A 57,509-nucleotide genomic window follows, 5' to 3' on the forward strand; every position below is an offset into this window, starting at 1 on the left:
CCTCGGTGCCGGGAGTGGTGGCGCCCGTCGCGGCGGCCTCGGCAGGAACACCGGACGTGGACGCCGCGCCCGCCGACGTGCTCGACGACTGCGAGGTGGTGGAACCCGAGCCGGACGACGACGGGGCGATGTCGAGGGCGGTGCCGAGCGACAGCCCACCCGCGGCGAGCAGGGCGATGGCCGCGGCGGAGGCGGTGATGATCCCGGCCTTCTTCTTCCGCGACATGCCGGTGGCGGCGGGCTCGGTGAGGGTCGGTGCGGGGGTGCGGGCGGCGAGGACGACGGTCTCGGCGTCCGGCTCGACGGTCGGGGCGGCGACGGGCGCTGCGGGTGCCGCGGTGGGCACGACGACCGGCATCCGCGCGACGGTCGGGGCGGCGGCGCGTCCCGCATCGTTGTCGGCGGCGAGCAGGGCGGCGCCCAGGGCCGCGGTATGGCCCGGACGTTCGGCCGCGACGACGGGTACCCGCAGTTCCGCCGACAGGAGTTCGGCGACCAGCGGGATGGCGGCGCTTCCGCCGGTGAGCACCACCTGGGTGACGTCGCTGGATTCGAGGCCGGCGGCGTGGATGCTCTCGCGCACCAGCGTCACCGATTCCTGCAGGGACTCGCGGATCAGGTCTTCGAGTTCCGAGCGCACGAGCCGCACGTCGGTGGAGATGCCGGGCAGCTCGATGCCGATCGTGGCCTCGGTGTCGGACGACAGGGCCTCCTTCGCCGCGGTGCAGCGGGTCCGCAGCCGGGTCAGGGCGGCGACCGTGTCGGGGGCGAACGGGTCGATGTCGCCGAACTCCTCGGCGACGTTGCCGAGGACGTACTGCATGGTGGCGTGGTCGAAGTGGGCGCCACCGAAGTCCTCGGACCGCACCGGCTTGCCGAGGACGCCGGTCTCCGTGCCGTGTGCGTCCGAACGGAAGAGGGTGATGTCGAGCGAGGTGCCGCCGAGGTCGTAGATGACGGTCAACGCGTCGCCGAGGGTGCCGCGGGTCCGTTCGAGCCACGTCATCACCGCCTGCGCCTCCGACACCAGGGTGGCACCCGTGACGCCGGCCTGTTCGAGCGCGTCGGCGAGGACACCGACGGTGTACGGCGGCCAGACGGTCGGGTGGGCGACGACGGTGGTCGGGAGGCCGTGCCGACCCGACGCGGCCTGGTGCACGATGCAGCTCACGGCGGTGGCCACCAGGTCTTCACCGGAGTAGGTCGAGCCGTCGTCAGTGAGGATCCCGACCGGGTCGCCCACCCGGTTCGCGAAGTCGGAGACCGTCACCGCGTCCGGTTCGCTCGTGTCGTCGCCGAGGACGGGTGCGCGGTCGGGGGAGAGGTGGAGAACACTTGCGCGGGACAGGACGGTGAGGTCGGCGGCATCCGTCACGCTCGCCCCGTCCGTGTCGACGGCGGCCACCGTATTGACCGATCCGACACCGATGCCGAGCGCTGCAGCCATGTTCCACTCCTGTGGTCCGGGCGGGCGTCACGCCGCCTGCGTCAGGCGGACGGTGCCGCCGTCGTATGTAACGGCCGATGCCGTCGTGGTCACTCGAATTGTCGCGGGTGGCGGCCGTTTCGTTACGCGACGCCGCTGGTCGACGGCAGTGACGGGGCCGATCCCCTAATGGCCCCCTATCCCCTAACGGGGAGGCCCCGACCCCCGATGGGAGATCCCCGATACCGGGGTCCCCGAGTAGGGGGCGCCGCCCCGTTGGGAAGGGGGCCGCCGATCCATAACGTGTATTTCACTCGCCGTCACAGCAGTTGTGGTGGCCACCCGAACTCCCCGAACCTCGACTACAGGAGAGCTGCCATGGCTACCAACGCCGTCCTCGACTTCATCCTCGGCCTTCTTCGCGACGAGCAGGCTGCGGCGGCCTACTGCGCCAACCCGACCGAGGCGCTGTGCGCCGCCGGTCTGCAGGGTGTGAGCCACGCGGACATCGTGTCCGTCGCTCCCCTGGTCGCGGAGTCGGGACTGTTCGCAGGCGGCGGGGCCGACCTGGCCGCGATCGTCAACGCCGGTGCCGACGTCGCCGGTGACGTCGCGGGTGGTATCGGCGCAGGTGTCGGTGGCGGCCTGGGCGGCGGCCTCGGTCTCGGCGGCGGACTCGGCGGTGCGGTCGGTATCGGTGCCGGCGCAGGCCTCGGTCTCGGTGCCGGCCTGGGCGGCGACTTCGACTTCGCCGCGGAACTGGCCGCCGGCCTGAGCGCGGCGCTCGGCGCGGCCCTGGAGATCGGCGGCGAGATCGGTGCGGAGCTCGGCGCCGCGCTGGGTGCGGCCCTCGACGCAGCACTCTCCCTCACCGGTGGCCTCGACCTCGGCGGCGCCCTCGACATCGGCGCCGCGATCAGCGGAGCCCTCGGAGGTGCCCTCGGACTGGGCGCCGACCTGACCGCGCAGCTCGCCACCACCCTCACCGCGGCGATCACGGCCCTGCCGGTGGTCGACGTGGCCGGTGGTCTCACCGGGATCCTCGCCCCCGCACTGTCGATCGGCGGCGACCTGGGCGCCGAGCTGGGTGCGGCACTCGGTGCCGCCCTCGGAAGCGTCGTCGACCTCGGTGGCAGCCTGGACGGTGACATCCTCGCCGGACTCGGTGGCGGCCTCGACCTCGGTGGCGTGCTCGGAACGACCCTCGGCGGCGTGCTCGGGGTCGACGCCGGTCTCGGCGGCGCGCTGGGCGGTGCCCTCGACGCGGCGATCGGCGCCGGTGGCGGACTGGGTGCCACCCTCGAAGGGCTGCTCGGCGGTGAACTGCTCGGTGACGTCGCCGGCTCGCTCGGCGGAGTCCTCGGCACCGACCTCGGCGGAATCCTCGGTGGCGCACTCGGCGGCGTCCTCGGTGCGGGCGGCGACCTCAGCGCAGACCTCGGTGGCGCACTCGGCGCGACCCTCGGTTCGATCGCGGACCTGGGCGGCGGACTGGACCTCGACGCGATCCTCGGTGCGGGCGGCAGCCTCGGCGGTGCGCTGAGCGGACTGCTCGGCGGTGAACTCGGAGTAGGCGGCGACCTCACGGCCGGTCTGGGTACCGCGCTGGACGCCGTTCTCGGTGCCGGTGGCGGCCTCGACCTCGGCGCCGTTCTCGGTGCCGACGGCGACCTCGGTGGCGCGCTGAGCGGCATCCTCGGTGGCGTCCTCGGCGCGGGCGGTGACGTCAGCGGCGATCTCGGCGGAGCCCTGGGCGGCCTGCTCGGCGGCGCCCTCGATCTGGACGGCGGCCTCGGCGGCGCCCTGTCCGGCGCACTCGACAGCGGACTGGGACTGGACGCCGCACTCGGCACGGTCCTCGGCGGAGCCCTCGGCCTGGACGGCGGCCTGGCCGCGGAACTGGGCAGCACCCTCGACGCCGTGCTCGGCGCAGGCGGCGTGACGGACATCGACCTGGGCGGTCTGCTGGACGGCGGACTGGACCTCGGGCTGGGCGCCGACCTCGGTCTCGGCGGAGAACTGACGTCGGAGCTGACGACGGCGCTGAGCGGAGCCCTCGGGCTGGGCGGCGAGGCAGGCGCGAATCTGGGCACGGTCCTGGGCGGCGCCCTGGAGAGCGGCCTCGGGCTGGGCGGTGTCCTCGACACCGGCGCCGACCTGGGCACCACCATCAGTGGCGCGCTCGGCGGGGTGCTCGGAGTCGACGGTGACGCCACCGCCGGTCTGGGTGCGGCCCTCGACGCGGTGCTCGGCGCGGACGGCGGAGTCGACCTCGGCGGCGTTACCGACCTGGGCGGCCTGCTCGGCGGTGCGTTCGGTGTCGGTGGCGGCGCGGGCGCCGACCTCGGAGCGGCCCTGGGCGGAGTGCTCGGCGGTGCGCTGGAGACCGGCGGCGCCCTCGACCTCGACAGCGTTCTCGGCGCGGAGGGCAGCATCGGCAGCACGCTGGGCACCGCGCTCGGCGGCGTCCTCGGAGCCGACGGCGATCTCAGCGCGACCCTCGGTTCCGCACTGGAGACGGCGCTGGAGGCCGGTGGCGGACTCGATCTCGACTCCGCTCTGGACGCCGACCTCGGACTCGGCGCCGCAGCCGGCGTGGGCGGCGCCCTGGACGGTGCGCTCGACGCGGGCACCGATCTCGCGGGTGGCCTGACGGGCGGCATCGACGGCGCGCTCGGCGGACTGCTCGACGTGGGCAGTGACGTCACGGGCAACGTGGGCGGCGCGGTCGGTGGCGGCGTCGCGGGCGGCGCGGACGCCGCAGCCGGCATCGGTGCCGGTGTCGCGGCGGGTGTCGGTGCGGTTGCCGACGCCGGAGCGGACCTGGGCGGCAGCCTCGGAACCAACCTGGTCGGCGGACTGGACACGGCCGGGGGCCTGGGCGCCGGTCTGACCAGCGGCCTCACCGGTGGTCTGGGTGGAATCTTCGAAACCGGTGCGGGCCTCGGCTCGGCACTGACCGGCAGCGTCGGCGGTGCCGTCGACGCGGTGGGTGAGGCCGGGGCCTCGGTCGGCGCGGTCGCCGACGCCGGTGCGAACGTGGACGCGAATCTCGGTGGCGTCCTGGACACGGCGGCCAACCTGGGCGGCACGGTCGGTGGCGCTCTGGACACGGCTGCGAATGTCGGCGGAAGTCTCGGCGGCACCGTGGATGCCGCGGCCGGAATCGGCGGCGACGTGGCCGGTGGAGTCGAAGGCGGCCTGGACAGCGCGGTCGACGCCACTGCCGGTCTGACCGGTGGCCTGGACGCCACCACCGACGCGGTCACCGGCCTCGGCGCCGGATTGTCCGGTGGCGTCGGTGGCCTCGGATCGCTCGGCACCTCGGTCGGAGGCGCACTCGACGGTGCGGTCGGCGGAGCGGTCGACGGTGGAGCCGCAGTGGGCGGAGCGGTCGACGGCGGAGCGTCGGCCGGTGGTTCGGTCGAGGGTGGAGCGTCGGCAGGCGGTTCCGCCGACGCGGACGCGACCACGGACGGCTCGGCCGACCTCGGTGCGGTCGGCGGGGTCGTGGCCGACACCACCGGTTCGATCGCAGGCGGACTGGGGTCCACCCTGGGCGGTGCCGTCGACACCGGAGCCGACACCTGGTCGTCGATCGACGCGGACAACGCGTTCGGCGCCGACTCGGGCCTGCACGCGGACACCGACGGCTCGCTGTTCGGTGACACCGACTCCTCGGCGGCCACGACGCACGACGTCACGGACGTGGTCGATCACCTCGAGCCGTGATGAGACGGCGGTTCCGGCATCCCCCAGACGGGGCGGCCGGAACCGCCGTACGATGTAACGAAATCAGCCCCGGACGCGTTATGCGTGCGGGGCTGTTTCAGACAGTCGGGTGTCGGTGCACCGAACAGGTGTCCGCGCAGAGGTCGGAAGAATTGCGGGTCAACGAAGCTCATGGACAGTGCAGCCGCCGAGAAGAGCCCAGCCGGGTCCCAGTCGATGACGGCGTTGCTCGAGCAGGCCCTGGACGTGGCGAAGAGGTTCGGTCGCGGCGACCTGGCGCAGCGCCTCGACTCGGCCCGGACCCGGGTGCAGGACCCGCGGATGCGGATCGTGGTGGTCGGACCGCTCAAGCAGGGCAAGAGCCAGTTCGTGAACTCCCTCCTCAACCTCACCGTGTGCTCGGTGGGCGACGACGAGACCACCGCGATCCCCACCGTCGTCCAGAACGCCGACACGGCCTCGGCGGAGCTGGTACTCGCCGATCCGGGCGCCGACCCGATCCGGGTTCCTCTTCCGCTCGACGAGCTGAACGGCATCACGCCGGCCTCGCCCCACGCCGAGGGCCGGGAGGTGCTGCGGGTGGAGGTCAACGTCCCGAGTCCGCTTCTCGCGGACGGTCTGGTCCTGGTCGACACCCCCGGCGTGGGCGGTGCCGGCAACCCGCACGCCGCGAGCACACTCGGACTGATCCCGGCGTCGGACGCCGTGTTCGTTCTCTCCGACGCCAGCCAGGAATTCACCGAACCGGAGCTCGGTTTCATCCGTCAGGTCACGAGCCTGTGCCCGTCGGTGGCGTGCCTGATCAGCAAGACGGACCTGTACCCGCATTGGCGCGAGATCGTCGAGGCCGACCGCGGGCACCTCGCGCGGGCCGGTCTCGACGTTCCCCTGATCCCGATCTCCTCGGTGCTGCGTTCGCACGCGCTGCGACTGCAGGACGAGGAACTCAACACCGAATCCGGTTTCGTCGACCTGTACGCGTTCCTGCGCGAACGGGTGGTGGCGCGGGCGGAGGCGAACACGCGGCGGGCCGTGTCGCTGGACGTGTCCTCCGCGGCCGAGCATCTCACCCTGGGGATCGGCAGTGAGCTTGCCGCCCTGCGTGATCCGGCGAAGGGCGTGGCCGCGGTCGCCGAACTGCAGAAGGCGAAGGCCGCCGCCGAGGAGCTGCACAAGAAGACGTCGCTGTGGCAGCAGACGCTCGGCGACGGTATCGCCGACCTGGCCGCGGACATCGACCACGACCTCCGGGACCGGTTGCGCCGCGTCACCCGGGAGGCCGAGGAGACCGTCGACGAGGGCGACCCCGGCAAGGACTGGGACGCGCTGGGCCAGTGGCTCGAGCAGGAATTCGCCACCGCGATCGGCGACAACTTCGTCTGGGCCCACGACCGCGCGCTGTGGCTGGCCGAGGTGGTGGCGCAGCACTTCGCCGAGACGGGTGCCGTCGAACTGCCGCACCTGGACGTCGCGAACGTCGACGGTGTTCTCGAACCGGTGGCCTCGCTCGCGGACCTCGAGGCCGGACGCATCGGCATCACGCAGAAGGTTCTCGTCGGAATGCGCGGATCGTACGGCGGCGTCCTCATGTTCGGTCTGATCACCACGATGATGGGGATGGCCCTGGTCAATCCGATCTCGATCGGCGCCGGAGTCCTCCTCGGCACCAAGGCGTACCGGGAAGACAAGGAGAGCCGGATCCTGAAGCGGCGTGCGGAGGCGAAGGCCGCGATCCGCCGGTTCGCCGACGACGCCAGCTTCCAGGTGGGCAAGGAGTCGAAGGATCGGCTCCGGTCGATCCAGCGCTTGCTGCGCGATCATTTCAGCGCGATCGCCGAGCAGGCGCTGCGGTCGATCAACGACTCGCTGCGCGGCGCGCAGGAGGCGGCGAACCTCGAGTCCACCGAACGGACCCGTCGGATCGCGCAGCTCGAAAAGGATCTCCACGTCGCATCCGAACTGAAACAGCAAGCCGCGCAACTCGTCGCAGGCGACGCGGGAGCGGTCACGGCATGACGGCCGCTCCACTTCACGAAGCCCGGGCACTCATCGCGTCCGCCCGGCAGCTGTACGCGGGCAGACCCGAGATTCGGGATCAGCTGACCGAATGTGCCCGGCGACTGGAACAACCGCTGCGCGTGGCCCTGGCCGGTTCGCTGAAGGCCGGCAAGTCCACTCTGCTCAATTCCCTGGTGGGGCAGGATATCGCGCCCACCGACGCGACCGAGTGCACCCGCGTCGTCACCTGGTATCGGAGCGGGTCGACGCCCACCGTGACGGCCTGGTATCAGCCGGACAACGGCAGCGGCGCTCAGCGTTCCGCCAACGTCCCGGTGCTGCGCCGGGACGGACATCTCACGTTCGACCTCGGCCACCTCACCGCCGACCGGGTGGACCGCCTCGACGTGGAGTGGCCGTCGTCCGCCCTGGCGCACACGACGATCATCGACACCCCGGGCACGTCCTCACTGTCGCGGGACGTCTCGGCCCGCACCCTCGAGATGCTCACACCCGACAACGAGGCGTCCGGCGCCGACGCCGTGGTCTACCTGCTGCGCACGCTCAACGCGACCGACGTCCAGTTCCTCGGTCAGATCGGCGACCACGTGGGCGACGAATCGGGACCGCTCGGGGTGGTCGGTGTCGTGTCGCGGGCCGACGAGGTGGGGGCGGGACGCCTGGACGCCATGATGTCCGCGAAGGAGGTGGCGTCCCGGTTCGCGGGCGAGCTCGAGCGCACCGGGCTGTGTCAGGCCGTCGTCCCCGTCGCGGGTCTGCTGGCGCTCGGCGCGCGCACGATGCGTCAGGCGGAGTTCAGCGCGTTCCAGCATCTGGCCGAGGTTCCGGTGGACGATCTGAACCTGGCGATGCTGTCGGCCGACCGGTTCGCGCGTGAGGACAGTCCGCTTCCCGTGGACGCCCGGATGCGGGCTCAGTTGGCAGACCGCTTCGGGCTCTTCGGGATCCGGATGGCGGTGACCCTGATCCGGTTGGGCACCAAGGACTCGCCGACGCTGGCGGCGGAACTGGTGGAACGCAGCGGCCTCGACGAATTGCGTCAGGTGATCGACATCCAGTTCGGGCAGCGGACCGATCAGTTGAAGACCCATTCGGCACTCGTGGCACTCAAGCGGGTGCTCACGGCACATCCGGTGCAGGGTGCGGGTGAGATCCTGATGTCGGCCGAACGGCTGCTCTCCGACGTGCACGGTTTCCAGGAACTGCGGCTGCTCGGGCGGCTGCGGTCCACCGACGTGGGGTTGCCCGCCGACGACGTGGCCGAGTTGCAACGCCTGATCGGCGGATTCGGGATCCAGATCGCCGAACGATTGGGCACCGACGGCGACGACTCCGTGGAGTTGCAGCGGATGCGGGCCCTCGCCGCGGTCCGGAAGTGGCGCGAACGGGCGCGCCACCCGTTGCTCGACCAGTTCACCGCGAGGGCCTGCACCGTCGCGGCCCGCAGCGCGGAAGGTGTTCTGGAGGAACTGAACACCGTCCGTCTGTAGTTCGGCTACGTCGCGGAGACGCCCGCGATCTCGCCCTCCCGGAAGGCGTTCACGAACAGCTGGTGATCCTTGCGGCTCACCTCGGCGTACGCGATGCCGAAGTCGATGATCTCGCCGACGAACTCGTCCAGCCTGCCGTCGACGACGTTCTGGATGGCGTCCTCGGTCTGGAACGTGACCAGGGTCTGGTCGCTGTCCTCGTCGGAGACGCAATGCACCTTCGCCGTCGCCCGGCCGAGGTCCTCGAGCACCGGCGCGATGTCCTCCGGTTCGGTGAGATCCGACCAGTCGAGGTCCAGTTCGTACGGGGAGAGTTCGGCGACCACGAAACCGGTGCCGCCGATCTCCGTGTAGCCGAGCAGCGGATCCGTGTGGACCTGCAACGCGCGCTGACTCACCACCGTGCGGTGGCCTTCGTGCTCGAAGTAGTCGCGGACCCGGGGTTCGTCGACGATGCGGCTCGGTGCGGCGACGTTGCCCTGCTTGAGGGAGAGCACGATGTCGTTCTCGAGCGCCTGGGTCGCCCCTTCGATGAGCACGTTGTACGCCGGGAGGCCGGCGCTGCCGATCCCGAAACCCTTCCGCCCGACCACGTCCTTGATCCGGTAGAACACAGGTCGCGCGGATCGCTTGCTGCGGGGCACCCTCTCGATGTACGTGTCCAGCGCCTCGCACACGGTCCTGCGTTCCTTCTCGTCGAGTTCGCGGACACCGCGGCCCCGCCGGAAGCGCCGGTCGTAGTCCTCGATCACCGTGACGGACTCGAGCAGGTCCACCCGGGTGGCGAGGCGCGCGCTCAGCAGCAGGTCCTGGATGGCGCCGCGCGAATTGTCCAGGCGCAGCGCGTACGCCTCGTCCGCCTCCCGCTGCACGTAGTGCAGGACGTGCTCGACATAGCTGCGCAGGTACGTGTCGGCGAGTGCCCGGACATCGCTCTCGGGGAGGGCCTTCTGCCAGCCCATCAGTGCGAGACTCGCGACGAACCGACGAAGATCCCAGCTGAACGGCCCCACGTACGCCTCGTCGAAATCGTTGACGTCGAAGACGAGGGTGCCCTCCGAGTTCATGTACGTGCCGAAATTCTCCAGATGCAGATCGCCGTGAATCCACACCCGGCCGGTGCGCTCGTCCGCCCACGGATCGTCGAAGTCACGCAGATCGTCGTAGAAGAGGCAGGCGCTGCCCCGGAAGAAGGCGAACGGATCGGCGGCCATCTTCCGGAACTTCGTGCGAAACGCGCTCGGGTCCGCCTCCATCAGATCGGCGAAGGCCTCGACGAGGACCTCCACGATCCGACCCTGCCTCGTGGAATCGGCGACGTCCACACCAGCCTCCTTCTCGCGGTCCACGGGGCGCCACACGCCTCGTCACGACCGCACTGCACCACGGTAGCGTTCCCGCGCGCCCAGCGACTGCAGATACGTCCACGCATCGGCCACGATCTCATCGAGGTCCGGGTGTCTCGGCCGCCAGCCCAGTTCGGCCTGCACACGTGCGCCGGACGCGACGAGCACCGCCGGATCGCCGGCGCGCCGCGGGGCGTCCCGGGTGGCGATGGTTCGGCCCGTCACGCGTTCGCAGGACGAGATCACCTCCCGCACACTGAACCCGGTGCCGGTACCGAGGTTGTAGACGCGGTGCGTTCCGGGCCGGGCCGATTCGAGCGCGAGGATATGCGCCTCTGCCAGGTCGCGGATGTGGATGTAGTCGCGGACGGCGGTGCCGTCCGGGGTGGGCCAGTCGGTGCCGAACACCGAGATCTCGTCCCGTCGCCCGGCCGCGACCTGCAGCACCAGCGGGATCAGGTGTGTTTCCACGAGACGGTTCTCGCCGAGCCCGGCGTACGCGCCCGCGACGTTGAAGTAGCGCAGGCTGCACGCCGCCAGCCCGTGCGCGACCGCGTACGACGTGATCGCGTGGTCGATCGCCAGTTTGGTGGCACCGTACGGGTTGGTCGGCCGGGTCGGTGCGTCCTCGGTGATCGGCACGGACTCCGGAGAGCCGTACGTCGCTGCGGTGGAGGAGAACACCAGCCGGCCGGTACCGGACGAGCGCATCGCCTCGAGCAGGGTCAGGGTCTTGACGACGTTGGCGTTCCAGTACGTCTCCGGCGTCACCACCGACTCGCCGACGAGGGAGCGGGCGGCGAAATGCAGCACGCCGTCGAACTCCGCGCCGCCGAGAACCCGTTCGGCTGCGCTCGCGACGTCCTCCTCGACGAACTCCGCTCCTGCCGGCACCGCGTCGGCGTTGCCGGTCGACAGGTCGTCGACAATCACGACCGTGTGGCCGCACTCGAGCAGCCGCTGGGCGCAGACGCTGCCGATGTAACCGGCGCCGCCGGTGACGAGAAGTTTCACTGTTGTTCCTTCGGTTCGGCGGTGGGGGCTCGGTTCGCTCAGTCGCCGAGTCGCGCACCTGTCGTGGGCGAGAAGTAGTGCAGGCGAGCCGGGTCCGGTGCCAGCCGGATCACCTCGCCCTTGGCCGGGGAGACGGAGTCGCCGACGCGCGCGACGATGTCGTGTCCGCCGAGTTCGCCGTCGCGGACGATGCGCCCGTAGATGTAGGCGTCCGCGCCGAGTTCCTCGACCACATCGACCTTCACCGTGGTGCCCTGGTCGGACACGGTCCACGCCTCCGGGCGGACACCGACGACGACCCGGCCGGTGTGCAGGGCGCCCAGCACCGACCGCTCGATCGGCGTCGACAGCGAACCGATCCGGGCGTCGCCGCCCTCGACGTCGACCTCGAACAGGTTCATGGCCGGCGACCCGATGAACCCGGCGACGAAGCTGTTGACCGGCTTCTCGTACAGCGTCTTCGGGCTCGCGCACTGCTGCAGGATGCCCGCTTTCATGACGGCCACACGGTCGCCCATGGTCATGGCCTCCACCTGGTCGTGGGTGACGTACACGGTGGTGGTGCCCAGCCGGCGCTGCAACAGCGAGATCTGGGTGCGGGTCTGCACCCGCAGTTTCGCGTCGAGGTTCGACAGCGGTTCGTCCATGAGGAACACCTGCGGGTCGCGGACGATCGCCCGGCCCATCGCGACACGCTGGCGCTGCCCACCGGAGAGTGCCTTCGGCTTGCGGTTCAGGTAGTCGCCGAGATCGAGGATCTTCGCGGCCTCCTCGACGCGGCGGCCGATCTCACTCTTGTCCATGCCGGCGATCTCGAGGGCGAAGCCCATGTTCTTCGCGACCGTCATGTGGGGGTACAGCGCGTAGTTCTGGAACACCATCGCGATGTCCCGTTCCTTCGGTGCGAGGGCGGTGACGTCGCGTTCGCCGATGCGGATGGCACCGTAGTCGACGTCCTCGAGACCGGCCAGCATCCGCAGCGACGTCGACTTGCCGCACCCGGAGGGGCCGACGAGGACGAGGAATTCGCCGTCCTCGATGTCGAGGTTCAGCGAATCGACTGCCGGCACATCGGAACCGGGGTACATCTTGGTGGCTGCGTCGTACGTGACTCGTGCCATGGTGTTCTCCTGGTCGTGGAAGGGGATCTCAGAGTCGGTGTGCCGAGCCCGACGGCTCGGCGTGCAGGAACTGGGGGACCGGCAGGCCGGCGGTGTCGGCGCGTCGGGCGACGTTCTCGACGACGGCATCGATCCGGTCGGCCGGAACGAGGGCGATCGCGGAGCCGCCGAAGCCGCCACCGGTCATCCGCGCACCCCAGGCGCCGGCCTCGAGGGCGGCCTCGACGGCGGAGTCGAGTTCGACGGAGCTGACCTCGTAGTCGTCGCGCAACGAGGCGTGCGAGCGGTTCAGGGCGTCGCCGATGTCGGTGATCCGGCCGCGGTCGAGCAGGTCGGCGACCTCCCGGACGCGACGGATCTCGCCGAGCACGTGCCGGACCCGCTGCGCTGCCGGGGAACTCAGCGCCGCGACGGCCGCGTCGACGTCGGCGACGTCGCGCAGGGTGGCGACGCCGAGGTCGGCGCAGGCCTTCTCGACGGTGGCGCGCCGGTTGCCGTACTGGCCGTCGACCAGCCGGTGCGGCGCGTTGGTGTCGATGACGACCAGTCGGGCGCCTGCGGCGTCGAAGTCGAGTGGAACGTGCCGGGTCGCGCCGCCGCGGCAGTCGAGGAGCAGGGCGTGGCCGGGGCGGGCGAGCATCGCGACCGACTGGTCCATGCCGCCGGTGGACGCGCCGGCGATCTCGTTCTCCGCGAGGATGGACGCGGTGATCAGTTGTCGGCGGCCGGAGTCGTCCGTGGGCAGGCCGGCGAGGTCGGCGACGGCGAGCGCGAACGCGCACTCGAGCGCGGCCGAACTCGACAGCCCGGAGCCGACGGGGACCGTCGAATGCACCGCCACGTCGAAACCGGTTCCCGCCGTGAGATGTCCGGATCGGCGTAGCGCCCACACCACCCCGGCGACGTACGCGGCCCAGCCGGCCGGGTGGCCCGGGGCGACGTCGTCGAGCGGACCGTGCCAGGACTCGCCGGTGTGCGTGGACACGGCGTGCAGGATCCCGTCGTTGCGCACTCGGACGGCGACGACGGTCACGTAGGGGAGGGCGAACGGCAGTACCAGTCCGCCGGCGTAGTCGACGTGCTCACCGATGAGGTTGACCCGGCCTGGTGCAGTCCAGACGCCGTCCGCGGCGCCGCCGAACGTGCTGCGGAACAACGCCTCGGCGGTACCTGCGACCGCGTCGGGGTCGACGGGGCTGACCCACTGCGGCGCACTCACGACGCCACCTCCCGCAGCCGGTCGGCGATGCGCTCGGGGGTGGTGTCGTTGACCCACGCCCCCATCCCGGACTCGGATCCCGCCAGGTACTTCATCCGGCCCGGCGAACGCATCATCGAGAACAGTTGCAGGTGCAGGCGTCCGAGCGGACGGTCCTCTCCGACGGGCGCCTGGTGCCACGCGGCGATGTAGGGCACGGCGTCGACGCCGTCGAAGAACCGGTCGACCCGGCGCAGCAGTTCGAGATAGACGTGGGCGAGTTCGTCGCGCTCGTCGTCGGACAGTTCGGTGAGGTCACGGACGTCGCGGTGCGGTGCGAGATGCACCTCCAGCGGCCAGCGCGAGGCGGCGGGAACGTACGCGGTCCAGTGCTCGGCGGCCAGGACCACGCGCCTGCCGGATCGTGTTTCGGCGTCGAGGACATCGGCGAGCAGCAGTCGCCCGGTGCTCTCGAAGTGCTCGCGGGAGCGCCGGATCAGCGCGTCCGTGCGGGGCGGCAGGTACGGGTAGGCGTAGATCTGCCCGTGCGGATGGGTCAGGGTGACGCCGATTTCCTTGCCCCGGTTCTCGAAGCAGAACACCTGCCGGACCCCCGGCAGCGCCGACAGGTCGGCGGTGCGGTCGGCCCAGACGTCGACGACGGTGCGGACCCGGTCGACGTTCAGGGTGGAGAACGCGGCATCCGGGTTGCTGGTGAAGCACACGACCTCGCACCTGCCCGCCCCCGGTGCCAACGGCCACAACGCTTCTCCGTCGACGCAGTCCGGAAGGTCCTGCTCGGCGGCGCCCGTCGCCAGCGACGGGAAGCGGTTCTCGAACACCACCACGTCGTAGTCGTCGGCCGGAATTTCCGTGGGCGCCTTGCCCGGCATGCTCGGGGCGAGCGGCGACGCGTCCGGCGGCGGCAGGAACGTGCGGTCCATCCGCTGGGCGGCGATGACGACCCACTCCCCGGTGAGCACGTCGAACCGCATCTGCGACTGCGACACCGCCGGCGGCAGCGGCCGTGAATCCACCAACTCGCGGGTGGCGCCGCCCGACACATACGGCTCGGAGTCGTCGAAGTAGATCAGTTCGCGGCCGTCCGCGAGGGTCGTCCGGGTCTTGCGCATCCGGAGCCGTGTGCCGGTCTCCCGCGCCTCCTGTTCGTCACGCACGGTCATCGACGAGTCCTTCCCGGTTCTCCCGTGTCACCACGAGATCGCCGACGTGGTCGGCAAGAGCTTCCTGGGCGGCGCGCTCGAGCCCGGCGTCGGTGATGAGGATGTCGACGTCGGACAGCGGGATCGTGTTCGCCAACGCGGTCACACCCCACTTCGTGTGGTCGGCGAGCACCACGACCCGCCGCGACGACGCGACGAGCGCCTGATTGGTCTGTGCTTCCATCAAATTGGGGCAGGTAAGTCCCGAGTCGATCCCCATCCCGTGCGTCCCCAGGAACAGCATGTCCACGTGGATGCCGCGCAGCGCGGCGACCGTGAGCGGCCCGACCAGAGCGAAGGACGGCGTGCGCTGACCACCGGTCAGGAGGATGGTCTGGTCGTCGCGGCCACCCTCGTGGAACGCGTCGGCGACGGGCAGCGAATTGGTGACGACGGTGATGTCGGGGACGTCGAGGAGTTCGCGGGCGAGGGCGTGCGTGGTGGTGCCGCCGGAGATGCCCACCGACGTGCCCGGGCGCACCAGCCGGGCGGCGGCGCGGGCGATGGACTGCTTGGCCTCGCGGTCGAGTTCGGACTTCGCCGAGAACCCCGGTTCGTGCACACTCGCCGACCGCGGCAGGGTGACCCCGCCGTGCACCCGCTCGACGAGACCCTGCTCGACGAGTTCGTTGATGTCGCGCCGGATGGTCATGTCGGAGACCCCGAGTGTCGCGCCGAGGTCGACGACCTTCACCGCACCGCGGGAGGTGACCTCGTCGAGGATCACCTGCTGGCGCTGACGAGCGAGCATCATGCGTCCGCCTTTCGGGTCCGGGCGCCGGTGTCGGCGCTGTCTTCGCGAATCACAGCACAGCTGCCGGGTTCCAGCGTGAGCGGTCCGTCGACCACCCGTTCGGTGACGAGGTCGGTGCCGGACACCTCGACGGTCACCTTCTCGGTCGTGTGGTTGAGGACGAACAGCCACGACCCGTTCTCGCCCCGCCTGCGCACGATCTCCACGTCGGCGTGCTGCCCAGCGTGGAGGTCGAGACCGGCTGCGGCGCAGATCGCTTCGGCGATCCTCGTCCAGCTCTGCGTGTCGGGGACGGTGGCGAGATACCAGGCGGCGCCGTCGCCGACCGGACGCCGGGTGAGGGCGGGCACACCCTGGAGGTGCCCCTCGGTGTGGCGGGCGAGAACCTCCACGTCCTCGGACACCGTCAGATACTCGGTCCAGATGCGGGCCGCAGTGCCGTCGTCGAGGGCGACGGTCTCGTCCGCGCCGAGCGGGAAGAACTCCTCGGTGCGGACACCCAGCAGGTCGCGGAACGCCCCGGGGTAGCCGCCGAGCCGGACGTGATCGTCACGGTCCGCGATCCCGGAGAATGCGGTGACCAGCACCTGGGCGCCGGCGCGGGCCGCGGCCTCGATGCGCGCGGCGTCCTCGTCGCTGCACAGGTACACGGCCGGAACGACCACCACGGCGTACCGGCTCAGGTCGGCGTCCGCGGGGATCACGTCACACGTGACGCCGGAGAAGGCGTGGTGGGCGCGTTCGGCGATCGCCATGGGCTGCATCAACCGGGACGGGTGCCCGTCCTGCTCGCACGCCCACTGCGACTCCCAGTCGAACAACACACCCACCGGGGCCTCGACGCGGCTGCCTGCCACCGGTTCGAGGCGGCGCAGCACGGCGCCGAGCTGGACGACTTCCCGCCATCGCGCGGAGTCGGTGCCCGCGTGCGGAACCAGGGCGGAATGGAACTTCTCCGCACCCGCGTCGGATGCGCGGAACTGGAAGAAGGCGATGCCGTCCGCTCCGCGGGCGACGTGGGCGAGAGAGTTGCGCAGCATCTCTCCGGCTGCCTTCGCCCGGTTGACCGGCTGCCAGTTGACGGCGCTCGTCGAATGTTCCATCAGCAGCCACGGCCGTGAGCCGGCGATACCGCGCGTCAGGTCGGCCGAGAACGACAGCCGGTGGTGGGCGGCGCCGTCGCCGGTCGCCGGCCCCACCAGGTAGTGGTCGGTGGACACCAGGTCCTGTTCGGGTGCCCACTGCGCGTAGTTCATGTCGCCGGCGAGCGACTGCGGTGAGCCCATGCCCACCATGAAGTTGGTGGTGACCGGGATGTCGGGGGTGATGCGCCGCAGCACCTCCCGCTCGGCGAGGTACTGGTCGAGGAGGGCGTCCGAGCAGAACCGGCGCCAGTCCAGCAGATGCGTGGGATTGCCGAACGTCGTGCTCGCGGCGGGCGGCACCACTTCGTTCCAGTCGCTGTAGTGCTGGCTCCAGAACGTCGTGCCCCACGCCCGGTTGAGTTCGGTGAGGTCGCCGTAGCGACGCTGCAGCCACCGCCGGAACGCCCGCGCGCTGTCGGGGGAGTAGCAGCGTGAGTTGTGGCAGCCGAGTTCGTTCGACACGTGCCAGAGCGCGAGTGCGGGGTGGCCGCCGTATCGGGTGGCCATCTTCTCGACGAGGACGAGGGAGCGGTCGCGGTAGATCGGGGAACTCGGGCTCCACGTCTGCCTGCTGCCGATCTCGTACCGGTAGCCACGCTCGTCCACGGGCCGGACCTCGGGATGTGCGGTCGTGAGCCACGGCGGTGGGGACGCGGTCGCGGTGGCCAGGTCGACGCGGACGCCGCCGTCGTGCAGGAGGTCGAGGACGCGGTCGAGCCAGCCGAAATCCCACGTGTCCGGAGTGGGCTGGAGCCGGGCCCAGGAGAAGACGCCGACGGTGGCGAAGTCGACACAAGCCTCGCGCATGAGTTCGACGTCGCGTTGCCAGACCTCTTCCGGCCACTGCTCGGGGTTGTAGTCACCGCCGAAGGAAATGCCCCGGGTCGGCCACCGCAGGTGCCGCCCGCCGGAATCGCTCGCTGTGTGCATGCTCACAATCTGTCCGATCGCTGTTCAAAAGTCAACACGAATGAACATTTCTGCACTTACGCAGGTGAAAGCGCTTCCAACTGGTTGACAATGCCCGGTGCGGCGTGATTTTGTAACCTGCATCACGTAAGGACGTGAGGCGACAGCACCGAAATGTGATCGAAGTTGTTCGATTTTCGATCAGGTGGTGAGCGACTCCGACCACCCCGGTACTCAATCGAAAAGGGCACCATGAACCGAAACGAGCTGCCGCACCCGTGGCAACCCTCCCGGCGCACCTTTCTCAAGGCCGCGCTCGGCGCCGCGGGCGCCCTGTCGACGGCGGGCCTGCTGTCCGGGTGCACGAGCGGTGTCGACCCCCACGTGATCACCCTCGGATCGCGGCTGTCGGACAAGAACGCCAAACTCGGCGTCCAGGACGTCGTCGGGATGTTCCAGCAGCAAACCGGCGGCGCCGTGCGGATCAACTCCGTCGACTCCACCTCGTTCCAGGAGAACGTCAACAACTACCTGCAGGGAACGCCGGACGACGTCTTCACCTGGATGTCGGGGTACCGCATGAAGTACTTCGCCGACAAGGGCCTCGTCGACGACGTCAGCTCGGTGTGGCAAGCGCACGGCAGCGGCTTCAGCAACAGTTTCCGCGAGGCGTCCACCGGAACCGACGGCCGGCAGTACCTGATCCCGTTCTTCTACTACCCGTGGGCCGTGTTCTACCGTCCCAGCCTCTGGCAGCAGCGCGGCTACGCGCCGCCGAAGACGTTCGACGAATGGGTGACCCTGTCCAAGCGCATGCAGGCCGACGGACTCACCCCGATCGGATTCGGCGTCCGCGACGGCTGGCCGCCGTTCGGCACGTTCGACTACCTCGACCTGCGCCTCAACGGTGTCGACTTCCACCGCTCCCTCCTCGCGGGCGACGTGAGCTGGACCGACAACCGCGTCCGGTCGGTGTTCGACACGTGGCGCGAGATCCTGCCGTTCCACCAGCCGCAACCGCTGGGCCGCAAGATGTCCGAGGCGCAGCAGGCACTCCTCAACAAGGAGGTCGGCATGCTGGTGGCCGGCATGTTCGTCGCACAGAGCTTCCCCGCGGGGCCAGACCGCGAGGATCTGGACTTCTTCGCGTTCCCCGAACTCGACTCCGCCGTCGGCACTTCGGCGGTGGAGGCTCCCATGGACGGATTCATGATGCGCAAGGACCCGCGCAACCTCGGTGGCGCGCAGCAGTTCCTCTCCTTCCTCACCAGCGCCGACGCCGCGGTCGCGTACGCGAAGCAGGACCCTCAGGCGATACCCGCGCACCGTGACGCCGATCTGTCGAGTTTCCCTCCGCTCGTGCAGAAGTCGGCCGCCCTCGTCCAGGGTGCGGGGTCCATCACCCAGTTCCTCGACCGGGACACCCGCCCCGACTTCGCGTCCGTCGTGATGATTCCGGCGATGCAGCAGTTCCTGGGCAACCCGAACGACGTCGACGGCCTGGTCCGCAGCATCGAGCGTCAGAAGGCGGCGGTGTTCGGGCAATGAGAGCACACGAGAAGACAACGACCACCATCACGGTCCCGACAGGTCAGGTGAATTCATGACCAGCACAGTTCCTCCCCAAGCCGGAACCGAACCCAGGATCCCGGCGCCGAAGGTCCGGCGCAGCCGGGGTGACCGGTGGACCATCGCCGTCATGCTCGGGCTGCCCGCCGCGATCGTGATCGGGCTGGTGTGGATTCCCACCGTGTTCACGGTGATCCTGTCGTTCGCACGCTGGGACGGCATCGGCGGCACGTCCACCATCGAGTGGATCGGCGCGCAGAACTACGTCGACGCCGTCCAGGCGTACCCACCGTTCCAGCAGGCCCTCCACAACAACGTCCTCTGGCTGGCGTTCCTGTTCGTCTTCCCGACGATCCTCGGCATCTTCCTCGCCGTCCTGCTCGACCGGGGCCTGAAGGGAAGCCGGCTGTACCAGAGCATCTTCTACATCCCCGTGGTGTTGTCGATGGCACTGGTCGGATTCGTGTGGCAGCTGATCTACGCCACCGACGGCGGCGTACTCAACACCATCCTGGGTACGGACGTCGACTGGCTAGGCAACCCCGACGTCAACATCTGGGCCGTCATGGTCGCCGCGAGCTGGCGGCACACCGGCTACATCATGTTGCTGTACTTGGCGGGTCTCAAGGCCATCGACCCGTCGGTACGCGAAGCGGCCCTCATGGACGGCGCCGGCCCGATCCGCACGTTCTTCCGGATCGTGTTCCCCCTGATGAAGCCGACCAACCTGCTGATCATCGTCATCACCGTCATCGAGGCCCTGCGCGCCTTCGACCTCGTGTGGGTGATCAACAAGGGCCGCAACGGACTCGAACTCATCTCCGCCCTCGTCACCGCCAACGTCGTGGGCGAAGCGGGCCGGGTCGGATTCGGTTCGGCCCTGGCGACGATCATGCTCGTGATCTCGCTGGTGTTCATTGCCCTCTATCTCTGGATCGTGATGCGGAGCGACGACTGATGACCATGACGACACCCCTCGCCGACCACAGTGCGCCCGTCGACCGGCCCGGGCCCCGCAACAAGGCCGCGGTGGCCAACCGGCGCCGGCTGAGTACCGCGCACGCGGCGATATATCTCCTTCTCACGGCGCTGGCGTTGCTGTGGATCTTCCCGCTGCTGTGGGCGCTCTACAACTCGTTCCGCGACTACGACTACGTCCTCACCCACGGTTACCTGTCGGTCGGCGGTTTCACGCTCAGCAATTACACCGAGTCGTGGGAGGTCGGCGGAATCCCGCACTACTTCCTCAACTCGATGCTCATCACCATCCCGGCGGTGCTGCTGATCCTGTTCATCGGGTCGATGGCGGCGTTCGTGCTCGCCCGGTTCCCGTGGAAGTTCAACGTGATCATGCTGGCGGTGTTCATCGCGGGCAATCTGCTGCCGCAGCAGACGCTGCTGACCCCGTTGTTCCGGCTGTACAACGCGATTCCGTTGCCGTACTGGATGAGTTCGTCGGGCTCGCTCTACGACAGCTACTGGGGACTGATCCTGGTGCACGTCGCGTTCCAGATCGGGTTCTGCGTGTTCGTGTTGAGCAACTACATGAAGACGGTCCCGCCGGAACTGCTCGAGGCGGCGACGGTGGACGGCGCCGGGCTGTTCCGCCAGTACTGGCAGGTGGTGCTCCCACTGTGCCGTCCGGCCCTGGCCGCGCTCGCGACGCTCATGATCACCTGGATTTACAACGACTTCTTCTGGGCACTGGCGCTGATGGTCAGCGGCGACAAGCTGCCGGTCACCACCGCGCTGCAGAATCTGCAGGGCAGCTTCTTCACCGACACCAACCTGCTCGCCGCCGGATCGGTGCTCGTCGCATTGCCGACGGTGCTCGTATTCGTGGCGCTGCAGCGGCATTTCGTTTCCGGACTGACGATGGGAGCCAACAAGTGAGTGCAACTCCACCGCACGGGTACGTCCACCTCACCGCAGGCGGCGTGTCCGTCGTGCTCGACCTCACCGGGGGACGGTTGCCGGCGATCGTGCACTGGGGTGCGGCGCTCGGCGACCTCGCCCTCGCCGACGTCGAAGCCCTGGCGCAGGCGAACATCGAGCCCCCGGCGGGCAACGTAGTCGATCTCCCGGTGCGGCTGTCGATACTCCCCGAACACCACACCGGGTGGGTGGGGAAGCCCGGGATCGCCGGGCACCGGGACGGCGCGGACTGGTCGCCGCTGTTCACGACCACCACGCTCACGGTCGACGGAGCCGAGCACCGGTCGGGACTCGTCGCGGTCGGTGCCGGCGCGGTCCGGGTCGCCGCGCACGACACGGCCGCCGATCTCGGTCTGGTCCTCGACATCGAACTGCTGCCGAGCGGCCTCCTGAGGACGCGCGCCGAGGTCACGAACGAGGGCGACTCCTTCTACGTCCTCGACGACCTCCAGCTCGCGTTCCCGGTCCCACCGCAGGCCCGCGAGATCCTCGACTTCGCGGGCCGGTGGGGGAAGGAACGGATCCCGCAGTGCCGTGAACTGACCGTCGGCATCCACGAACGCGAAGGACGGAAGGGACGCACCGGCCCGGACGCCGCGACGGTGCTCTCCGTCGGCGTGCCCGGATTCGGGTTCGGCCGCGGCGAAGTGTGGGGCACCCACGTCGCGTTCAGCGGCAACCACCGGCACTACGCCGAGCGTCTCTTCACCGGTTTCCAGGTGGTCGGCGGCGGAGAACTACTCCTGCCGGGCGAGGTACGGCTCGCGGACGGCGAGAGCTACGAAACGCCCTGGGTCTACGGCGCCTACGGCGACGGCCTCGACGACCAGGCGCATCGCTTCCACGACTACCTCCGGTCCCGCCCCACGCACCCGCGGCGCGCGCGCCCGGTCACGATCAACGTGTGGGAGGCCGTCTACTTCGACCACGACCTGGCCCGGTTGACGGACCTGGCGGATCGCGCGGCGAAGCTCGGCGTCGAGCGTTACGTGCTCGACGACGGCTGGTTCAGGTACCGGCGCAACGATCTGGCGGGCCTCGGGGACTGGCACGTCGACGAAACGGTGTGGCCGAACGGCCTGCATCCGCTCGTCGATCACGTGCGTTCCCTCGGCATGGAGTTCGGCCTGTGGTTCGAACCGGAGATGATCAACCTCGATTCCGACCTCGCCCGGGAGCATCCCGAGTGGGTCATGGCGACCGGCGGGCGCACGCCCGTGCCGTCGCGGAACCAGCAGGTGCTCAATCTGGGGATCCCCGAGGCGTACGACCACATCCTCGAGCGGATGTCCGCGATTCTCACCGAGTACGACATCGCCTACATCAAGTGGGACCACAACCGCGACCTGATCGACGCCGGTACCGCACCGCACGGCCGCGCCGGCGTCCACGACCAGACCCTTGCGACGTACCGGCTGATGGACGAACTGAAGCGCCGCTTCCCCGGATTGGAGATCGAATCCTGCTCGTCGGGCGGAGCGCGGGTGGACCTCGGCATCCTCGAGCGCACCGACCGCGTCTGGGTCTCGGACTGCATCGATCCGCTCGAGCGTCAGCAGATGAACCGGTGGACGATGCAGCTGCTTCCCCCCGAACTGCTGGGCTCGCACATCGCGTCCGGAATCTCCCATACGACGGGCCGGTACCACCGCCTGTCGTTCCGGGCGGGGACGGCGCTGTACGGGCACCTCGGGATCGAGTGGGATCTCGCGACCGCCACCGACGACGAGAACGCACAGCTCGCGGTGTGGATCGACCTGTACAAGCGGCACCGGGAACTCCTGCACACCGGGACGATGGTGCGGGCCGACGAGATCGACCCGACCCTGCTCGTCTACGGTGCGGTCGCAGCGGACCGGGCGGAGGCACTGTTCTTCCTCGCGTACGTGGGGCGCTCCGAGGTGTCACCGCGGGGCAGGTTCACGCTGCCCGGGCTCGACCCCGACCGGCGCTATCGGGTGCGTCCCGTCTTCGCCGGTGCACCGGACGAGGGCCTGAAACCGCCCGCGTGGTTCGACGTACAGCCACCGGGTGGACGAGCCGACGGACTGTCCGCGGGGAGCGAGGTACTCGGCGTCTCGATGACGGGCCGGGCCCTCGCGGTCGTGGGTCTGCAGACACCCGCGTCCTTCCCCGACGACGTGGTCGTGCTCTCGGTCACCGCGGAGGCGTAGCCGCAGCACCAGGTGGGCAACATTCACCCTGGGGTAGGTAGCCGGTGCCCCCGCAGCGCGGCACCATGGTCTTCACCAGTCGGCAAAAGTTGAACCGCAGGAGGTAAGTCAACACTCGAAAACGCCACATGAAGAGAACACCTCACCGGAACCCGAACCCGGTGAGGTGTTTTCGTCTGTTCCGCCGGGCGGGTCAGAACTCCATGCCCGCGTCGGCGCCCATCTGCATGGTGGTGTTTCCGCCGTCGAGGGATTCCCGGATGATGTCGGCGTGACCGGAATGGTGGCCGGTCTCCCGGATGATGTGGAGCAGGGTGCGGCGGATCGTCCACCACTGCCGCTCGGGTGCCCAGGGTGCGGTGGGCAGTGGGACGAGCACGTCCAGGTCGTCGAGGCCGGCCACGGCGGCCTCCGTCGCGCGGGCCACCTCGGCGTACTCGGCGAGCAGTCCCTCGAGGGTTTCGTCGTCGCGCATGTAGTACTTCTCCATCGCCCACTCCATGTCGAACTCGGCGTTCTCGTCGGGTTCGAGAATGGTTTCGACCCAGTGCTTTTCCGTGTGGGACACGTGCTTGATCAGTCCGCCGAGCGTCAGGTCGCTGACGGTCGAGCGCTGCCGTGCCTGTTCGTCGTCGATGCCGCGGACGGTGATCAACAGGGTGGCTCGCTGCTCCTGCAGGATCTGGAGGAGGTCGGCGCGCTCACCGGTGGCGGGGGACTTCTGCGAAGTGGTCATGAGAAGAAGAGTAGAAGCGATTGAGGTCAGAAACGGTCCTCATTAGGAAGGCCTTCTCAGGGTTTTTCTCGGGGTCCAAGTTGGGTGCCTTCCTGGATGTGTGGAAAGCGCGCGCCGCGAAGGATTCTCGGTATGAACTTCGACTCTCCGGGACCGGCACCCCGGCCCTCCCGCCGACGCGTATGGCTTCGCGTTCTCGGGGGCATGGTGTCGCCCGTCCTCGTCGCCGTCACGGTGGGAGTCGGCACGTTCGCGTACGCCTCGACCGCCGCCGAGAGCGACACCGGCGGGCAGATGGAATTCCGGCGAGCCCTGACGATTCCGCCGCTCGCGCCGGGTGTCGCGCGCCCCGAATTGGGTACCCCCACGGTGACGCGTCACGCCGATGTCGCCGGGTCGAGCCGGATCGGCGCGGGCGAACCCGCGATGCCCCACCAGCCCGCACACGGGTGACCCCGCTCGGTTCTCTCTTCTGGGTCCGCCCAGCCCACCGATGATCAGCCCACCGATGAAAGGAATCATCATGATCCGCACGACGATGACCGCACTGGCAGCCGTGGCTCTCGTGTTCGGCGCCGCGTCCGTGACCCAGACCGCTGCCGCCCACCCGGCCTGCAACTCCTCCTACGAGGGCACGACCAACGACGAGTACGACCCGGACCCCGACTTCACGGGGACGACCAACGACGAGTACGACCCCGATCCCGAGTATTCGGGCACGTCCAACCGAGAATACGACCCCGACCCGGAGTTCCACGGCAGCACCGATCCGTGCCAGGTGTGAGTCCGGTCAGCGGTTCCGGCGCAGCCACGGAGACACACCGGGGGCGAACAGGGCGAGCACTCCCACCGCGACGAGGGCGCTGTAGGCGAGCGGCGCCCATTGCAGCACACCGGCGGTCGCGTCACCGGCGTCGGACAGCAGGGTCCACAGGCCCACCCCGCCGGCGGCGCTGAGGACGCCGACGACGGCGAGGGTGATCTGGCCCGCCGGTTTCCGGGCGCGCAGAAGTTGTATCCCCAGCAGTCCGAGGAGGATCAGGACGACGGCGATGGCGCCGCTGCCGATCAGCGTCAGGTTCACCGTGTCGGTGATGTCTGTCGCGGAGTCCCCGGGATTGTCCGCGGCGACCGAGGCCTCGAGGGCGTCGCGGACCGCGCCGAGGTCGAGCGCGATGGCCCCGGCGATTCCGGCGAGAACGACGAACGATCCCACCCAGGCGGACAGTGACACCGCGACCGCCTTCGGGGTGGCATCGGTGGGGGTGGCGCGCAGCGGGGTGACCGCGAACTCCGGACGCGGCGGTACGGGTCGCGGCGGTTCCGGCCGGCGTCGCGGCTGTTCGGGTGTCGTCACGCTGCGATCCTATCGACCTGCCGTACCGTGGCGGGCCGACGCGCGGGTCCGTGTCGGCGGCCCCGAAGCACGCCGCCGAAACACGGCGCCCGAACAAAATGCGGGCATCCGGGAACAAATCTCCGCACCCCTCCGTTGAGCCTTACGACAACATGAGCGTGCAAGACTCAAGTTCGAATTGACTCCCGACGGTGTCGGAGTGCAAACTTGAGCGGAGGGCGCTCACTAAGCGCCAACATCGCAGTTCAGTAATGAAAAACCTGCCCACAGGACTGCAAAACGAAAGTGAGGAACACTATGGCTCGTGCCGTCGGTATCGACCTCGGTACAACGAACTCGGTCGTGTCTGTGCTGGAAGGCGGCGAGCCCGTAGTGGTCGCCAACGCCGAAGGTTCACGCACCACCCCGTCGATCGTCGCCTTCGCCAAGAACGGTGAGGTGCTGGTCGGCCAGCCCGCGAAGAACCAGGCCGTCACCAACGTCGATCGCACCATCCGCTCCGTCAAGCGCCACATCGGCACCGACTGGAACGTGGAGATCGACGGCAAGAAGTACACGCCCCAGGAGATCAGCGCGCGCACGCTCATGAAGCTGAAGCGCGACGCCGAGGCGTACCTGGGTGAGGACATCACCGACGCCGTGATCACCGTCCCCGCGTACTTCGAGGACGCCCAGCGTCAGGCCACGAAGGAAGCCGGCCAGATCGCCGGTCTCAACGTCCTGCGCATCGTCAACGAGCCCACCGCGGCCGCACTGGCCTACGGCCTGGACAAGGGCGACAAGGAACAGACCATCCTGGTCTTCGACCTCGGTGGCGGCACCTTCGACGTCTCGCTGCTCGAAATCGGCGACGGCGTCGTCGAGGTTCGCGCCACGTCCGGCGACAACCACCTCGGTGGTGACGACTGGGACGAGCGCATCGTCACGTGGCTCGTCGACAAGTTCAAGGCTCAGAACGGCATCGATCTGACCAAGGACAAGATGGCTCTGCAGCGTCTCCGCGAGGCCGCCGAGAAGGCCAAGATCGAACTGAGCTCCTCGCAGAGCACGTCGATCAACCTGCCCTACATCACCGTCGACGCGGACAAGAACCCGCTGTTCCTCGACGAGCAGCTGTCTCGCAGCGAGTTCCAGAAGATCACGTCCGATCTCCTCGACCGCACCCGCGCGCCGTTCCAGGCCGTGATCAAGGACAGCGGCATCGCCGTCAAGGACATCGACCACGTCGTGCTCGTCGGTGGTTCCACCCGTATGCCCGCCGTCTCCGATCTGGTGCGCGAGCTGACCGGTGGCCGTGAGCCCAACAAGGGCGTCAACCCGGACGAGGTCGTCGCCGTCGGCGCCGCCCTGCAGGCCGGCGTCCTCAAGGGCGAGGTCAAGGACGTGCTGCTCCTCGACGTCACCCCGCTGTCCCTCGGCATCGAGACCAAGGGTGGCGTGATGACCAAGCTCATCGAGCGCAACACCACCATCCCGACCAAGCGTTCCGAGACCTTCACCACCGCTGACGACAACCAGCCCTCGGTGCAGATCCAGGTGTTCCAGGGTGAGCGCGAAATCGCCTCGCACAACAAGCTGCTCGGCTCGTTCGAGCTGGCCGACCTGCCGCCCGCCCCGCGTGGCGTGCCGCAGATCGAGGTCACCTTCGACATCGACGCCAACGGCATCGTGCACGTGACCGCCAAGGACAAGGGCACCGGCAAGGAGAACACGATCAAGATCCAGGACGGCTCCGGTCTGTCCAAGGAAGAGATCGAGCGGATGGTCAAGGACGCCGAGGCTCACGCCGAGGAAGACAAGGCCCGCCGCGAGGAGGCCGAGGTGCGCAACCAGGCCGAGTCGCTCGTGCACCAGACCGAGAAGTTCATCAAGGACAACGAGGACAAGGTGCCCGCCGACGTCAAGGAGAAGGTCGAGGCTGCCATCAAGGAAGCCAACGACGCTCTCGCAGGCACCGACATCGCGGCCGTCAAGACCGCGGTCGAGAAGCTGGCCACCGAGTCGCAGGCCCTCGGCCAGGCGATCTACGAGGCCAGTGCCGCCGAGGAAGCCGCCAACACCGACGGTTCCGGCGCGAGTGGTGCCGACGACGTCGTCGACGCCGAGGTCGTGGACGAGCCGTCCGACTCGGAGAAGAAGTGACGTCCGACAACACCGAGCAGGAACCGGTCACTTTCGTGGACAAGCGGAAGATCGACCCCGAGACCGGTCGGACACGGGACGCGGAGCCGGTAGTGGAGCCCCTCGCGGGCACCGCTGCCGCCCCGCAGCCCGGCTCGGTGGACGAAGGGGACCTGCCGGACACGGCAGCTCCGGAGACGGACGAGTTGGCGGAGCGCACCGCTGACCTGCAGCGACTGCAGGCGGAATACGCCAATTACCGCCGCCGCGTCCAGCGCGACAAGCAGGCCGACATCGCGAACGCCAAGGCGTCCGTCGTCGGTGAACTCATCGCGGTGCTGGACGACCTCGACCGTGCACGCAGCCACGGCGACCTCGACTCGGGGCCGCTGAAGGGTGTGGCAGACAAGCTCACCGGCACCCTCACCTCGCTCGGGCTGAGCGAGTTCGGTGCCGAGGGCGACGCATTCGATCCGGCGCTGCACGAGGCAGTGCAGCACGAGGGCGAGGGTCACGACCCCGTTCTCGGCACGGTGATGCGAAAGGGCTACAAATTCGGTGATCGCGTCCTGCGGCATGCGATGGTAGCTGTGATCGATCGCGCCGGCGATGCCGGCGCGAACACCTCCGACGAGGCGGCGAAGCCCGCCGAGTCGGAACAAGAGTAAGAGCGAGAGGAGGAGACGCCCAGTGAGCCAACGGGAGTGGATCGAAAAGGACTTCTACAAGGAGCTGGGCGTCTCGTCCCACGCATCCGCGGACGAGATCAAGAAGGCGTACCGCAAACTCGCCCGCGACCTTCACCCCGACGCGAACCCCGGCGACACGAAGGCCGAGGAGCGTTTCAAGTCCGTCAGCGAAGCACACGCCGTGCTCTCGGACCCTGCCAAGCGCAAGGAATACGACGAGGCCCGGCGACTGTTCGCGAGCGGCGGTTTCGGTCAGGGCGGCGGCGGATTCAACCCCGGAGCCGGCGGTTTCGGCCAGGGCGGATTCGACATCAACGACCTGTTCGGTGGCGGCGGCGCGGCGGCCGGTGACGGCGGCCTCGGCGACATCTTCGGTGGCCTGTTCAATCGCGGCGCCGGTGGTGGCGGCGCGACCCGCACGACCAACCGTCCCCGTCGTGGCAGCGACGTCGAGACGGAGACGACCCTCGAATTCCGTGAAGCCACGCTGGGCGTCACCGTTCCGCTGCGGCTGACCAGTCCGTCGCCGTGCACCACCTGCCACGGCAGCGGTGCCAAGCCGGGAACCAGCCCGCGAGTCTGCCCGCGCTGCAACGGGACCGGAATCGTCAGCCGAAACCAGGGCGCGTTCGGGTTCAGTGAGCCGTGCGACGACTGCCGCGGTACCGGCTCGATCATCGACTCGCCGTGCGAGGTGTGCCACGGCAACGGCGTCACCAACCGGACCCGCACCATCACCGTCCGCGTTCCCGCAGGTGTCAGCGACGGACAGAAGATCCGGCTGGCAGGCCAGGGGGAGGCGGGCCTGCGCGGCGCGCCGTCCGGCGACCTGTTCGTCACGGTCCGGGTGCGTCCCGACAAGGTGTTCGGCCGCAACGGCGACGACCTCACCCTCGTCGTCCCCGTCAGCTACGGTGAGCTCGTGCTCGGAACCACGGTCTCCGTCCCCACGTTGGAGGGGCGCGTCGGTGTGAAGATTCCGGCGGGCACAGCCGACGGCCGGGTTCTGCGGGTACGCGGCCGAGGCGTTCCCAAGCGCGCGGGTGGCGCCGGTGACCTGCTGGTCACGGTCAAGGTCGCCGTTCCGCAGAAGCTCGACGACCCCGCCACCGAAGCACTGAAGACCTATCTGGAAGCAGAGAAGGCCAGCGGATTCGATCCCAGGGCCGGGTGGGCAGGTGCCTGATGAGCGATACGACCCAGGATCCACGCGAGACCGCCGTTGATCCGGACGCGCAGATCTTCGTGATCTCGGTGGCCGCGGAACTCGCCGGCATGCACGCCCAGACGTTGCGCAACTATGACCGGCTCGGTCTCGTCACCCCGCACCGCACGTCCGGTGGCGGGCGACGGTACTCGCCGCGGGATGTGGCGCTGCTCCGTGAGGTGCAGCGCCTCTCGCAGGACGAGGGCGTCAACCTCGCCGGGATCAAGCGGATCATCGAACTCACCAACCAGGTGGAGGCTCTACAGCACCGGGTTCGCGAGCTGGCCGAGGAGATCGCCAAGATTCACGCCGGCTACCGGCGCGACCTGGTGCCGATCCCGCGGAGCAATGCGCTCGTCGTGTGGAAGCCGCGACACCAGCGCTGACCCGGCGATCTCTCGGGTGAACCGAACCGATGTCGCACTCGTCCTGTCGGAGTGAACCAGTGCGACATCGGGCCCCAACCCCCGGCTCATCGGTCGCGGTTGCCCCAGCGGGGCCCGCGGCGGGTGCGTGATCGCGGAATGTTCATCTCCTCGAGACGTGCCTTGATCTCCTCGGTGGTCCACATCGTGCGGGAGACGGTGGGGGTGGGGGTCTCGGTGACGTGCATGATCATGTTCTCCGGCTTTCTTCGAGTGTTCGGTGGATGGTCGGGATCGTCTGTCAGGGGTGTCCGTACAGGTGGTAGCCGGCGTTCATGTTCGGGTAGCCCGAGTCGATCCAGCTGCTGATGCCGTAGGCGTGGCCGTAGTCGGCGTCGACGCGGGTGCCGTCCACGTCGGTGGTGTTGCTGTAGTTGTCGGCGCGGAACACGGCCTGGGCACCACCGGGGAGCGAGTAGGTGGCGTCCACCTCGACGCCGTTCGGATCGGTGGAGAATGCCTTCACGATCTGGCTGCTGTGCGGGGCGAGGTAGTCCGACGGCGCCTGAATCCACTGCCCGTAGGGGTTCGACGAGCCCGCGAGGACCATCGGCAGGTCGGTGTCGTTGCTGATCGTCATCGCGATCGTGGGTCCCGATGTCGGCATCGTGCCCGCGGTGGCAACACCGGCTGCGGCGATGGCGAATCCGGTGACGGCCACTGCGGTGGCGGGCAGTGCGATGAAGAGTGCGACGCGGCGGCGGGCGAGGGTGCGCATGATGGCTTCTCCTGAGTTGTGACACTTCGGGGGGAACGTCTGGGGCCGTGGGGGTTTCGGTTTCCGATCTCCCCGTTTTCCGGTGTGCACCAACTATGTCGCGAATGTGCGCCGTCGTCTGTCCACCGACAGGACCGAGGGCGGGATGAATTCGGTGTCCACCGATCGGGGGACACCGGCGCCGCGAAGTGCTCCGCGCGGGCCTGCTCTCGTGAGAAAGTGAGCAATGGACTTCGCCGGAGTCGCTTCGCATCGGGCCGCGCCGTGAGCGCCGTGCGTGTGGTGGTGGGCGACGACCACCCGATCTTTCGGGACGGTGTCGTCCGTGCGCTCCTGGCGAGTGGCGACATCGAGGTGGTCGGCGAGGCGGACGACGGTGCGGCGGCGCTCGCCCTGATCCGCGAACTCGCCCCCGACGTCGCACTGCTCGACTATCGGATGCCGGAGCTGGACGGTTCCCAGGTGGCGGCGGCCGTCCGGCGAGCCGAACTCGCCACGCGGGTGTTGCTGCTGTCGGCGCACGACGAGTCCGCGATCGTCTACCACGCGTTGCAGGAGGGGGCGGCGGGGTTCCTGCCCAAGGAGTCCACTCGGGCGGAGATCGTGAAAGCCGTCCTGGACTGCGCTCAGGGCCGCGACGTCCTCCCCGCCTCCCTCGCCGTCGGACTGGCCGGCGAGGTGCGTCGTCGCAGTGAACCGGTCGGGCCGGCGCTGAGCGGCCGGGAGAAGGAAGTGCTGGCGCTCATTGCGCGCGGCCAGAGCATTCCCACGATCGCCGGTGAGCTGTATCTGGCACCGTCGACGGTCAAGACCCATGTCCAGCGCCTCTACGAGAAGCTCGGGGTGAGCGACCGCGCGGCCGCGGTGGCCGAGGCGATGCGACGCGGCTTGCTGGAGTGACGTGCCGCTTCCGTCCCAGAGTCGCGTAGTCCGTCGCTACAGCACCGAGGCCGTCCGGGTGACCGCCATTCTCCGGTTACCGCTGATCGGGCTGATGGCGCTGCTCGGGCCGGTGATCCGCGTGGTGCACTGGAAACCCGACGTCTTCGCCGGGCTGCTGATCGGGTATGCGGCTCTGGCGCTCGGCTGGCTGATCTTCGTTCTGGTGCGGGACGTCGGACCGTGGGCGGGCTGGGTGTCCACCGCGGCGGACGTCACCGCGGTGGTGGCGTTGTGTATCGCCTCGGGCGGCGCGACGTCGGTGCTGCTGCCGGTGTTCTTCCTGCTGCCGATCTCGGTGGCGTTCCAGTACCGGCCGCGTCTGACGGCGATCGTCGGGGTTTGTACCGCCGTCGGGTACCAGGTGGTGTGGATCATCTACTCCAAGCGCGACGACGCAGTCGGTTTCCCCGACGAGGTGTACCTCTACTTCGGGTTTCTGTTGTGGCTCGCGGCCGCGACGACGGCGTTGTCGTACGTGCTGGTCCGGCGCTCTGCGACGGTGATCTCGCTGATGGATGTGCGCAGGCAGCTGATCGCCGAATCGATGGGCGCCGAGGAACGCGAGCGACGGCAACTGGCCGAAGACCTTCACGACGGGCCCCTGCAGAATGTCCTGGCCGCCCGGCTGGACGTGGAGGAGGCCCTGGAGCGAAACCCGGACGACATGCTCGTCGCCGCCGAGTCCGCCCTCCGCGAGACCGCGGCGCAACTGCGGTCCACGGTCACCACACTGCATCCGCAGGTCCTCGCGCAGCTGGGCCTCACCGCGGCGCTGCTCGAGCTCACCGATCTCTACGCCCGGCGGGGGTTCGAGATGTCGGTGAGCCTCGACGACGTCGGTCACCCCGACTGCCAGGAGCTGCTCTACCGGGTGGCGCGGGAACTGCTCACCAACGTGACCAGACACGCCCGTGCCACGACGATCGAATTCGCACTCACCCGCGCCGACGGGCGGACCACGCTGACGGTCGCCGACGACGGCGCCGGTTTCGATCCGGCCGTCGTCCCGGAACGGGTGGCGCAGGGGCACATCGGGCTGGCGTCGCACATCGTGCGGGTCGAAAACCTCGGCGGCACCTTCGACGTCACGTCCTCACCCGGATCGGGCACCCGCGTGGTGGTGACGGTGCCGGACTCCCGCTGACGGCGCTGGGCGGTTGACGTGTTCGCTGACGGGTAATCGGGGACCAGTCGATCGCGAAGGAAGGGCAGAGCAATGGGTACGCGCGAGTCATCCCGGACGAAGTCGCCGGTTCAGATCGCCGCGCTCGTCGTGGGTGCGGTATTCCTCCTGGTCGGGATCCTGGGCTTCGTTCCCGGCATCACGACCGACTACGATCTGCTCGGCGGCGCCGGGCACCATTCGGGTGCGAAACTGCTGGGAATATTCCAGGTTTCGGTGCTGCACAACCTCGTTCACCTGATTTTCGGCGTCGCCGGCATCGCATTCGCCCGGACCGTACAGACTGCGCGCCTGTACCTGATCGTCGGCGGTGTGGTCTATCTCGTTCTGTGGATCTACGGACTGGTGATCGACCAGGCCAGTGCGGCGAACTTCGTGCCGGTCAACACGGCCGACAATTGGCTGCACTTCGCACTCGGCGCCGGAATGGTCGCGCTCGGATTCTTCACGGCGCGGGTCGGGTCGACGCCCGCAACGGACCCGACCCGACCACACTCGCCGATGGACTAGTCACTGCGGGTGACGGCCCTCGGCGAATTCCTCGACGATCTTCGCGCAGAACGCGGGCAGGTCGTCGGGGTTGCGGCTCGACACCAATCCGCTGTCGACCACCACTTCCTCGTCGACCACGGTTCCGCCGGCGTTGCGGATGTCGGTGCGCACGCTCGGATACGACGTGAGAGTGCGGCCGCGGACGACGTCGGCCTCGACCAACGTCCACGGTCCGTGGCAGATCACGCCCACCGGTTTGCCCGAAGCGACGAAGTCGCGGACGAAGGCGACGGCTGACTCGTCCATCCGAAGGTGGTCGGGGTTCGTGGTGCCGCCGGGCAGGATCAGTGCGTCGAAGTCGGCGACCGACACGTCGCCGACCACGGCGTCGACGGCGTAGGTGCCTGCCGCGTTCACGTCCGCGTTCATGGCCTGGATCTTGCCGGGGGACAACGAGATCAGCCGAACCTCCGCGCCGGCGTCCTCCACGGCCTTTCGTGGTTCGACGAGTTCGACTTCCTCGACCCCGTCGGTGGCCAGGATCGCGACCTTCCGGCCGCGCAGTGTGTCTGCCGATGTCATGGGCACTTCCTTCCTCTGGTGAACACAAGCGACGGGTACCCGGTCGGCCCGAAGCCAATCGGGTGGGAATCAGAGTCGTCGGAGATCGGTGGTTGCGGGGCCCTCGAGAAGTGTTCCGCCGGCAGTGAATCGGGACCCGTGCAGCGGGCAGTCCCACGAAGCCTCCGCATCGTTCCAGCGGAGCACGCCACCGAGGTGCGGGCAGACGGCGCAGACACGCTCGGTGTGACCGTCCGAGGTGTATTCGCCGACGGGCAGCAGTCCCTCTCGCACGATGCGTGCCCGGCCCTGCCCGCGTTGCCGCCCCACGAGCGCGTCACCCCAGCCCGCGACCATCTCCACCGCCACCTCGCCGTTCGCCTTCACCGCCGCCGGAAGGTCGAAAAGCTGCGTCGGCGAATAGCTCTGGAATGCCTCACCCCACCGCATGTGGCCACCCAGAATGCGTCCGGCGAGCACGAGACCGGCGGCGACGCCGTTCGAGAGACCCCACTTGCCGTAGCCGGTGGCGATGAGAATGCCGTCACTGCCGGGAACCAGTGGGCCGACGTAGGGGAGCGCGTTCAGCGAGGAGTAGTCCTGCGCCGACCAGCGGTGGGTCGGCGTCGCCCCGGGAAAATGACGACCGGTCCAGGCCAGTAGATCGTCGACCGCTGCCTGCGGCGACGTGCTTCGCCCGACATCGTGACCGTTGCCGCCGACGACCAGAACACGACCGGCCTCGGCTGGGCGCAGCGACCGGGTGGGCTGATCGGCGGTCAGGTACATGCCCCCGGGTGCACCGCCCGGCACCCGGAACGCCGCCGCATACGATCGTTCCGCCTTCAGCCGGGCGAAGAATCCTCCGCGATCGAGGATCGGAGTTCCCGTCGCGAGAACCACGCGGCGGGCTTCGATGTCGCCGTCCGGCGTCGACAGGACCTGGAATCGCACCAGCGTCCGGACCGACGTCACACGACGGTGCTCGAACACGTCGCCGCCGTGTGTGATCAGGTCGCGGGCCACCGCATGGAGAACGGACATCGGGTCCAGGAACGCCTGGTCGTCGAGTGTGACGGCGTCGACGTGGGGCACCGGTATCTCGAGTTCGGGCACGAGTCGCACGGGCAGGCCCGCCGATCGCGCGGCCGTGTACTGGGCGCGCACCGCGTCGACGCCGGACTCGGTCTGCGCGAACGTGAAATCCGGTGCCGTGCCGACGGGAATCTCGCGGTCGTGGCAGTACCGGAGCAGCCACTGCTGGCCTTCCAGGTTTCCCTCGACATACGAGCGCAGGATGTGCGACGCGTGGCGTCGGCCGATCTCGGCGAGCCGGGTACCTTGTAGCACACTGACCTTGCCCGTGGTGTTCCCTGTCGTGACGGCCCCGATGGTTCGCGCTTCGACGACGGCGACGTGCTGTCCCGCACGGGCGAGCAGTAACCCGGTGATCAGCCCGGTCACCCCCGCGCCCACCACCACGGTGTCGTACCGTCCGCGTTCGTCCCACGATCGCCCCGTTACCGCGCCGCGGTGACCGGCGACGTGATCGAGCCAGAGGGAAGACATCACGGCTTCAGGAGAATCTTCACAGCGCCGTCTTCCTTCTTCTGGAAGATCTCGTACGCGTGCGGCGCGTGGTCCAGTGGCAGTTCGTGAGTGGCGAACGTGTCGACACCCAGGGGGTCGGCGTCGGTGAGCAACGGCAGGATGTCCGGCACCCACCGCTTCACGTTGGCTTGCCCCATCCGCAGCTGAATCTGCTTGTCGAACAGGGTGAGCATCGGTATCGGGTCCGCCATTCCTCCGTACACCCCGATGAGCGAGAGGGTGCCGCCGCGCCGCACGATGTCGATGGCCGAGTACAGCGCGTGCAGCCGGTCGATTCCCGCCGTCGACATCAACGGGGCCGCGATGGCATCGGGCAGGTACGACGTGATCTGCTGCAGGAGTTTCGCGCCGGGGGAGCCGTGCGCTTCCATGCCGACGGCGTCGATGACGGAATCGGGTCCGCGGCCGTCGGTCATCTCCCGGATCACGTCGCCGAGTTCACCCTCGGCGTCGTTCAGGTCGACCGTCTCGATCTGCCGCGCCCGCGCTCGGGCGAGCCGCTCGGGCACGAGATCGACGCCGATGACCCGAAAACCCTTGTGCGTGGCGATGCGTGCCGCCATGTCGCCGATCGGTCCGAGCCCGAGAACGACGACGGAACCGCCGTCGGGTATCTCCGCGTACTCGACGGCCTGCCATGCCGTCGGCAGCACGTCGGACAGATACACGAAGCGCGAATCCGGTGGACCCTCCGGAACCGTGATGTGGGTGTTCTTCACGTGCGGCACCCGAAGATACTCGGCCTGGCCGCCGGGAACGCTCCCGTACAGTTTCGAATAGCCGAACAGCGCCGCGCCCATGCCCTCGTCCCGGATCTGGGTGATCTCGCACTGGGTGAACAGCTTCCGATCGCACATGTGGCAGCTGCCGCAGGATATCTGGAACGGGATGACCACCCTGTCGCCGACCTTCACGTCGGTCACCTCGGACCCCACCTCGCGGACGATGCCCATCGGTTCGTGGCCGAGGATGTCGCCCTCGTTCATGAACGCACCGAGCAGTTCGTACAGGTGCAGGTCGGAGCCGCAGATGTTGGTGGTGGTGATCTCGACGACAGCGTCGGTCTTCTGTTCGATCACCGGGTCGGGAACGGTGTCGACGCTGACCTTCCGTTTGCCCTGCCACGTCACGGCTCTCATCGGGCTCTCCGGTTCGCCTTCTCGATCGCGTCGACGAGTTCGTCCTTGGTCATGGTGGACCGGCCGTGTAGATCGAGTCGCTGCGCGATGTGCATGAGGTGGTCCTTGCTCGCGTTGGCGTCGACGCCCTCTGCCGTCTCACCGGACGCGTTCGGGCCGCCGCTCTTCGCGCGCTCGTCCGAGGGGCCCTTCTCGTCCTTGGCCTCCCAGTGGTCCCCGACCTTCTCGTAGCTGTGTTTGAGGGCGTCGTACGCGACGCGATGCGCCCGTTCCTCGTCCCCGTACTGGTCCATTGCGGAGTCGTACACCTTGGCGAACGTGCGCTGCGCCTTCTCGGACGACTTCTTCAGCGTCCCGGGGAGCTCGCGCTTCTTCGGCTTGCCGCTGTCGGTGGTCTTCGGCACGGAAATCCTCCTCGGGTGTAGAGGTGCCCGCACGGACGATTACCCGACTCTCGGAGATCTATGCGAGAGGGGGAGGAACTCGACCGGGCGCGGAGGTCAGCGCCTGCTCGAGCAGTTCCAGGGCACGGTCGGTCGTTGCGGTCACGACGTCCTGCGGTTCACCGTCGAATCGGTGCATCTCGGTGTCGATGCGGCCGTGGGTGAAGAGTCCGAACCAGACGGTCCCCGGCGGTTGCCCGTCCTGGGGGTCGGGGCCGCCCGCACCGGTCACTGCGACGGCGATGTCGGCTCCGAGCAGTTCCGCGACCGCACTTGCCATCGCGCGGGCACTGGCCTCACTGACGACGGGACCGTCCGGCACCTTCAGCACCCGGTGTTTCACTTCGCTGGAATACGCGACCACGCTGCCCCGGTACCAGTCGGAGGACGCGGGCGCGGCGCCGAGAATGCATGAGATCTGCCCGCCGGTGAGGGATTCCGCCGTGGCGAGGAAGACGTGCGCGCTCTGCGCCGCGGTCGAGATCCGTTTTGCGATTCGGTCCTGCGGACTCATGGACCTCACGATATCGGACGTGTTCCGGCGCGGAGTTGCCGTCGCCACCCGCGAGCCAGGTGGAACAGGTTTCAGTTTTTCCGGTTTCCGGTTAGGGTGTCGGTGACCCAGGACACAGGAAATCCAGGCCGCCGGACCAATGCGCCTCGGCGTCGCGGGAGTAGAAGGATTACAGATGACCGACGAGTTCGCAGATCTGCATCGACCCGCCTTCGCTGCAGACCTCCTCATCACTGCACTGGAACGCAACTCCGACAAGCCGGCGCTCTACCTCGGCGACGTCGTCCTCACCGGCGGTGAGATGCGCGATCAGATCAGTTGCTTTGCGCAGGCACTGGCTTCACTCGGAATCGGTAAAGGCACGAGCACCGCCATGCTGTCCAAGAACAGGCCCGAAGTGCTCATCAGCATGGGCGCCACCATGATCTCCGGATGCCGCGCCAGCGCGCTGAACCCGATGGGCTCGCTCGACGACCATCTGTACATCGTTGGGGACGCCGAGATTCAGACGTTGATCTTCGATCCCACCGCCTTCGAGGAGCGCGCCGCCGAACTGGTGGCGCAGTCGCCGTCGATCGAGAACGTGTTGTCGTTAGGGCCGTCCGAAGTGGGTACCGACATTCTCGCCCTCGCCGAGAACTTCACCCCGCAACGCCTGCGGGCGGCGGACGTGGCCGCCGACGACAACAGCAGCATGGTCTACACCGGCGGCACCACCGGCAAGCCGAAGGGCGTCGTCGGCTCCTACCAGTCCGGCGCGACGCTCAACCAGATTCAGATGGCCGAGTGGCAGTGGCCCGACGAACCGCGTTTCCTCATCTGCACGCCGCTGTCGCACGCCGGCGCCGCCTTCTTCATCCCGACCCTGCTGCGTGGCGGCGCGCTGATCGTGTTGCCCGCGTTCGAGCCCGGTGCCGTCCTCGAGGCGATCGAGAAGCACAAGATCTCGGCCACGATGCTCGTCCCCACCATGATCTACCTGCTGATGGATCACCCCGACCTGCCGAAGCGGGACGTGTCCAGCCTGCAGACCCTTTTCTACGGCGCCTCGGCGATGTCGCCGGCCCGGTTGAAGGAGGGCATCGAGAAGTTCGGCCAGATCTTCTTCCAATTCTACGGCCAGACCGAATGCGGAATGACCATCGCGGTGCTGCGGAAGGAAGAGCACCTGGCGGACGATCCCAGCCGGCTCGCGACGTGCGGGCGTCCCGTGCCCTGGCTGAACGTCGCCCTGCTCGACGACGACCTGAACGAGGTCCCCCAGGGTGAGCTCGGTGAGATCTGCGTCCGCGGCCCGCTGGTCATGAAGGGGTACTGGAAGAAGCCCGCCGAGACCGCCGAGGCCTTCCGCGGGGGATGGCTGCACACAGGCGACGTCGCACGCAAGGACAAAGACGGATTCATGACGATCGTCGACCGAAAGAAGGACATGATCGTCACCGGCGGATTCAACGTGTTCCCCCGGGAGATCGAGGACGTCATCTCGGCGCATCCGGCCGTCGGCTCGGTCGCGGTGGTCGGCGTTCCGGACGAGAAGTGGGGCGAGGCCGTGAAGGCGTGCGTGGTATTGCGGGCCGGGCAGACGGTCGACGCCGCCGAACTCGTCGAACGGGTGCGGGCCGCGAAGGGATCGGTGCACGCCCCCAAATCGATCGACTTCGTCGACACGCTGCCGCTCACCCCGCTCGGCAAACTGGACAAGAAGGCGCTGCGCTCCCGGTACTGGGAAAGTGCAGACCGAGCGGTCGGATAGCACGACCAGGGCGGAAAACAAGGGACCTGGTCTGCGGCGTGGCGCCCGCGCCTATAGTCTGCCCAAGTACTTCGCGGCGAGGCCGCGTTCAGTCGGTGACGAGGATGCGCGGTGGATTCACAGGCAATATCGCTGGTCCGGTCGAGTTTCAAGGCTATCGCGGCGGTGCCGGACGGGCCCCAGACTCTGTCGCGGTCCTTCTATGCCCTGCTGTTCGCGCGGTATCCCGACGCCCGGGACTTCTTCCCCGCGGCCATGGACGTGCAACGCGACCGGTTGATCTCCGCCGTCCAGTACGTGATCGAACGGCTCGAGGAGGAATCCGGGCAGATCCTCGCCTACCTCGCCCAGCTCGGCCGCGACCACCGTAAGTACGGAATCGAGGACGCGCACTACGTCGCCGTCGGCAACTCCCTGATCGCCGCGGTGGAGCAGTTCCCCTCGACCGAGCCGTGGACCGACGAACTCGAGCAGGCCTGGCGCGACGTCCTCTCGGTCGTCGCCGCCACCATGATGGACGCGGCCAACGCCGCAAGCGGCCCGCCGGCGTGGGGCGCGACCGTGATCGAGCACCTCCAGGTCCGCAAGGACGTGTCGATCGTCCGCCTGCAACTCGACGAGCCGATGACCTACACCGCCGGTCAGTACGTGAGCGTGCAGGTGCCGTCGCGTCCCCGGATGTGGCGGTACCTGTCGCCGGCGAACCCCGCCAACGACCAGGGCATCATCGAGTTCCATGTCCGACGGGTGTCGGGCGGCTGGGTCAGCCCCGCCATCGTCAGCCAGACACTCGTGGGCGAGCGGTGGGTGATCGGGTCCCCGCTCGGCGACCTGGGAGTCCGCTACGACAACGGTCGCGACATCCTCATGATCGGATCGGGGACGGGAATCGCGCCGCTCCGAGCACAAATCCTGCAGATGTCGCAGCGCGGCCAGGACCGCCGCGTCCACGTCTTCTTCGCCGGGCGGTACCCCTGCGACCTCTACGACCTGGGCACCCTGTGGGCACTCGCGGAGCAGAATCCGTGGCTGACCGTCGTCCCGGTCACCGAGGAGGACGAGGACCCGTGGTGGTACACCGGCCCGAGCAGCGCCGCGTTGCCCGGCATGCACCGCCGGTTGACCGGCAAGGTCGGGCAGGTCGTCGCCGACTTCGGGACGTGGGCCGAGCGCGACATCCAGCTCGTCGGCTCCGAGGCGATGATCAACACCACCAAGTTCCGGCTGCACGCGGCGGGCACTCCGCCGGAGAACATCCGGCACGACCCGTCCTACTGATCCGAACGGCTCAGTACGGGTCGAACTGAATGTTCTCCGTGGGGGTCCCGGTGTCCCGGAGACGGTCGAGGGTGGCGCGGACCATCGCCGCCGAACCGCACACCAGCACCTGGTGCTCGGTGAACGCGCCGTAGGACGTCACGACGTCGGGTAGCGAGCCCTCGATGAGGTCGTCCTCGGTGAACCCCACGTCCACTCTGGTGCGCTCGTACCATTCGTCGGTCCAGTCCGGATTCACGACGTTCTCCACCACCGGAATGACGGTGAGCCACGGCAGATCCTGCAGCAGCAGGTAGAGCATGTCGGACGCATACAGATCGCGCGGAGTCCGATCGCCCGTGAACAGGAACACCCGCGGCGGATTCGGCTTGCGCGACAGGTCCAGCAGGATCGACCGGAACGGGGCCAGGCCGGTGCCGCCGGCGACCATGATGACATCCGGCCCGTCCTCGTCGACGGACATCGTGCCGCGCGGTTCGAGAATCTGCCACTGGTCGCCGGGCGAGGTCCCCGTGACGATGTCACCGCTGACCCAGCCACCGGGCACCGTCCGGACGTGGAATTCAAGCTTGCCGTCCAGTGACGGCGGCAGGGCGGGGGAGAGTCTGCGCAGCAGCCGCGGGTTCTGGGGCACGCTCACGTCCACGTATTGCCCCGGCGCGAACGGGACGTAGTCACCGACGAGGCGGACCACGGCGAGGTCGTGCCGCAGGCGGTGATGTTCGACGACAGTGCTGGTCCAGGTGGTCTGCGTGGCTTGCATGGCGTGATGCTCTCCCGACGGTCGAACCGGATAGCGGATGGGCAGGGACGGGCTGCGCGACTAGATCAGGGGGTCGTGCCGGATCAGTTCGGGCGGTGTACCGCCGCGCTGCAACGCGTACACGGTGGTCTTGATCATCGCCGGAGAACCGGAGATCTGGATCTGCCGGTCCGCCCACGACCCGAACCGGGCGACGACGCGGCCGAGCTGCCCCTGGAGTCGTTGATGCAATCCCGGCGGCGCCTCCGGGGCGGGAATCGTGTGCCACCACGGGTCCTCGTCCTCCTCGGACACGGGAACCACGGTCAGCCACGGATTGCTCAGCGACAGGTGCCACAGGGTCTCGATGTCGTACAGATCGCACGGATACTTGCCGCCCACGAACATGTGGACCCGCGGATTGTTCGACCGCATCGCCATTTCCATCACCTGGGCGCGCAGCGGCGCGATGCCGGTCCCCGAACCGATCATCAGGACGTCCTGCCCGCTGTCGCGGTCGACCTCGAGACCGCCCAGCGGGGAGCTGAGCAGCCAGCGGTCGCCCACTTGCGTCTCGTTCACGATGGCGGGGCTGACCCAGCCACCCGACACGCGGCGGACGTGGAACTCGAGCTGGCCGTACGGGTTGGCGGGGATGGCAGCCGACAGGTACCGCCACATCCGGGGTCGCTGCGGGATCTGGACGCTGAGGTACTGGCCCGCACCGTAGGGGATGGGGGAGTCGGTCTCGAGACGGACGATCGCGAGGTCGTCGAGGCGGCGTTCGTGATCGACCACGGTGGCGCCCCACGCGGCGGGCAGGTCGTCGGTGTCCGCGGCGTCGGCCATCGTGTGGAGGAGGAGGTCGAGCAGTTCCGTCCAGGCCGCGGTCAGCGAGGGCGTCCAGATGGCCTGGGTGAAGGAACTCTGCACGGCGACCAGCAGCGCATTGCCCGACGCGAAGTAGTGCCTGCCCTCGACGCCGTACTTGCGGTGGTCACGGCCGAGCTGGCTGAGGAAACCGAGGACCCGGCCCTCGTCGTCGAGGTTGTCGATGACGAACTGCAGTGCCTGGAACAGGCGGTGACCCTGCTGATCCAGCGCAGGCGGGAAGAGCGCGCGGAATTCGGGGTGTTCGGCGAACAGGGTGGCGTAGAACGTGGTGGTGAGCCGGTTGCGTCCGTGTTCGGTGGACACGATCGACGAAAAGCTGGCGCGCAGACGCGAAATCACGAGCGGATCGAGGCAATCTCGTGTCAAGCCGTCCCCTGCCTCCGTGCCTGCTGATTCGAACACCCGCATTCTAGCCGTCCCGCGGGCGGACCCCGGGTTACGGCAACGGCCGGTTCGGCGTGTGCCCCCGGTATTTCGGTGGGTCGCTGTTGAGCTGTGACCACCGGCAAGGCACGATGCATCCAGTTAACAGGCAGTGTTACCGAGGGGGGCCCATGAGAGTTGGCGGTGCGCGGGATCGGGGTCGGTTTCGTCCGGGGATGCCCAGTTCGGCCCGGGTTCGCCGAGCCGCCGCTGTCGTGGCGGCCGTGACGCTGACGGCGATCGGCGGCGGAGGCGTCGTCTCCGCCGAACCCCGGACGACGATCGAGTCGATCTCGGCCGACGAGGCGCCCGACGGTTCGCGGTTGGTCGAGGTCACCACGGTGGGCGAATCGCAGATGAACTTCACCGTCCACTCGACCGCCATGGACAAGGACATCACCGTCCGGGTCATCCGGGCCGCGTCGGAGAAGCGTCCCACCGTCTACATGCTCGGCGGCGTCGAGGGGAACTCCGAGCAGTTCGGCTGGGAGCAGAAGGCGGACGTCGAGAAGTTCTTCTCCGACAAGGACGTCAACGTGGTCATCCCGTTCGGTGGCCAGTCCAGTTACTACGCGGACTGGAAGCAGGACGACCCCGAGCTCGGGCGGAACAAGTGGCAGACGTTCCTGACGAAGGAACTGTCACCCATCGTCGATTCCGCGCTCGAGACGACCGGGAAGAACGCCATCGCCGGGCTGTCCATGTCGGCCACCAGCGTCCTCAACCTCGCGATCTCCAAGCCGGGGCTGTATCAGAGCGTCGGGGCGTACAGCGGGTGCGCGATGACGAGCGACCCGGTGGCGCGGCGGTTCGTCGAGATCACGGTGTCGGACTTCGGCGGCAACCCCGAGAACATGTGGGGTGCGGCCAACGATCCGCTGTGGGCCGCGAACGATCCGTACGTCAACGCGGAGAAGCTCCGGGGGACCACCCTCTACATCTCCAATGGCAGCGGGCTGCCGGGACCGTACGACACCCTCGACGACCGGACCGTCGGCGGCGACCGTCGCAACCTCGCGACGCAGGTCGTGGTGGGTGGTGTCATCGAGGCCGTCACCAACGACTGCACGATACGGCTGGCGGAGAAACTCCGCGCCCTGGACATTCCGGCCACGGTCGATCTCCGGCCGGTCGGCACACACTCGTGGGGGTACTGGCGCGACGACCTGTCCGCATCCTGGCCGACGATGGCGGCCGCGATCGGGGCCTGACATCTCGCCCCGCGAACCGTCGCGGGGCGAGAGAATGGGTGTAGCGGAAAATTTCCAAAGTTGAGCGGAACAGACTCAACCCTTCGCGCGTTAAGAAGATGACAGCGTCGCCACGTGCCACTCGGCCCCGGGCGGCGGACCGCTCTACAACGCCAGAAGAGGTGAACAGTGGACTCGTTCAATCCGACCACCAAGACCCAGGCCGCGATGACCGCTGCGCTCCAGTCGGCGTCGTCGGCCGGTAATCCCGACATCAGGCCCGCGCATCTGCTCGTGGCCCTGCTCGACCAGACCGACGGCATCGCCGCCCCGCTGCTCAAGGCGATCGGCGTCGATCCCACCGTGGTCCATCGTGAAGCGCAGGATCTCGTCGACCGGCTCCCCAAGACGACGGGCGCCACGACCACACCGCAGCTCGGCCGCGAGGCCCTCGCCGCACTCACCGCAGCACAGCACCTCGCCACCGAACTCGACGACGAGTACGTGTCGACGGAACACCTGATGGTCGGACTCGCCTCGGGTGAGTCGGACGTGACCGGACTGCTGAAGCGGCACGGCGCCACCCCCGAGGCGCTGCGTGACGCGTTCACCACCGTCCGCGGCAGTGCGCGCGTCACCAGCCCGGACCCGGAAGGGACGTACCAGGCGCTCGAGAAGTACTCCACCGATCTCACCGCGGCGGCCCGCAACGGCAAGCTCGACCCGGTGATCGGCCGCGACAACGAGATCCGCCGCGTCGTGCAGGTACTCAGCCGCCGGACCAAGAACAACCCGGTGCTGATCGGTGAGCCCGGCGTCGGCAAGACCGCCATCGTCGAGGGGCTCGCTCAGCGCATCGTCGCAGGCGACGTTCCCGAATCGCTGCGCGGCAAGTCGGTGATCTCCCTCGACCTCGGATCGATGGTCGCGGGCGCCAAGTACCGCGGCGAGTTCGAGGAGCGACTCAAGGCCGTCCTCGACGACATCAAGAACTCGGCCGGTCAGGTCATCACGTTCATCGACGAGCTCCACACCATCGTCGGTGCGGGTGCCACCGGTGAGTCCGCGATGGACGCGGGCAACATGATCAAGCCGATGCTCGCCCGCGGCGAGCTGCGGCTCGTCGGCGCGACCACGCTCGACGAGTACCGCAAGTACATCGAGAAGGACGCGGCCCTCGAACGCCGCTTCCAGCAGGTGCTGGTGGGGGAACCCTCCGTCGAGGACACCGTCGGCATCCTGCGCGGGCTCAAGGAGCGGTACGAGGTGCACCACGGCGTGCGCATCACCGACTCCGCGCTCGTCGCCGCCGCCACGCTCAGCGACCGGTACATCACGTCCCGGTTCCTCCCGGACAAGGCGATCGACCTCGTGGACGAGGCCGCGTCCCGGCTGCGGATGGAGATCGACTCGCGACCCGAGGAGATCGACTCCGTCGAACGCATCGTCCGCCGCCTCGAGATCGAGGAGATGGCGCTGCAGAAGGAATCCGACGCGGCGTCGAAGGACCGGCTCGAGAAGCTGCGTCAGGAACTGGCGGACGAACGGGAGAAGCTCAATCAGCTGACCACCCGCTGGCAGAACGAGAAGCAGGCCATCGACTCCGTGCGCGGGGTCAAGGAACAGCTCGAGACGCTGCGCGGCGAGGAGGAACGCGCCGAACGCGACGGCGACCTCGGCCGGGCCGCGGAGCTGCGGTACGGCCGCATCCCGCAGCTCGAGAAGGAACTCGAGCAGGCGGCCCGCGAGTCCGGTGCCGCCGCCGACGGCGACGTCATGCTCAAGGAGGAAGTGGGTCCCGACGACGTCGCAGACGTGGTCGCAGCATGGACCGGCATCCCCGCCGGCCGCATGATGGAGGGCGAGACCGCCAAGCTGCTGCGGATGGAGTCCGAACTCGGCAAGCGGGTCGTCGGCCAGGAAGCGGCCGTCGTCGCCGTCTCGGATGCGGTTCGCCGCGCCCGCGCCGGAGTCGCCGACCCCAACCGGCCCACCGGGTCGTTCCTGTTCCTCGGACCGACCGGCGTCGGTAAGACGGAGCTCGCGAAGTCCCTCGCGGACTTCCTGTTCGACGACGAGCGCGCCATGGTCCGCATCGACATGTCCGAGTACAGCGAGAAGCATTCGGTGGCCCGGCTCGTCGGCGCCCCGCCCGGATACGTCGGGTACGAGGCGGGCGGCCAGCTCACCGAGGCCGTGCGGCGGCGTCCGTACACGGTCGTGCTGTTCGACGAGGTGGAGAAGGCGCACCCCGACGTGTTCGACATCCTGCTCGCCGTCCTCGACGAAGGCAGGCTGACGGACGGTCAGGGACGCACGGTCGACTTCCGCAACACCATCCTGATCCTCACGTCCAATCTCGGTGCGGGTGGATCACGGGAGCAGGTGATGGACGCGGTCCGGCACGCGTTCAAGCCGGAGTTCATCAACCGGCTCGACGACGTCGTGGTCTTCGAGTCGCTCACGGAAGGGCAGCTCGAGTCCATCGTCGACATCCAGCTCACCCAGCTGTCCCGCCGGCTCGCGGCGCGGCGACTGACGCTGGACGTGTCCGAGTCGGCCCGCTTCTGGCTGGCCGTCCGCGGCTACGACCCCATGTACGGGGCCAGGCCGCTGCGCCGGCTGATCCAGCAGGCCATCGGCGACCAGCTCGCGAAGCTGCTCCTCGCCGGTGACGTCAAGGACGGTGACACCGTCCCCGTGAAGGTGTCCGAGACCGGGGACGCGCTCGTCCTCGGCTGACCCCTCGGGTGAGTGGCACGGTGTGCTCCCGCACGCCGTGCCACTCACCTGTGTTTTCACAGCGACGTCTTAAGTTTCGTCGTTACCCTGGACCGTCCGTAGCCGCAGGACACCGGCCGGACGAACCCGAGGGAGGGGCCGATCATGACGAACCCCGACGACCCGCGCACCCCGCAGGAACGCGCGTACGACGGAACGGAGTCGTGGACCACCGACGATTCCGCGTCGAGGGCTGGTGACGAGGACCCCACCCAGGCGTGGTCGCGGCGGGACCAGTCGACCGAGCATCTCGGATCGCCCGAGCAGCGCACCGAGCACATGGGCCCCGCAGGCACACCGACCGAGCAGTTCTACACGTCCGATCCGACCGCGGCGTACGGGCGGAACCAGCCCAATCCGACGCAGGCCTACCCGACCTACGATCCGCGGTACGACCCGCAGGCTCCGCCGCCGAACGCCACACAGGCGTATCCGACGTACGACGCCCAGCAGTACCAGGGCGGGTATCCGACGGGGCAGTACCCGAACGCCCAGTACCCGCCGGGTCAGTACCCGGGCTCGCAGTACCAGGCGCCGGTCGCCGAGAGTCCCGAGGAGAAGAAACCCCGCCGGATCGGCACGTGGATCGCCGCGACCGCGGCCGCGCTGCTGCTGATCGCCGTCATCGGCTTCGGAGTCGCCCTCTTCACATCCGCGCCGAACAATTCCTCGAGCACCACGGCGGCGGGCCCCACCACGTCCCGTCCGCCCGCCACCGCGCCGCCGAAGACGACGACCCCGCCGCCGTCCACCACGTCGGAGTCGCCGCTCGATCAACTCCCCGGCGGAATCGGCGAGGCCATCGGCGCTGCCGGCGCCGCGTTCGGAACGATCAGCGCCAACGACGGCTCCACTCTGACCCTCGACGCCCTCGGCGGTTCCCAGTTGACGGTCCAGACCAACGCGCAGACCAATGTGATCGCACTCGACGGCACCACGGTCGCCGATCTGAAGCCCGGGTTCACCGTGATGGTGCAGGGAACGAAGGTCGAGAACGGCACGATGATGGCCGAGACGATCATCAGCACCGAGCTGCCGAAGCTCGGCGGTAACTGAGACGATGGGTCCGGGCAAAACCGACACGGGGTGTCCGGGTACCGCTTCGCCTCGTAACGGCGTCGACTCGCTAGGCTGATCACCGATGACGGGAATGTGGTTCGTACTGGCGTTGATCGCACTCGCAGGCGCGTGCGCGCTGCTCTATTTCGATCGCTCGCGTCGTGATCAGACAGGTCGTGTGCGGCAGATCTGGGCCAAGGCCCAGGGCTACACGTACGACAACGTCGAAGAGAAGCTGCCCGGCCAGTTCCATCGGGCCGCGCTGGCCAAGCAGGAGTACCTCAGCGCCATCGATGTGGTGAAGGGCGAACGCCGGGGCGAGTCGTTCATTCTGTTCGACCTCGAGGAGACCGCGACCATCGTCGCCGTGCGCCGACGGGTGGGCTCGGACGTCGACATCGACCTGCGCCTCAAGTCGACCCCGCCGCCGAAGGATTCGGATCTCGAACTCCTCGGTGCCATCGGACCGCGAGTCGTGTTCGCCACCGACCTCGAAATCGCCCGCAGGGTCTGCGATCAGCGCATGGTGGCGTTCACCGAGTCGGTGCCGCCGCACGTGAACATGCTGTGGAGCGAAGGCGAGTGGACCCTCGGTTCGCTGCCCATCGGCAGCAGCGGCCGTGAATGGGATTCGGCCATCGAGGCCGTCGCCCGGCTGTCCGGCATCCTGCACGTCCTGCCCCCGGTCACCGAACCGCGCGGACTCGACCGCGGCCACCACGACCCGAGCCGCCCGCGACTACGCGAAGGCGCTCCCGCCGAGGCGCGTCCCGAGCGTCCGACGTCTCCCCGACCGCCGGCTCCCGGCGCTCCCCGGCAGCAGACCTCCGGCGCTCCCCGGCAGCAGACCTCCGGCGCTCCCCGGCCGCCGGCCCCCGGCGCTCCCCGGCCGCCGGCCCCCGGCGCTCCGCGCCCGTGAGTGCGTGACGAGTCCTGGGACTCGCTAACCGCGCACAGGCGCGCAGCGCCTTGCTACCGTCACCGGTATGTCGACGCCCTCCAGTTCCGCCCGACCCGTTGCTCTCGTCACCGGCCCGACGTCGGGGCTCGGTGCCGGTTTCGCGAGGAAATTCGCGTCTCTCGGTTACGACCTCGTGCTCGTCGCGCGTGACGAAACCCGCTTGCAGGCCCTCGCCGACGAGATGAAGGCGTTGTTCGACACCGAGTCCGAGATCCTGCAGGCCGATCTGGCCACGGCATCCGGGCGCGAGGAAGTGGCGCAGCGCCTCGGGAAGGGTGTCGAGGTGCTGGTCAACAACGCCGGATTCGGCACTTCGGGCGAATTCTGGACGGCGACGCCGGAGCTGTTGCAGTCCCAGCTGGACGTGAACGTCACCGCCGTCATGCAGCTGACCCGCGCGGCGTTGCCCACCATGATCGCGTCGGCGAACGGCACCGTCATCAACGTGGCGAGCGTCGCCGGTCTGCTGTCCGGGCGCGGATCGACCTATTCGGCGAGCAAGGCGTATGTCATCTCGTTCTCCGAGGGACTGGCGAACGGGCTGGGCGGCACGGGTGTGCGGATCCAGGCGCTGTGCCCGGGCTTCATCCGCACCGAGTTCCACGAGCGCGCGGGCATCGAGATGAGTTCGATTCCGAAGCCGATGTGGTTGAGCGTCGACCAGGTGGTCGCGGCGTCGCTGTCCGATCTCGAGGACGGCAAGGTCGTGAGCATTCCCGGACTTCAGTACAAGGTACTGACCACGGCCGGTCGCCTCGTCCCGAAGAGTCTGGTCCGGCGGCTGACCAACGTGTTCGGCCGGGGGCGTGCCCGCACGTAGAGGTGGGTAGGGTTTCGGGCATGAGCGATCGCGAGGATCTGGCCGCGTTGGTGCGTGAGCTGGCAGTTGTGCACGGCAAGGTGACGTTGTCTTCGGGCAAGGAAGCCGACTACTACGTGGACCTTCGCCGCGCCACGCTGCATCACGAGGCGGGCCCGCTCATCGGGAAGTTGCTGCGTGAGCTGGTGGCGGACTGGGATTTCGACGCCGTCGGCGGACTGACGATGGGCGCCGACCCCGTGGCGATGGCCGTGATGCATGCCCCGGGCAGGCCGATCGATTCGTTCGTGGTGCGCAAGGCCGCGAAGGCGCACGGCATGCAGCGGCAGATCGAGGGACCGGACGTCGTCGGCAAGCGTGTCCTCGTCGTCGAGGACACCACCACCACGGGCAACTCTCCGCTCACCGCGGTGAAGGCGTTGCGCGACGTCGGGGCGATCGTCGTCGGTGTCGCGACCGTCGTCGACCGCGCGACCGGTGCCGACGAGGTGATCGCGGCCGAGGGTCTCGAGTACCGTTCGCTCCTCGGCCTCCCCGACCTGAACCTCTGACCGCACATGTGAGTGGCGAAGTGTGCGGAGGCACACTTCGCCACTCACATGGGGGTGGTCAGTCGGCGTCGGCGGCCGTGACGGCCAATGCCTCCTCGACGCTGTGCGGTTCGGGATCGTGCTCGTCGACGTGGGCGAGGACCTTCCGTCCGGTCGCGAGCACGATGATTGCGGCGGCGGTGCACACGGCACCGACCCAGAACGGCATGTGGATGTTGCTCTCACCGAGCTTGCCCGCGACCCACGGTGCGGCGGCGCCGCCGACGAAGCGGACGAAGCTGTACGCCGCGGACGCCGTCGACCGCTCGACGGGCGCGGAGATCATCACGGTCTCGGTGATGAGCGTGTTGTTGACACCGAGGAAGAGTCCGGCGAGCACGACACCGACGACGAGCACGGTCTTGTTGTCGGTGAACGCGGCCATCATGGCGAGGTCGAGGGCGAACAGCGCGAGGGCCACCATCATCATCGGCAGCGTGCCGAAGCGTCGCTGCAGCCGTGGGGCGAGGAACACCGACGCGACGGCCAGCGCGAGACCCCATCCGAAGAAGATGAATCCGATCGAGTACGTGCCCATGTCGAGCGGGAACGGCGTGTACGCGAGCAGGGTGAAGAAGCCGTAGTTGTAGAGCAGCGCGGTGATCGCGACGGTGAGCAGACCGCGGTGGCGCAGCGCGAGGAACGGCGCGGCGATCGATGTGCGGTGCTCCGGCTTGGGTGCGGCCGGCAGCATCACGACGATGAGGATGAACGCGACGGCCATCAGGGCTGCGACGCCGAAGAACGGCGCGCGCCAGCTGATGTTGCCGAGGACACCACCGACCAGCGGGCCGACGGCGATGCCGATGCCCAGCGCGGCCTCGTAGAGGATGACGGCCCGCGCGACGCCGCCGCTGGCCGCGCCGACGATGGCGGCGAGCGCGGTGGCGATGAACAGGGCATTGCCCAGTCCCCAGCCGGCGCGGAAGCCGACGATCTGCCCGATGGTGCCGGAGCTGCCCGCCAGCGCCGCGAACACGACGATGACGGCGAGACCGGTGAGAAGGGTCTTCTTGGCGCCGATCCGGCTCGACACCACGCCGGTGATGAGCATCGCGACACCGGTGACCAGCATGTAACTGGTGAACAGCAGAGACACCTGGGACGGCGTCGCGTCCAGTTGTTCGCCGATCGGCTTGAGGATGGGGTCGACGAGCCCGATGCCCATGAACGCGATGACGCTGGCGAAGGCGACGGCCCACACCGATTTCGGCTGGTGGAGGAGGCTCGGTGGCGCCTCGCTGGGTGTGCTGTTCGTGACGGTTGCGGTCGTGGTGCTCACGGCCACCTCCTTCGATGTACGTCGGGGTGTGGATGGGTTGTCAGGATGAGCGGGCCGACGACTTGACGATCGAACGCAGTTCCGACAGGCCCTGCGTCAGTCGTTCGAGTTGCTCGGGCTCGAGGTCCGCGAAGTGCGGGGCGAGTGCGCCCGCGATCTCGTTGCGGGACACGGTCAGCCATTCGCGGCCCAGGTCCGTGATGGACACCCGGACGGCCCGGGCGTCTTCCGGATCGGATCGGCGGGCAACGTATCCGCGATCGGCCAGCTTCTGGAGCAGGGCGGTCGCGGACGGTTGGGAGCAGCGGTCGATGCGGGCGAACTCGCTGATGCGTAGCTCGCCGTGGTCGTCGAGCAGGGCGAGGGCACGTGTCCACGGCCGGGGGTGGTCCTCGGATCCGAAGGAGCTCGCGAGCCTGGTGAATCGGTGAGAATTCGTGACCAAGTCGACGAGCAGGCTCTGCAGCCGCGTGTCGCCGTCCATGCCAAACATATTACATAGGCTAACTAACTATGTAAACCCGACGAAGTGCTTCACGGCCCGCATCCGCCCCGACGGGCGCGGGCCGCGAAGATCAGGACGAGTGCTTCGCGCTCTGCTCGACCTGGCGGCGCAGGGTGGCGTCGGTGTGGCGGATCGCCTGCGCGACGAACGGCTCGATGAGCTTGCCGAGCGCCTTACCTGCGAGGCCGCCGGGCAGGTCGTAGCGGAAGTCGACCGTCATGCGAGTCTCGGTTTCGCCGGCCGGCTCGAACTGCCACCGCGAATGGGTGTACAGGCCGTCGATCGATTCCAGCTCGATCACCGAATTGCGTTCCCACCCGGTGACCTTCACCACGGAGTCGAGGGTCTTGGGGCCGACCTTCATCGCGGCGTCGTAGACCGCGCCGAGACCCTGGTCGTGGTCGCCGATCGGATCGAACTTCGTGATCCCGAACATCCAGGACGGGACGTGGCGGTAGTCGTCCACGTAGCCGAACGCGGCCGCGACCGGTGCGCAGGCGAGGGCAGTGTGATGGATCTCGATCATCGTGACTTTCCTGAGGGGTGGAGGGCGGGGGGCTGCGCTGTCCGGTACGGGCGGATGGCGTAGTTCTCGAGGTCGAACCGGGCGAGGCGACGGCGCAGGGAACCGGTGGACCAGGGCCACGCGGCGAAGTTCCTGCCGTCGGCGTCGAGGTAGTAGCTACTGCATCCGCCGTTGTTGAAGACGGTCGGCTCCAGGCCCTTCTGTACCGCGTCGTTGAACCGGCGGAACGGCCGATCGCGTACCTCGAGTACTTCGATGCCCTGCCGCTCCGCCTTGGTGAGTCCGTCGATCACGTAGTCGAGCTGGGTCTCGGCCAGTCCGAGAAACGAGTTGTACACCAGAATGTTCGGGCCGAGCATGATGTACGCGTTCGGTGCGCCGGGCGTCGTGGTGGCCAGGTAGGCCTCGGGGCTCTTCGACCACTTCTCCGACAGCAGTGTTCCGTTGCGTCCGCGGATCCGGTTCGCGATCGGTGGATGACTCACGTCGAAGCCGGTGCCGAAGATGATGACGTCGACCTCGCGGCGGGTGCCGTCGGCTCCGACGACCACGCGTCCGTCGACCTCGGCGAGGGCGTGCGGAATCAACTCGACGTTGCTCTTCGTCAGCGCCGGGAGATACGTGTTGGACAGCAGGAGGCGTTTGCATCCGAGCGTGAAGTTCGGTGTCAGGGCCGCGCGAAGTGCCGGGTCCGGTACCTGCCTGGCCAGCCAACGGGTGCCGATGGGGTTGAGGAGCCGGGCGGTCCGTTCGCGGCGCATCACCGAAGTGAGCGTCCGCAGGATGACGTCGAGGAGCCGCCGGAACGCGCGTTGCACCGCGGGCACCCGCGCGAACACCCACTGGGCGATCCGGGGGAACGGAAAGTCCAGGCGCGGCACCACCCAGGCCGGGGTGCGCTGGAAGACGTACAACTCCTCGACGTCCGGCTGGATCTCGGGGATGAACTGCACCGCGGACGCGCCGGTGCCCACGACGGCGACCCTCTTCCCGGTGAGGTCGACGTCGTGGTTCCAGCGGGCCGAGTGGAAGGTGTCGCCGTCGAAGCCGTCGATTCCGGGTACGGCAGGAGTGCTCGGTTCGGTGATGGGGCCCGCCGCGAAGATCACGTGCTGGGCGACGATCGTGCCGCGGCTGGTGTCGAGGATCCAGCGTCGGCGCTCGTCGGACCAGGCGGCTTCGCGGAGTTCGGTCTGCATCGAGATCCTGGACTGCAGACCGAACGTGTCGACGGTGTCCTCGATGTAGGACAGCAGTTCCGGTTGCAGGGCGAAGTTGCTGCGCCACCGCGGATTGGGGTGGAAGGAGAAGGAGTACACGGGGGCGGGGATGTCGACACCGCACCCGGGGTACGTGTTCTCGCGCCACACGCCCCCTACACGATCGGACTTCTCCAGCACGACGAAGTCCGTGATGCCCGCGCGTTCGAGCTTGACCGCTGCGGCGATCCCGGACAGTCCGGCGCCGACCACGACGACGCGCAGGTGCCGCTCGTCTCCGCTGCCGTCGGGTGCGGCGGCGTGCTGAGTGGTTGTCGCTGTCATGGCTTCTTCCCTGCGCGGATGGGGAACCGTCGTCGCCGGTCCAGTTAACTGAGACTCAGTGTCACAGTAAAACGAAGAATGCACATTGGCAAGCGAAGGCGCGGCCGGTGTCGGCTGGGAACTCGGGGTCATGGGGCTGTACCTGCACGCAAGCATCGCGTTCGGGACGCCGGAGGGTGCCGCGACCGCGGCCGGCGTTCGCACGACCGCGTTCTACACGGGAGCCGACACCGGGGCGGGCTGAACCGGGTCCTGGAAGAATGGCGTCCGTGACCGAGCGCAAACCTCCCGGGGTGAGCTTCGAGAGCTGGATCGACAAGCAGATCCGGCTGGCTCAGGAGCGCGGCGACTTCGACGATCTCCCCGGCTCGGGTAAACCGATTCCGGCAGGCGATGTCGACGACGAACTGTGGTGGGTGAAGAACTATCTCCGGCGCGAGAATCTGCCCACCGATTCGCTGCTCCCGACGCCGCTGCAGCTGCGGAAGGAGATCGAGCGGTTGCCCGACACGATCCGTGGGCTGCCGTCGGAGCAGTCGGTGCGGGACGTGGTGGCCCAGCTCAACCTGCAGATCGTCGCCTGGTTGCGGGCACCCTCCGGCCCACGGATCCCGGTCAGTCCGGTCGACGCGAACGAGGTCGTCGCGACCTGGCGGCAGCAGAACCGGCCGGCGCGGAAGCCGCCGGTGACGGCGACCCCGGAACCCGACGATCCGCCCCGGGCCGGCAGACGATGGTGGCGACGGAAACGGTGACGGATCATCCCTTCCGGAAATCACCCGATTCCATCACCCGGGACACGAGCAGTCCGGCGAGCAGCCCCCAGAACGCAGCCCCGACGTTGAGGAACTGCACGTTCGACACGGTCACGAGGAAGGTCACGAGCGCGCCGAGTGTGTGCCGGGAGCTGAACGCGGCGACGAACGAACCCTGCAGCGCGCGGAGCATCGCGAGTCCGCCGAGCGTCGCGACGAACGCGACCGGGGTGGCCAGCATCAGCTGAACGAACAGCGGCGCGAACAGGCCGACGACCATGGCGAGCAGCCCGCAGACGACGGCCGCCGTGTACTGCCTGGTGCGCTGCCCCGACGCCACCAGCAGGGCGTTGGTCGGGCCCGTCAGGCACGTCGAGACGGCTCCGACGACGGAGGTGGCGAGGGACCAGGCCCCGCACAGCACGGTGCCGACGTTCATCGGCGGCTTGTGGCCGGCGGACGTCAGCACGGCCGCGCCCTGACCGTTCTGCACGACGATGACCGTGATGGCCAACGGCACGACCAGTTCGGTGATCGCCTGCCAGGTGAACTGCGGCGCCTGGAACATCGGTGCCGCGATCCACGGTGTACTCGAACCGGTCGGGTGGAAGCGGCCGGTGACCGCGACCGCGGCCGCCCCGACGAGCAGTGCGCCGAGGATCGGCGGCATCCACCGGCCGAACGCGGCGCGGGATGCGAGGACGACGAAGACGACGACCATCGGAACGGCGACGGCCGCATCGGTTCCCACGGCGTGGACGAGGTCGGTGCCGAACTTCAGGAAGACGCCGGCCACCATGGCCATGACGATCGGCATCGGGAGCATCGCCATGACCTGACGTACCCGCCCGGTCAGGCCGAGGGCGAGGATCAGGAGCCCGGTCACCAGAAACGCGCCGAGCACTTCCGGCCACGACAGGTGGGTGAGCGAGCCGCCGACGATGATCGTGCCGGGGATCGTCCAGAAGAACGCGAGCGGCTGGCGGTACAGCCAGCTGGCGAGGGCGGTCAGGATTCCGTTGAGGAAGAAGACACCGAAGATCCACGACGCCATCTGCTGGGGCGACAGTCCGCCCGCGGAGCCGGCGGCCAGGATCACGGCGACGGGACCCGTCGCGGAGAAGATCAGCCCGATCAGACCGTTGGCGGCGTAGGTCCCGCCGAGGTCGCCGATCAGGCGGCGCGGGCCCACGGGCGGCCACGGTGGTCTCTCGAAGCGAGGGGGGCGGGTCTGCACGTCTTCGCTGCGGGTCGGTTCCTCGGTGGTCGTCATGAGGCCTTCCTGCTCGGGGGGGTCATAATGTACGCAGAGCGGACATGGCTCCCGCAATGCGTACATTCCGGGTGTGGTCTGGATCATAACCACTCGCGTCCCGGGGCTGCACGGCGGGCCGTCGAACCCTGGGTGGGGTGCTTTCCATCCCTGGGGTGAACGACACTCGGGCGCCATCGCGACAGACTCGAAGGCGTCGACCCGACACCACCCCGCACCGACGAACCATGCGAAGAAGGGCCACATGGCTGAACTCACCCGAATTCCCCGAGAGCGAGGCACCGTCTACGCGCGGCGCCCCACGGTGGCAGCGGAACGCGAACCGCGATCCGCCGTCGAACGGACGTCGACGTTCCTGGCCTACGGCCTGCTCGCGTTGTTCGGCGGGCTCGGCATCTTCGGAACGATCTGCTCGGTCGATGCCATCCCGGACGGCGCGCGGATCGCCGTCGTCCAGACGGTGCCGACGCAGTCGCAGCCTCTCGATCTGCCGCATCCGGCGCCGGACACTCCCGAGCCCACTCCCGGCGGCGTCTGATTCGTCAGGATGCGACGTCGTCGCGCAGTGCCGCGAGTTCGAGTAGCCGGGGCAACATGTCCGGCGACGCGATCGAGGGCAGGAGCAACGCCCACATGTCGGCCAGGCGCTCGTACAGGTCGGAACGTCCGGTCAGCGCCTCGGACACCAACTGCATGCCGGTGAACGAACTGACCAGGAACCGGGCGAGTGCCGCGGGGTCGACGGTCGCGCGCAGTTCTCCTGCCTCCCGCGCCTTGCCCGCGAGTGCGACGAGGGTGTCGGTCCAGTCGATGTAGGGGTCGGTGGCCGGGCCGCGGGACGTACCGAGTTCCAGGGTGAGTCGCACACCCGCTCGCACGATGGGCTCGGTCAGCAACTGGCGCGCCATCTCCTTGGCGCACAACAGGATCGCCTCCATCGGTGACTGCGCCGTCGCGAGCACTCGCTGCGCCGCCAGCATCGCCATGGCGTGCTGTTCCTTGATCACCGCCCAGGCGAGCGCTTCCTTGGACTCGAAATGAAAGTACAAGGCGCCCTTCGTTACATCGGCATAGGAGAGGATTCCGCTCAGGCTCGCGCCGCCGTACCCGAGCTTCTCGAAGCTCAGTGCCGCACCCTCGAGTACCTGATGGCGGGTGGCTGCCGCGCGCGCCTGTTTTGCCATCACCTGTGCCTCACAATCGCGGATTATCCGTCGCGTCCACTCTCGAGTCAACCACTTTTCGGGCCGGTAACCTCGGCACGTCCGCAAGTGTGGGAGGAAGACGTGAAGTCGAAGAACAGCTGGGGTGTCGAGCATGCGGTGTTCGCCGGTGCGACGCTGGCCACCGTCGTCGGGGCCGTCACCGGGCGTGAACGGTTGCAGCAGGCCGCGAAACCGCTGATCGCACCCGCGCTCGCCGCCCGTGTCCTGCGGCGGCGTGCAGACACGGACCCGGCCGACATCGCACTCCTCCTCGCTGGTCTCGCGGCCGCGACCGTGGGTGACGTCTTCATGATCGATCCCGACGACGACGCCCGTCTCGTGCGCGGCGCGTCCTCGTTCGCCGTCATGCAAGTGGGCTATTCCGCGCTGTTGCTGCGCCGGGGCGCCCGGCCCACCGCGCCCGCATTGCTTCCCCGGCTCGCCGGTTGGGCAGGCGCGGCGGCACTGCTGCGCGGGCGGGCGAAGGAGGTCGCCGCGCCGTTGACTGCGTACGGGTCGCTGCTCGGCACCACGTCGACCCTGTCGGCCGATCCGTCTCTCGCACCCGGCGCGGACGTCGTCGCGAATGTGGCGGTGCCGGGAACCGACCGTCGCAGCTGGCTCGGTGCGGGCGGGATGCTGTTCACCGCCTCCGACGGTCTGATCGTGTTGCGGCGCTTGTTCATCCGGGGCGAGCGGGGGAGGGCTGTGGCGGAAGGCGTGGTCCTCGCCAGC

Annotated in this window: 53 protein-coding genes (1 of these 53 running past the window's edge); 28 read left to right on the forward strand and 25 right to left on the reverse strand. The window is 68.6% G+C overall.

Going from position 1 to position 57,509, the window contains the following annotated elements; all coding sequences use genetic code 11:
• Positions 1-1,447, reverse strand: a 1,447-nt coding sequence (locus G9373_RS22085) for an Hsp70 family protein (RefSeq protein WP_167116778.1), incomplete at its 3' end; no start/stop codon positions are given.
• A gap of 357 nt (positions 1,448-1,804) precedes the next feature.
• Between G9373_RS22085 and G9373_RS22090 the strand changes: the two genes are divergently transcribed.
• From G9373_RS22090 to G9373_RS22100, 3 genes are all read left to right on the forward strand, one after another.
• Positions 1,805-5,158: an IniB N-terminal domain-containing protein gene (locus G9373_RS22090; RefSeq protein ID WP_167116781.1), complete on the forward strand. Its 3,354-nt coding sequence runs from the start codon at positions 1,805-1,807 to the stop codon at positions 5,156-5,158.
• A gap of 171 nt (positions 5,159-5,329) precedes the next feature.
• Entirely contained in the window at positions 5,330-7,174 is a 1,845-nt protein-coding gene (locus tag G9373_RS22095) for a dynamin family protein (RefSeq protein WP_167116784.1), read from the forward strand.
• Positions 7,171-8,667, forward strand: coding sequence for a dynamin family protein (locus G9373_RS22100; RefSeq protein ID WP_054248083.1), 1,497 nt, complete (start codon positions 7,171-7,173; stop codon positions 8,665-8,667). Before G9373_RS22095 ends, G9373_RS22100 begins: the two co-directional genes overlap by 4 nt.
• Positions 8,668-8,672: 5 nt before the next feature.
• Here G9373_RS22100 and G9373_RS22105 read toward each other — a convergent pair whose 3' ends face one another.
• From G9373_RS22105 to G9373_RS22135, 7 genes are read right to left on the reverse strand one after another with little or no spacing between them, the layout of a single operon-like run.
• The gene (locus tag G9373_RS22105; RefSeq protein ID WP_167116787.1) at positions 8,673-9,992 is read right to left on the reverse strand and encodes a DUF2252 domain-containing protein; all 1,320 of its coding nucleotides are present in this window, start codon (positions 9,990-9,992) and stop codon (positions 8,673-8,675) included.
• Positions 9,993-10,034: 42 nt separating this feature from the next.
• Complete coding sequence (gene galE, locus G9373_RS22110) at positions 10,035-11,027, reverse strand: UDP-glucose 4-epimerase GalE (protein ID WP_167116790.1); 993 nt, start codon at positions 11,025-11,027, stop codon at positions 10,035-10,037.
• A gap of 38 nt (positions 11,028-11,065) precedes the next feature.
• Positions 11,066-12,148: a sn-glycerol-3-phosphate ABC transporter ATP-binding protein UgpC gene (gene ugpC / locus G9373_RS22115; protein WP_167116792.1), complete on the reverse strand. Its 1,083-nt coding sequence runs from the start codon at positions 12,146-12,148 to the stop codon at positions 11,066-11,068.
• A gap of 28 nt (positions 12,149-12,176) precedes the next feature.
• Positions 12,177-13,367 carry a galactokinase gene (galK, locus tag G9373_RS22120; protein ID WP_167116795.1) on the reverse strand — a complete coding sequence of 397 codons (1,191 nt, stop codon included), beginning with the start codon at positions 13,365-13,367 and terminating at the stop codon, positions 12,177-12,179.
• Complete coding sequence (galT, locus tag G9373_RS22125) at positions 13,364-14,530, reverse strand: galactose-1-phosphate uridylyltransferase (protein WP_005256763.1); 1,167 nt, start codon at positions 14,528-14,530, stop codon at positions 13,364-13,366. Before galT ends, galK begins: the two co-directional genes overlap by 4 nt.
• Positions 14,517-15,323, reverse strand: coding sequence for a DeoR/GlpR family DNA-binding transcription regulator (locus G9373_RS22130; protein WP_206032477.1), 807 nt, complete (start codon positions 15,321-15,323; stop codon positions 14,517-14,519). Before G9373_RS22130 ends, galT begins: the two co-directional genes overlap by 14 nt.
• Positions 15,320-17,398, reverse strand: a complete 2,079-nt coding sequence (locus G9373_RS22135) for a beta-galactosidase (RefSeq protein ID WP_167116797.1) — start codon at positions 17,396-17,398, stop codon at positions 15,320-15,322. The genes G9373_RS22130 and G9373_RS22135 overlap by 4 nt, the downstream gene beginning before the upstream one ends.
• 231 nt (positions 17,399-17,629) lie before the next feature.
• On the opposite strand from G9373_RS22135, the gene G9373_RS22140 reads away from it, so the two are divergent.
• The 4 genes from G9373_RS22140 to G9373_RS22155 are packed head-to-tail and all read left to right on the forward strand — an operon-like array spanning position 17,630 to position 23,055.
• Positions 17,630-18,925, forward strand: a complete 1,296-nt coding sequence (locus G9373_RS22140) for an extracellular solute-binding protein (RefSeq protein ID WP_167116800.1) — start codon at positions 17,630-17,632, stop codon at positions 18,923-18,925.
• A gap of 55 nt (positions 18,926-18,980) precedes the next feature.
• Entirely contained in the window at positions 18,981-19,904 is a 924-nt protein-coding gene (locus G9373_RS22145; RefSeq protein ID WP_133986323.1) for a sugar ABC transporter permease, read from the forward strand.
• Positions 19,904-20,839 (forward strand): carbohydrate ABC transporter permease, encoded by a 936-nt coding sequence (locus G9373_RS22150; protein ID WP_167116803.1) that lies wholly within the window; start codon positions 19,904-19,906, stop codon positions 20,837-20,839. Before G9373_RS22145 ends, G9373_RS22150 begins: the two co-directional genes overlap by 1 nt.
• Positions 20,836-23,055, forward strand: a complete 2,220-nt coding sequence (locus G9373_RS22155; RefSeq protein WP_167116806.1) for an alpha-galactosidase — start codon at positions 20,836-20,838, stop codon at positions 23,053-23,055. Before G9373_RS22150 ends, G9373_RS22155 begins: the two co-directional genes overlap by 4 nt.
• Positions 23,056-23,248: 193 nt before the next feature.
• Here the strand turns inward: G9373_RS22155 and G9373_RS22160 are convergent, their stop codons facing one another.
• Complete coding sequence (locus tag G9373_RS22160) at positions 23,249-23,791, reverse strand: DinB family protein (RefSeq protein WP_005256776.1); 543 nt, start codon at positions 23,789-23,791, stop codon at positions 23,249-23,251.
• A gap of 132 nt (positions 23,792-23,923) precedes the next feature.
• Between G9373_RS22160 and G9373_RS22165 the strand changes: the two genes are divergently transcribed.
• The gene (locus G9373_RS22165; protein WP_240960663.1) at positions 23,924-24,244 is read left to right on the forward strand and encodes a hypothetical protein; all 321 of its coding nucleotides are present in this window, start codon (positions 23,924-23,926) and stop codon (positions 24,242-24,244) included.
• Between the two features lie 70 nt (positions 24,245-24,314).
• Entirely contained in the window at positions 24,315-24,575 is a 261-nt protein-coding gene (locus tag G9373_RS22170) for a hypothetical protein (protein ID WP_005238337.1), read from the forward strand.
• A 6-nt stretch (positions 24,576-24,581) separates the two neighbouring features.
• Here the strand turns inward: G9373_RS22170 and G9373_RS22175 are convergent, their stop codons facing one another.
• Positions 24,582-25,148, reverse strand: coding sequence for a hypothetical protein (locus tag G9373_RS22175; RefSeq protein WP_005574325.1), 567 nt, complete (start codon positions 25,146-25,148; stop codon positions 24,582-24,584).
• 297 nt (positions 25,149-25,445) lie between these two features.
• Here G9373_RS22175 and dnaK point away from each other — a divergent pair, with 297 nt between their 5' ends.
• The 4 genes from dnaK to G9373_RS22195 are packed head-to-tail and all read left to right on the forward strand — an operon-like array spanning position 25,446 to position 29,551.
• Positions 25,446-27,290 carry a molecular chaperone DnaK gene (gene dnaK / locus G9373_RS22180; protein WP_037243515.1) on the forward strand — a complete coding sequence of 615 codons (1,845 nt, stop codon included), beginning with the start codon at positions 25,446-25,448 and terminating at the stop codon, positions 27,288-27,290.
• Positions 27,287-27,937 carry a nucleotide exchange factor GrpE gene (gene grpE, locus G9373_RS22185; RefSeq protein ID WP_005256786.1) on the forward strand — a complete coding sequence of 217 codons (651 nt, stop codon included), beginning with the start codon at positions 27,287-27,289 and terminating at the stop codon, positions 27,935-27,937. Before dnaK ends, grpE begins: the two co-directional genes overlap by 4 nt.
• 22 nt (positions 27,938-27,959) lie before the next feature.
• Positions 27,960-29,144: a molecular chaperone DnaJ gene (gene dnaJ, locus G9373_RS22190; protein ID WP_005238348.1), complete on the forward strand. Its 1,185-nt coding sequence runs from the start codon at positions 27,960-27,962 to the stop codon at positions 29,142-29,144.
• Positions 29,144-29,551, forward strand: a complete 408-nt coding sequence (locus G9373_RS22195) for a helix-turn-helix domain-containing protein (RefSeq protein ID WP_005238357.1) — start codon at positions 29,144-29,146, stop codon at positions 29,549-29,551. The genes dnaJ and G9373_RS22195 overlap by 1 nt, the downstream gene beginning before the upstream one ends.
• Positions 29,552-29,637: 86 nt before the next feature.
• On the opposite strand, the gene G9373_RS22200 is transcribed toward G9373_RS22195, so the two are convergent.
• Positions 29,638-29,778: a hypothetical protein gene (locus tag G9373_RS22200; RefSeq protein ID WP_162130654.1), complete on the reverse strand. Its 141-nt coding sequence runs from the start codon at positions 29,776-29,778 to the stop codon at positions 29,638-29,640.
• Between the two features lie 53 nt (positions 29,779-29,831).
• Positions 29,832-30,308, reverse strand: a complete 477-nt coding sequence (locus G9373_RS22205) for a hypothetical protein (RefSeq protein ID WP_005574681.1) — start codon at positions 30,306-30,308, stop codon at positions 29,832-29,834.
• 273 nt (positions 30,309-30,581) lie between these two features.
• Between G9373_RS22205 and G9373_RS22210 the strand changes: the two genes are divergently transcribed.
• From G9373_RS22210 to G9373_RS22220, 3 genes are all read left to right on the forward strand, one after another.
• A complete protein-coding gene (locus G9373_RS22210) occupies positions 30,582-31,208 on the forward strand; it encodes a response regulator transcription factor (RefSeq protein ID WP_025432069.1) in 627 nt (208 codons plus the stop codon).
• Between the two features lies 1 nt (position 31,209).
• Positions 31,210-32,394, forward strand: a complete 1,185-nt coding sequence (locus G9373_RS22215; RefSeq protein ID WP_043794002.1) for a sensor histidine kinase — start codon at positions 31,210-31,212, stop codon at positions 32,392-32,394.
• A 72-nt stretch (positions 32,395-32,466) separates the two neighbouring features.
• Positions 32,467-32,943: a DUF4383 domain-containing protein gene (locus G9373_RS22220; protein ID WP_005574686.1), complete on the forward strand. Its 477-nt coding sequence runs from the start codon at positions 32,467-32,469 to the stop codon at positions 32,941-32,943.
• Here the strand turns inward: G9373_RS22220 and G9373_RS22225 are convergent, their stop codons facing one another.
• From G9373_RS22225 to G9373_RS22245, 5 genes are all read right to left on the reverse strand, one after another.
• The gene (locus tag G9373_RS22225; RefSeq protein ID WP_167116809.1) at positions 32,944-33,507 is read right to left on the reverse strand and encodes a type 1 glutamine amidotransferase domain-containing protein; all 564 of its coding nucleotides are present in this window, start codon (positions 33,505-33,507) and stop codon (positions 32,944-32,946) included.
• A gap of 69 nt (positions 33,508-33,576) precedes the next feature.
• A complete protein-coding gene (locus G9373_RS22230; RefSeq protein WP_167116843.1) occupies positions 33,577-35,055 on the reverse strand; it encodes an FAD-dependent oxidoreductase in 1,479 nt (492 codons plus the stop codon).
• Positions 35,055-36,236 (reverse strand): zinc-dependent alcohol dehydrogenase, encoded by a 1,182-nt coding sequence (locus G9373_RS22235; RefSeq protein ID WP_005256795.1) that lies wholly within the window; start codon positions 36,234-36,236, stop codon positions 35,055-35,057. The genes G9373_RS22230 and G9373_RS22235 overlap by 1 nt, the downstream gene beginning before the upstream one ends.
• Entirely contained in the window at positions 36,233-36,640 is a 408-nt protein-coding gene (locus G9373_RS22240) for a ChaB family protein (protein ID WP_005574692.1), read from the reverse strand. The genes G9373_RS22235 and G9373_RS22240 overlap by 4 nt, the downstream gene beginning before the upstream one ends.
• A gap of 58 nt (positions 36,641-36,698) precedes the next feature.
• Entirely contained in the window at positions 36,699-37,193 is a 495-nt protein-coding gene (locus tag G9373_RS22245) for a CinA family protein (protein WP_005574694.1), read from the reverse strand.
• 175 nt (positions 37,194-37,368) lie between these two features.
• Here G9373_RS22245 and G9373_RS22250 point away from each other — a divergent pair, with 175 nt between their 5' ends.
• Both G9373_RS22250 and G9373_RS22255 read left to right on the forward strand, forming a co-directional pair.
• Positions 37,369-38,946, forward strand: coding sequence for an AMP-binding protein (locus G9373_RS22250; RefSeq protein ID WP_005574696.1), 1,578 nt, complete (start codon positions 37,369-37,371; stop codon positions 38,944-38,946).
• A gap of 111 nt (positions 38,947-39,057) precedes the next feature.
• A complete protein-coding gene (locus G9373_RS22255; protein ID WP_005574698.1) occupies positions 39,058-40,224 on the forward strand; it encodes an FAD-binding oxidoreductase in 1,167 nt (388 codons plus the stop codon).
• Between the two features lie 10 nt (positions 40,225-40,234).
• On the opposite strand, the gene G9373_RS22260 is transcribed toward G9373_RS22255, so the two are convergent.
• Both G9373_RS22260 and G9373_RS22265 read right to left on the reverse strand, forming a co-directional pair.
• Positions 40,235-40,987, reverse strand: coding sequence for an FAD-binding oxidoreductase (locus G9373_RS22260; RefSeq protein ID WP_007299771.1), 753 nt, complete (start codon positions 40,985-40,987; stop codon positions 40,235-40,237).
• Positions 40,988-41,047: 60 nt separating this feature from the next.
• A complete protein-coding gene (locus tag G9373_RS22265) occupies positions 41,048-42,268 on the reverse strand; it encodes a globin domain-containing protein (RefSeq protein WP_050998683.1) in 1,221 nt (406 codons plus the stop codon).
• Positions 42,269-42,459: 191 nt separating this feature from the next.
• Here G9373_RS22265 and G9373_RS22270 point away from each other — a divergent pair, with 191 nt between their 5' ends.
• From G9373_RS22270 to pyrE, 6 genes are all read left to right on the forward strand, one after another.
• Positions 42,460-43,494: an alpha/beta hydrolase family protein gene (locus tag G9373_RS22270; protein WP_133986327.1), complete on the forward strand. Its 1,035-nt coding sequence runs from the start codon at positions 42,460-42,462 to the stop codon at positions 43,492-43,494.
• Between the two features lie 168 nt (positions 43,495-43,662).
• Positions 43,663-46,215 (forward strand): ATP-dependent chaperone ClpB, encoded by a 2,553-nt coding sequence (gene clpB, locus G9373_RS22275; protein ID WP_167116812.1) that lies wholly within the window; start codon positions 43,663-43,665, stop codon positions 46,213-46,215.
• A gap of 144 nt (positions 46,216-46,359) precedes the next feature.
• The gene (locus G9373_RS22280; protein WP_167116815.1) at positions 46,360-47,310 is read left to right on the forward strand and encodes a DUF5666 domain-containing protein; all 951 of its coding nucleotides are present in this window, start codon (positions 46,360-46,362) and stop codon (positions 47,308-47,310) included.
• Between the two features lie 94 nt (positions 47,311-47,404).
• Positions 47,405-48,232 carry a hypothetical protein gene (locus G9373_RS22285; protein WP_120659492.1) on the forward strand — a complete coding sequence of 276 codons (828 nt, stop codon included), beginning with the start codon at positions 47,405-47,407 and terminating at the stop codon, positions 48,230-48,232.
• Between the two features lie 67 nt (positions 48,233-48,299).
• Entirely contained in the window at positions 48,300-49,094 is a 795-nt protein-coding gene (locus G9373_RS22290; RefSeq protein ID WP_005571721.1) for an SDR family oxidoreductase, read from the forward strand.
• Positions 49,095-49,114: 20 nt separating this feature from the next.
• Positions 49,115-49,645 carry an orotate phosphoribosyltransferase gene (gene pyrE, locus G9373_RS22295; protein WP_005238397.1) on the forward strand — a complete coding sequence of 177 codons (531 nt, stop codon included), beginning with the start codon at positions 49,115-49,117 and terminating at the stop codon, positions 49,643-49,645.
• A 58-nt stretch (positions 49,646-49,703) separates the two neighbouring features.
• Here the strand turns inward: pyrE and G9373_RS22300 are convergent, their stop codons facing one another.
• The 4 genes from G9373_RS22300 to G9373_RS22315 form a co-directional block, all read right to left on the reverse strand.
• The gene (locus tag G9373_RS22300; protein ID WP_167116818.1) at positions 49,704-50,972 is read right to left on the reverse strand and encodes an MFS transporter; all 1,269 of its coding nucleotides are present in this window, start codon (positions 50,970-50,972) and stop codon (positions 49,704-49,706) included.
• A gap of 34 nt (positions 50,973-51,006) precedes the next feature.
• Positions 51,007-51,450: a MarR family transcriptional regulator gene (locus tag G9373_RS22305; RefSeq protein WP_054248742.1), complete on the reverse strand. Its 444-nt coding sequence runs from the start codon at positions 51,448-51,450 to the stop codon at positions 51,007-51,009.
• Between the two features lie 91 nt (positions 51,451-51,541).
• A complete protein-coding gene (locus G9373_RS22310) occupies positions 51,542-51,997 on the reverse strand; it encodes an SRPBCC family protein (RefSeq protein ID WP_167116820.1) in 456 nt (151 codons plus the stop codon).
• Positions 51,994-53,541, reverse strand: a complete 1,548-nt coding sequence (locus tag G9373_RS22315; RefSeq protein WP_167116823.1) for an NAD(P)/FAD-dependent oxidoreductase — start codon at positions 53,539-53,541, stop codon at positions 51,994-51,996. The genes G9373_RS22310 and G9373_RS22315 overlap by 4 nt, the downstream gene beginning before the upstream one ends.
• Before the next feature lie 85 nt (positions 53,542-53,626).
• On the opposite strand from G9373_RS22315, the gene G9373_RS22320 reads away from it, so the two are divergent.
• Together G9373_RS22320 and G9373_RS22325 are read left to right on the forward strand one after the other, a co-directional pair.
• On the forward strand, positions 53,627-53,785 hold the full coding sequence (locus G9373_RS22320; protein WP_183102199.1) for a hypothetical protein: 159 nt from the start codon (positions 53,627-53,629) through the stop codon (positions 53,783-53,785).
• Positions 53,786-53,801: 16 nt separating this feature from the next.
• Complete coding sequence (locus G9373_RS22325; protein ID WP_005571728.1) at positions 53,802-54,296, forward strand: DUF1992 domain-containing protein; 495 nt, start codon at positions 53,802-53,804, stop codon at positions 54,294-54,296.
• 4 nt (positions 54,297-54,300) lie between these two features.
• On the opposite strand, the gene G9373_RS22330 is transcribed toward G9373_RS22325, so the two are convergent.
• Positions 54,301-55,569, reverse strand: a complete 1,269-nt coding sequence (locus G9373_RS22330; RefSeq protein ID WP_167116826.1) for a benzoate/H(+) symporter BenE family transporter — start codon at positions 55,567-55,569, stop codon at positions 54,301-54,303.
• Between the two features lie 244 nt (positions 55,570-55,813).
• Between G9373_RS22330 and G9373_RS22335 the strand changes: the two genes are divergently transcribed.
• The gene (locus G9373_RS22335; RefSeq protein WP_005260058.1) at positions 55,814-56,107 is read left to right on the forward strand and encodes a hypothetical protein; all 294 of its coding nucleotides are present in this window, start codon (positions 55,814-55,816) and stop codon (positions 56,105-56,107) included.
• A 4-nt stretch (positions 56,108-56,111) separates the two neighbouring features.
• Here G9373_RS22335 and G9373_RS22340 read toward each other — a convergent pair whose 3' ends face one another.
• On the reverse strand, positions 56,112-56,753 hold the full coding sequence (locus G9373_RS22340) for a ScbR family autoregulator-binding transcription factor (protein WP_005571731.1): 642 nt from the start codon (positions 56,751-56,753) through the stop codon (positions 56,112-56,114).
• Between the two features lie 102 nt (positions 56,754-56,855).
• Here G9373_RS22340 and G9373_RS22345 point away from each other — a divergent pair, with 102 nt between their 5' ends.
• Positions 56,856-57,509 carry the 5' portion of a lysoplasmalogenase family protein gene (locus tag G9373_RS22345; RefSeq protein WP_120659489.1) on the forward strand. 75 nt of this gene lie beyond the right edge of the window, so only the first 654 of its 729 coding nucleotides appear in the window; its start codon is at positions 56,856-56,858; its stop codon lies off the right edge, out of view.

It is taken from the genome of Rhodococcus sp. A14, from assembly GCF_011603105.1.
GTDB lineage: Bacteria > Actinomycetota > Actinomycetes > Mycobacteriales > Mycobacteriaceae > Rhodococcus_F > Rhodococcus_F opacus.

Coding starts and splice junctions, on each gene's coding strand:
- G9373_RS22145 (WP_133986323.1), top strand. CDS start 18,981: ATGACCAGCACAGTTCCTCCCCAAGCCGGAACCGAACCCAGGATCCCG.
- G9373_RS22260 (WP_007299771.1), bottom strand. CDS start 40,987: ATGCAAGCCACGCAGACCACCTGGACCAGCACTGTCGTCGAACATCAC.
- G9373_RS22140 (WP_167116800.1), top strand. CDS start 17,630: ATGAACCGAAACGAGCTGCCGCACCCGTGGCAACCCTCCCGGCGCACC.
- G9373_RS22315 (WP_167116823.1), bottom strand. CDS start 53,541: ATGACAGCGACAACCACTCAGCACGCCGCCGCACCCGACGGCAGCGGA.
- G9373_RS22170 (WP_005238337.1), top strand. CDS start 24,315: ATGATCCGCACGACGATGACCGCACTGGCAGCCGTGGCTCTCGTGTTC.
- G9373_RS22160 (WP_005256776.1), bottom strand. CDS start 23,791: ATGACCACTTCGCAGAAGTCCCCCGCCACCGGTGAGCGCGCCGACCTC.
- G9373_RS22285 (WP_120659492.1), top strand. CDS start 47,405: ATGTGGTTCGTACTGGCGTTGATCGCACTCGCAGGCGCGTGCGCGCTG.
- G9373_RS22305 (WP_054248742.1), bottom strand. CDS start 51,450: ATGGACGGCGACACGCGGCTGCAGAGCCTGCTCGTCGACTTGGTCACG.
- G9373_RS22290 (WP_005571721.1), top strand. CDS start 48,300: ATGTCGACGCCCTCCAGTTCCGCCCGACCCGTTGCTCTCGTCACCGGC.
- G9373_RS22095 (WP_167116784.1), top strand. CDS start 5,330: ATGGACAGTGCAGCCGCCGAGAAGAGCCCAGCCGGGTCCCAGTCGATG.
- G9373_RS22220 (WP_005574686.1), top strand. CDS start 32,467: ATGGGTACGCGCGAGTCATCCCGGACGAAGTCGCCGGTTCAGATCGCC.
- pyrE (WP_005238397.1), top strand. CDS start 49,115: ATGAGCGATCGCGAGGATCTGGCCGCGTTGGTGCGTGAGCTGGCAGTT.
- ugpC (WP_167116792.1), bottom strand. CDS start 12,148: ATGGCACGAGTCACGTACGACGCAGCCACCAAGATGTACCCCGGTTCC.
- G9373_RS22195 (WP_005238357.1), top strand. CDS start 29,144: ATGAGCGATACGACCCAGGATCCACGCGAGACCGCCGTTGATCCGGAC.
- G9373_RS22230 (WP_167116843.1), bottom strand. CDS start 35,055: ATGTCTTCCCTCTGGCTCGATCACGTCGCCGGTCACCGCGGCGCGGTA.
- G9373_RS22325 (WP_005571728.1), top strand. CDS start 53,802: ATGGCGTCCGTGACCGAGCGCAAACCTCCCGGGGTGAGCTTCGAGAGC.
- G9373_RS22090 (WP_167116781.1), top strand. CDS start 1,805: ATGGCTACCAACGCCGTCCTCGACTTCATCCTCGGCCTTCTTCGCGAC.
- G9373_RS22280 (WP_167116815.1), top strand. CDS start 46,360: ATGACGAACCCCGACGACCCGCGCACCCCGCAGGAACGCGCGTACGAC.
- G9373_RS22200 (WP_162130654.1), bottom strand. CDS start 29,778: ATGCACGTCACCGAGACCCCCACCCCCACCGTCTCCCGCACGATGTGG.
- G9373_RS22100 (WP_054248083.1), top strand. CDS start 7,171: ATGACGGCCGCTCCACTTCACGAAGCCCGGGCACTCATCGCGTCCGCC.
- G9373_RS22135 (WP_167116797.1), bottom strand. CDS start 17,398: ATGCACACAGCGAGCGATTCCGGCGGGCGGCACCTGCGGTGGCCGACC.
- G9373_RS22225 (WP_167116809.1), bottom strand. CDS start 33,507: ATGACATCGGCAGACACACTGCGCGGCCGGAAGGTCGCGATCCTGGCC.
- G9373_RS22205 (WP_005574681.1), bottom strand. CDS start 30,308: ATGCGCACCCTCGCCCGCCGCCGCGTCGCACTCTTCATCGCACTGCCC.
- G9373_RS22250 (WP_005574696.1), top strand. CDS start 37,369: ATGACCGACGAGTTCGCAGATCTGCATCGACCCGCCTTCGCTGCAGAC.
- G9373_RS22235 (WP_005256795.1), bottom strand. CDS start 36,236: ATGAGAGCCGTGACGTGGCAGGGCAAACGGAAGGTCAGCGTCGACACC.
- G9373_RS22130 (WP_206032477.1), bottom strand. CDS start 15,323: ATGATGCTCGCTCGTCAGCGCCAGCAGGTGATCCTCGACGAGGTCACC.
- G9373_RS22270 (WP_133986327.1), top strand. CDS start 42,460: ATGCCCAGTTCGGCCCGGGTTCGCCGAGCCGCCGCTGTCGTGGCGGCC.
- G9373_RS22245 (WP_005574694.1), bottom strand. CDS start 37,193: ATGAGTCCGCAGGACCGAATCGCAAAACGGATCTCGACCGCGGCGCAG.
- G9373_RS22330 (WP_167116826.1), bottom strand. CDS start 55,569: ATGACGACCACCGAGGAACCGACCCGCAGCGAAGACGTGCAGACCCGC.
- galT (WP_005256763.1), bottom strand. CDS start 14,530: ATGACCGTGCGTGACGAACAGGAGGCGCGGGAGACCGGCACACGGCTC.
- G9373_RS22150 (WP_167116803.1), top strand. CDS start 19,904: ATGACCATGACGACACCCCTCGCCGACCACAGTGCGCCCGTCGACCGG.
- G9373_RS22335 (WP_005260058.1), top strand. CDS start 55,814: ATGGCTGAACTCACCCGAATTCCCCGAGAGCGAGGCACCGTCTACGCG.
- G9373_RS22310 (WP_167116820.1), bottom strand. CDS start 51,997: ATGATCGAGATCCATCACACTGCCCTCGCCTGCGCACCGGTCGCGGCC.
- dnaK (WP_037243515.1), top strand. CDS start 25,446: ATGGCTCGTGCCGTCGGTATCGACCTCGGTACAACGAACTCGGTCGTG.
- G9373_RS22265 (WP_050998683.1), bottom strand. CDS start 42,268: ATGCGGGTGTTCGAATCAGCAGGCACGGAGGCAGGGGACGGCTTGACA.
- G9373_RS22165 (WP_240960663.1), top strand. CDS start 23,924: ATGAACTTCGACTCTCCGGGACCGGCACCCCGGCCCTCCCGCCGACGC.
- G9373_RS22340 (WP_005571731.1), bottom strand. CDS start 56,753: ATGGCAAAACAGGCGCGCGCGGCAGCCACCCGCCATCAGGTACTCGAG.